Origin of the sequence: Afifella pfennigii DSM 17143, from assembly GCF_000688515.1 — a bacterium.
GTDB classification, from domain to species: domain Bacteria; phylum Pseudomonadota; class Alphaproteobacteria; order Rhizobiales; family Afifellaceae; genus Afifella; species Afifella pfennigii.
In genome coordinates this window covers 1-56,079 of the sequence record NZ_JHZK01000014.1, presented here as the reverse complement: position 1 = coordinate 56,079, position 56,079 = coordinate 1, and the positions used below count along the sequence as shown (strand labels likewise).

At 67.1% G+C, this 56,079-nt stretch carries 51 protein-coding genes (1 of these 51 only partly in view); 32 read left to right on the top strand and 19 right to left on the bottom strand.

Annotation, left to right across the window (positions count from 1 at the left end; translation table 11 throughout):
* Both Q331_RS0111315 and Q331_RS0111310 read left to right on the top strand, forming a co-directional pair.
* Positions 1 to 1,281, top strand: the 3' portion of a protein-coding gene (locus Q331_RS0111315; RefSeq protein WP_034491909.1) for a tripartite tricarboxylate transporter permease. 225 nt of this gene lie to the left of the window's left edge; only the last 1,281 of its 1,506 coding nucleotides appear in the window; its start codon lies off the left edge, out of view; its stop codon occupies positions 1,279 to 1,281.
* Positions 1,278 to 2,042: a sulfite exporter TauE/SafE family protein gene (locus Q331_RS0111310; protein ID WP_026380773.1), complete on the top strand. Its 765-nt coding sequence runs from the start codon at positions 1,278 to 1,280 to the stop codon at positions 2,040 to 2,042. The genes Q331_RS0111315 and Q331_RS0111310 overlap by 4 nt, the downstream gene beginning before the upstream one ends.
* 173 nt (positions 2,043 to 2,215) lie before the next feature.
* On the opposite strand, the gene Q331_RS0111305 is transcribed toward Q331_RS0111310, so the two are convergent.
* Genes Q331_RS0111305 through Q331_RS0111290 form a run of 4 tightly spaced genes read right to left on the bottom strand, consistent with a single transcriptional unit; the run spans position 2,216 to position 6,150 of the window.
* Positions 2,216 to 3,121, bottom strand: a complete 906-nt coding sequence (locus Q331_RS0111305; protein WP_026380772.1) for a metal ABC transporter permease — start codon at positions 3,119 to 3,121, stop codon at positions 2,216 to 2,218.
* Positions 3,121 to 4,260 carry a metal ABC transporter permease gene (locus Q331_RS0111300; protein WP_026380771.1) on the bottom strand — a complete coding sequence of 380 codons (1,140 nt, stop codon included), beginning with the start codon at positions 4,258 to 4,260 and terminating at the stop codon, positions 3,121 to 3,123. The genes Q331_RS0111305 and Q331_RS0111300 overlap by 1 nt, the downstream gene beginning before the upstream one ends.
* A complete protein-coding gene (locus Q331_RS21235; protein ID WP_084175004.1) occupies positions 4,257 to 5,168 on the bottom strand; it encodes a metal ABC transporter ATP-binding protein in 912 nt (303 codons plus the stop codon). The genes Q331_RS0111300 and Q331_RS21235 overlap by 4 nt, the downstream gene beginning before the upstream one ends.
* Positions 5,152 to 6,150 carry a metal ABC transporter solute-binding protein, Zn/Mn family gene (locus tag Q331_RS0111290; RefSeq protein ID WP_245615617.1) on the bottom strand — a complete coding sequence of 333 codons (999 nt, stop codon included), beginning with the start codon at positions 6,148 to 6,150 and terminating at the stop codon, positions 5,152 to 5,154. Before Q331_RS0111290 ends, Q331_RS21235 begins: the two co-directional genes overlap by 17 nt.
* Positions 6,151 to 6,279: 129 nt before the next feature.
* Between Q331_RS0111290 and mntR the strand changes: the two genes are divergently transcribed.
* The 9 genes from mntR to Q331_RS0111245 all read left to right on the top strand — a co-directional run bounded on the left by mntR (position 6,280) and on the right by Q331_RS0111245 (position 16,444).
* Positions 6,280 to 6,768: a manganese-binding transcriptional regulator MntR gene (gene mntR / locus Q331_RS0111285; protein WP_245615616.1), complete on the top strand. Its 489-nt coding sequence runs from the start codon at positions 6,280 to 6,282 to the stop codon at positions 6,766 to 6,768.
* A 101-nt stretch (positions 6,769 to 6,869) separates the two neighbouring features.
* On the top strand, positions 6,870 to 7,607 hold the full coding sequence (locus Q331_RS0111280) for an ABC transporter ATP-binding protein (RefSeq protein ID WP_026380768.1): 738 nt from the start codon (positions 6,870 to 6,872) through the stop codon (positions 7,605 to 7,607).
* Positions 7,608 to 7,634: 27 nt separating this feature from the next.
* Entirely contained in the window at positions 7,635 to 9,977 is a 2,343-nt protein-coding gene (locus Q331_RS0111275; protein WP_169738494.1) for an ABC transporter permease, read from the top strand.
* Positions 9,978 to 9,979: 2 nt separating this feature from the next.
* Entirely contained in the window at positions 9,980 to 11,215 is a 1,236-nt protein-coding gene (locus tag Q331_RS0111270; protein ID WP_026380766.1) for an efflux RND transporter periplasmic adaptor subunit, read from the top strand.
* A 120-nt stretch (positions 11,216 to 11,335) separates the two neighbouring features.
* Entirely contained in the window at positions 11,336 to 12,556 is a 1,221-nt protein-coding gene (locus Q331_RS0111265) for an NAD-dependent epimerase/dehydratase family protein (RefSeq protein WP_026380765.1), read from the top strand.
* Between the two features lie 18 nt (positions 12,557 to 12,574).
* Positions 12,575 to 13,378, top strand: coding sequence for a glycosyltransferase (locus Q331_RS0111260; protein ID WP_026380764.1), 804 nt, complete (start codon positions 12,575 to 12,577; stop codon positions 13,376 to 13,378).
* Complete coding sequence (locus tag Q331_RS21230) at positions 13,375 to 14,418, top strand: NAD-dependent epimerase/dehydratase family protein (RefSeq protein ID WP_051631060.1); 1,044 nt, start codon at positions 13,375 to 13,377, stop codon at positions 14,416 to 14,418. The genes Q331_RS0111260 and Q331_RS21230 overlap by 4 nt, the downstream gene beginning before the upstream one ends.
* A gap of 71 nt (positions 14,419 to 14,489) precedes the next feature.
* On the top strand, positions 14,490 to 15,788 hold the full coding sequence (locus tag Q331_RS0111250; RefSeq protein WP_026380763.1) for a DUF3422 family protein: 1,299 nt from the start codon (positions 14,490 to 14,492) through the stop codon (positions 15,786 to 15,788).
* A gap of 125 nt (positions 15,789 to 15,913) precedes the next feature.
* Positions 15,914 to 16,444 carry a thermonuclease family protein gene (locus Q331_RS0111245; RefSeq protein ID WP_084175003.1) on the top strand — a complete coding sequence of 177 codons (531 nt, stop codon included), beginning with the start codon at positions 15,914 to 15,916 and terminating at the stop codon, positions 16,442 to 16,444.
* A gap of 27 nt (positions 16,445 to 16,471) precedes the next feature.
* On the opposite strand, the gene Q331_RS0111240 is transcribed toward Q331_RS0111245, so the two are convergent.
* Positions 16,472 to 17,950 carry an aldehyde dehydrogenase family protein gene (locus tag Q331_RS0111240; RefSeq protein WP_084175002.1) on the bottom strand — a complete coding sequence of 493 codons (1,479 nt, stop codon included), beginning with the start codon at positions 17,948 to 17,950 and terminating at the stop codon, positions 16,472 to 16,474.
* Positions 17,951 to 18,065: 115 nt separating this feature from the next.
* On the opposite strand from Q331_RS0111240, the gene Q331_RS21225 reads away from it, so the two are divergent.
* From Q331_RS21225 to Q331_RS21215, 5 genes are all read left to right on the top strand, one after another.
* Positions 18,066 to 18,398: a cupin domain-containing protein gene (locus Q331_RS21225; RefSeq protein WP_034491907.1), complete on the top strand. Its 333-nt coding sequence runs from the start codon at positions 18,066 to 18,068 to the stop codon at positions 18,396 to 18,398.
* Between the two features lie 69 nt (positions 18,399 to 18,467).
* Positions 18,468 to 19,172, top strand: a complete 705-nt coding sequence (locus Q331_RS0111230; RefSeq protein WP_084175001.1) for a GntR family transcriptional regulator — start codon at positions 18,468 to 18,470, stop codon at positions 19,170 to 19,172.
* Between the two features lie 93 nt (positions 19,173 to 19,265).
* Positions 19,266 to 20,435 carry a diaminopropionate ammonia-lyase gene (locus Q331_RS0111225; RefSeq protein ID WP_026380759.1) on the top strand — a complete coding sequence of 390 codons (1,170 nt, stop codon included), beginning with the start codon at positions 19,266 to 19,268 and terminating at the stop codon, positions 20,433 to 20,435.
* Positions 20,360 to 21,238, top strand: a complete 879-nt coding sequence (locus Q331_RS21220) for a TRAP transporter large permease subunit (protein ID WP_322786503.1) — start codon at positions 20,360 to 20,362, stop codon at positions 21,236 to 21,238. Before Q331_RS0111225 ends, Q331_RS21220 begins: the two co-directional genes overlap by 76 nt.
* Positions 21,239 to 21,295: 57 nt before the next feature.
* Entirely contained in the window at positions 21,296 to 21,931 is a 636-nt protein-coding gene (locus Q331_RS21215) for an SRPBCC family protein (protein ID WP_051631059.1), read from the top strand.
* 24 nt (positions 21,932 to 21,955) lie between these two features.
* Here the strand turns inward: Q331_RS21215 and Q331_RS0111210 are convergent, their stop codons facing one another.
* Positions 21,956 to 23,632 (bottom strand): ABC1 kinase family protein, encoded by a 1,677-nt coding sequence (locus tag Q331_RS0111210; protein WP_026380758.1) that lies wholly within the window; start codon positions 23,630 to 23,632, stop codon positions 21,956 to 21,958.
* A gap of 119 nt (positions 23,633 to 23,751) precedes the next feature.
* On the opposite strand from Q331_RS0111210, the gene Q331_RS0111205 reads away from it, so the two are divergent.
* From Q331_RS0111205 to Q331_RS0111185, 5 genes are all read left to right on the top strand, one after another.
* Complete coding sequence (locus tag Q331_RS0111205) at positions 23,752 to 26,472, top strand: cation-translocating P-type ATPase (protein ID WP_026380757.1); 2,721 nt, start codon at positions 23,752 to 23,754, stop codon at positions 26,470 to 26,472.
* 31 nt (positions 26,473 to 26,503) lie between these two features.
* Positions 26,504 to 27,571: a hypothetical protein gene (locus tag Q331_RS0111200; protein WP_051631058.1), complete on the top strand. Its 1,068-nt coding sequence runs from the start codon at positions 26,504 to 26,506 to the stop codon at positions 27,569 to 27,571.
* Positions 27,572 to 27,672: 101 nt separating this feature from the next.
* Positions 27,673 to 29,187, top strand: a complete 1,515-nt coding sequence (locus Q331_RS0111195) for a ribose-phosphate diphosphokinase (protein ID WP_084175000.1) — start codon at positions 27,673 to 27,675, stop codon at positions 29,185 to 29,187.
* A 24-nt stretch (positions 29,188 to 29,211) separates the two neighbouring features.
* Positions 29,212 to 31,638, top strand: a complete 2,427-nt coding sequence (ppsA, locus tag Q331_RS0111190; RefSeq protein ID WP_026380754.1) for a phosphoenolpyruvate synthase — start codon at positions 29,212 to 29,214, stop codon at positions 31,636 to 31,638.
* An 11-nt stretch (positions 31,639 to 31,649) separates the two neighbouring features.
* Positions 31,650 to 32,312: a phosphoribosyltransferase gene (locus Q331_RS0111185; RefSeq protein WP_026380753.1), complete on the top strand. Its 663-nt coding sequence runs from the start codon at positions 31,650 to 31,652 to the stop codon at positions 32,310 to 32,312.
* 58 nt (positions 32,313 to 32,370) lie between these two features.
* Here Q331_RS0111185 and Q331_RS23060 read toward each other — a convergent pair whose 3' ends face one another.
* From Q331_RS23060 to Q331_RS0111160, 5 genes are all read right to left on the bottom strand, one after another.
* Complete coding sequence (locus Q331_RS23060) at positions 32,371 to 32,970, bottom strand: thiamine pyrophosphate-dependent enzyme (protein WP_051631057.1); 600 nt, start codon at positions 32,968 to 32,970, stop codon at positions 32,371 to 32,373.
* Positions 32,967 to 33,497, bottom strand: a complete 531-nt coding sequence (locus Q331_RS0111175) for a thiamine pyrophosphate-binding protein (RefSeq protein ID WP_026380752.1) — start codon at positions 33,495 to 33,497, stop codon at positions 32,967 to 32,969. The genes Q331_RS23060 and Q331_RS0111175 overlap by 4 nt, the downstream gene beginning before the upstream one ends.
* 34 nt (positions 33,498 to 33,531) lie before the next feature.
* Positions 33,532 to 35,052, bottom strand: a complete 1,521-nt coding sequence (locus Q331_RS0111170; RefSeq protein ID WP_026380751.1) for a tripartite tricarboxylate transporter permease — start codon at positions 35,050 to 35,052, stop codon at positions 33,532 to 33,534.
* Positions 35,053 to 35,091: 39 nt separating this feature from the next.
* Positions 35,092 to 35,610, bottom strand: a complete 519-nt coding sequence (locus Q331_RS21205; protein WP_034491906.1) for a tripartite tricarboxylate transporter TctB family protein — start codon at positions 35,608 to 35,610, stop codon at positions 35,092 to 35,094.
* Between the two features lie 96 nt (positions 35,611 to 35,706).
* Positions 35,707 to 36,603 (bottom strand): tripartite tricarboxylate transporter substrate binding protein, encoded by an 897-nt coding sequence (locus Q331_RS0111160; RefSeq protein ID WP_026380750.1) that lies wholly within the window; start codon positions 36,601 to 36,603, stop codon positions 35,707 to 35,709.
* A 431-nt stretch (positions 36,604 to 37,034) separates the two neighbouring features.
* Between Q331_RS0111160 and acsA the strand changes: the two genes are divergently transcribed.
* The 5 genes from acsA to Q331_RS0111135 are packed head-to-tail and all read left to right on the top strand — an operon-like array spanning position 37,035 to position 42,328.
* A complete protein-coding gene (gene acsA, locus Q331_RS21200) occupies positions 37,035 to 38,876 on the top strand; it encodes an acetate--CoA ligase (protein ID WP_245615612.1) in 1,842 nt (613 codons plus the stop codon).
* Positions 38,873 to 39,871 (top strand): pyruvate dehydrogenase (acetyl-transferring) E1 component subunit alpha, encoded by a 999-nt coding sequence (gene pdhA, locus Q331_RS0111150; RefSeq protein WP_026380749.1) that lies wholly within the window; start codon positions 38,873 to 38,875, stop codon positions 39,869 to 39,871. The genes acsA and pdhA overlap by 4 nt, the downstream gene beginning before the upstream one ends.
* 5 nt (positions 39,872 to 39,876) lie before the next feature.
* Positions 39,877 to 40,857, top strand: a complete 981-nt coding sequence (locus Q331_RS0111145) for an alpha-ketoacid dehydrogenase subunit beta (RefSeq protein WP_026380748.1) — start codon at positions 39,877 to 39,879, stop codon at positions 40,855 to 40,857.
* Complete coding sequence (locus tag Q331_RS0111140; RefSeq protein WP_026380747.1) at positions 40,854 to 42,074, top strand: dihydrolipoamide acetyltransferase family protein; 1,221 nt, start codon at positions 40,854 to 40,856, stop codon at positions 42,072 to 42,074. Before Q331_RS0111145 ends, Q331_RS0111140 begins: the two co-directional genes overlap by 4 nt.
* Positions 42,071 to 42,328 carry an acyl carrier protein gene (locus Q331_RS0111135; RefSeq protein WP_026380746.1) on the top strand — a complete coding sequence of 86 codons (258 nt, stop codon included), beginning with the start codon at positions 42,071 to 42,073 and terminating at the stop codon, positions 42,326 to 42,328. Before Q331_RS0111140 ends, Q331_RS0111135 begins: the two co-directional genes overlap by 4 nt.
* 39 nt (positions 42,329 to 42,367) lie before the next feature.
* On the opposite strand, the gene Q331_RS0111130 is transcribed toward Q331_RS0111135, so the two are convergent.
* Positions 42,368 to 42,823 (bottom strand): universal stress protein, encoded by a 456-nt coding sequence (locus Q331_RS0111130; RefSeq protein ID WP_026380745.1) that lies wholly within the window; start codon positions 42,821 to 42,823, stop codon positions 42,368 to 42,370.
* Between the two features lie 114 nt (positions 42,824 to 42,937).
* Positions 42,938 to 43,576 carry a bifunctional nicotinamidase/pyrazinamidase gene (gene pncA, locus Q331_RS0111125; protein WP_245615610.1) on the bottom strand — a complete coding sequence of 213 codons (639 nt, stop codon included), beginning with the start codon at positions 43,574 to 43,576 and terminating at the stop codon, positions 42,938 to 42,940.
* Between the two features lie 75 nt (positions 43,577 to 43,651).
* Between pncA and Q331_RS0111120 the strand changes: the two genes are divergently transcribed.
* From Q331_RS0111120 to Q331_RS0111105, 4 genes are all read left to right on the top strand, one after another.
* Positions 43,652 to 45,097: a nicotinate phosphoribosyltransferase gene (locus tag Q331_RS0111120; protein ID WP_084174999.1), complete on the top strand. Its 1,446-nt coding sequence runs from the start codon at positions 43,652 to 43,654 to the stop codon at positions 45,095 to 45,097.
* A 52-nt stretch (positions 45,098 to 45,149) separates the two neighbouring features.
* A complete protein-coding gene (locus tag Q331_RS0111115) occupies positions 45,150 to 45,575 on the top strand; it encodes a DUF2267 domain-containing protein (protein ID WP_026380742.1) in 426 nt (141 codons plus the stop codon).
* Positions 45,576 to 45,619: 44 nt separating this feature from the next.
* Positions 45,620 to 45,790, top strand: coding sequence for a hypothetical protein (locus tag Q331_RS21195; RefSeq protein WP_156953327.1), 171 nt, complete (start codon positions 45,620 to 45,622; stop codon positions 45,788 to 45,790).
* Between the two features lie 106 nt (positions 45,791 to 45,896).
* Complete coding sequence (locus tag Q331_RS0111105; RefSeq protein ID WP_026380741.1) at positions 45,897 to 47,381, top strand: hypothetical protein; 1,485 nt, start codon at positions 45,897 to 45,899, stop codon at positions 47,379 to 47,381.
* 90 nt (positions 47,382 to 47,471) lie between these two features.
* Here the strand turns inward: Q331_RS0111105 and Q331_RS0111100 are convergent, their stop codons facing one another.
* The 3 genes from Q331_RS0111100 to Q331_RS0111090 are packed head-to-tail and all read right to left on the bottom strand — an operon-like array spanning position 47,472 to position 50,598.
* Complete coding sequence (locus Q331_RS0111100; protein WP_026380740.1) at positions 47,472 to 48,290, bottom strand: ABC transporter permease; 819 nt, start codon at positions 48,288 to 48,290, stop codon at positions 47,472 to 47,474.
* Positions 48,287 to 49,543, bottom strand: coding sequence for an ABC transporter permease (locus Q331_RS0111095; RefSeq protein ID WP_026380739.1), 1,257 nt, complete (start codon positions 49,541 to 49,543; stop codon positions 48,287 to 48,289). Before Q331_RS0111095 ends, Q331_RS0111100 begins: the two co-directional genes overlap by 4 nt.
* 8 nt (positions 49,544 to 49,551) lie before the next feature.
* A complete protein-coding gene (locus Q331_RS0111090) occupies positions 49,552 to 50,598 on the bottom strand; it encodes an ABC transporter substrate-binding protein (protein ID WP_026380738.1) in 1,047 nt (348 codons plus the stop codon).
* A gap of 299 nt (positions 50,599 to 50,897) precedes the next feature.
* Between Q331_RS0111090 and Q331_RS21190 the strand changes: the two genes are divergently transcribed.
* Positions 50,898 to 51,944 carry an asparaginase gene (locus Q331_RS21190; RefSeq protein WP_051631056.1) on the top strand — a complete coding sequence of 349 codons (1,047 nt, stop codon included), beginning with the start codon at positions 50,898 to 50,900 and terminating at the stop codon, positions 51,942 to 51,944.
* Here the strand turns inward: Q331_RS21190 and Q331_RS0111080 are convergent.
* The 3 genes from Q331_RS0111080 to Q331_RS0111070 all read right to left on the bottom strand — a co-directional run bounded on the left by Q331_RS0111080 (position 51,899) and on the right by Q331_RS0111070 (position 55,707).
* Entirely contained in the window at positions 51,899 to 53,665 is a 1,767-nt protein-coding gene (locus Q331_RS0111080) for an ABC transporter substrate-binding protein (RefSeq protein WP_026380737.1), read from the bottom strand. The genes Q331_RS21190 and Q331_RS0111080 overlap by 46 nt on opposite strands.
* A 286-nt stretch (positions 53,666 to 53,951) precedes the next feature.
* A complete protein-coding gene (locus tag Q331_RS21185) occupies positions 53,952 to 54,722 on the bottom strand; it encodes a polysaccharide deacetylase family protein (RefSeq protein ID WP_084174997.1) in 771 nt (256 codons plus the stop codon).
* Between the two features lie 109 nt (positions 54,723 to 54,831).
* Positions 54,832 to 55,707 (bottom strand): carbon-nitrogen hydrolase family protein, encoded by an 876-nt coding sequence (locus Q331_RS0111070; protein ID WP_026380736.1) that lies wholly within the window; start codon positions 55,705 to 55,707, stop codon positions 54,832 to 54,834.
* A gap of 169 nt (positions 55,708 to 55,876) precedes the next feature.
* On the opposite strand from Q331_RS0111070, the gene Q331_RS0111065 reads away from it, so the two are divergent.
* A partial coding sequence (locus tag Q331_RS0111065; RefSeq protein ID WP_026380364.1) for a helix-turn-helix domain-containing protein occupies positions 55,877 to 56,079 on the top strand: 203 nt, incomplete at its 3' end.

Sequence of the window (56,079 nt, the reverse complement as noted above, 5' to 3'; positions counted from 1 at the left end):
TCCATCCCGGCGATCCTCATCAAGACGCCCGGCACCCCGGCCTCCAGCGCCACCGTTCTCGACGGTTATCCGCTGGCCGAGCAGGGCAAGGCCGGCAAGGCGCTCGGCATGGCGCTCTACGCCTCCTGCACGGCCGACCTCATCTCCAATCTCGCCCTCATCCTTTTCGCCGGCTGGCTCGCCTCCTTCGCGCTCTCCTTCGGGCCGCCGGAATTCTTCACCCTCATCCTGTTCTCGCTGACCATCATCGCCGGCGTCTCCGGCGCGAGCCTGTTGAAGGGCCTGATCTCGGCCTGCCTGGGGCTGCTTCTGGCGACTATCGGGCTCGATCTCGTCTACGGCACGGAACGCTTCGTCTTCGGCGAGCCGGACCTGATGGGAGGCCTCAACTTCATCGCCGTCTTGATCGGCCTGTTCGCCTTGCCGGAGATCATCTCCTTCGTCTGGAACCCGAGCGATGGCCACGACAAGGTGCGCTCGCTCGGCCAGCACCACGCCACCTTTGAGGAATACAAGCGCTCCTTCAAATCGATCGTGCGCGGCTCGCTGATCGGCGTCTTCCTCGGTTCCATTCCCGGCATCGGCGCCGCGCCCTCGGCCTTCCTTTCCTACAGCGAGGCGCGGCGCAACTCGCCCCGCAAGGACAATTTCGGCAAGGGCGAGATTGAGGGCGTCGCCGCTTCGGAAGCCGGCAATAACGGCGTCGCCGGCGCCACGCTGATCCCGCTCCTGGCGCTCGGCGTACCCGGAGACGTCATCACCGCCATCATCATCGGCGCCTTCATGATCCACGGCCTGCAGCCCGGGCCGATGATGTTCATCGCCAATGTCGACATCATCTACGCGCTGTTCCTCGGCCTTCTGGTGAGCTCCGTGCTTCTCTTTTTCGTCGGCTCGGTCGCCATCCGCCTCTTCCGCTTCATCGCCGATATTCCGCGCTCGGTGTTGTTTCCGGGCGTGCTTGTCCTGTGCGTCTTCGGCGTCTATGCGGTGAACAACTCCATCTTCGATATCGTCGTCATGTTCGTGATGGGCTGGCTCGGCTATTTCATGCTGCGCGTGCGCATGCCCGCGGCGCCCTTCCTCATCGCCTTCATTCTCGGGCCGCTTCTGGAGGACAATTTCCGCCAGGCGATGCTGATGTCGGGCGGTAGCTTCGATATCCTCTTCCGTGGGCCGATCACCTGGTTCTTCTGGTCCGTCAGCGTCCTTTCCCTCGTCGCCCTGGTGCGCAACGAGATGCGCGAGCGGCGCTCGCGCCTGGCGCAAGAGGCGGCATGAGCGCCTGGCTGGGGCTCGGCCCCGCCGAAATGCTCGGGCTTCTTCTCGTCTATTTCATCGGGGGCCTGGTGAAGGGCGGCTCTGGCTTCGGCCTGCCCTTGGTGACGATCTCCATGTCGCCCTTCATCGTGCCGATCGATCTGGCGCTCGCCGTCAACGCCGTCGTCCTGCCCTTCGCCAACGTCTACCAATACGGCCGCTCGGGCCTGGCGAAGGCGACGCTGATGCGATTCTGGCCGATCCTCCTCGGCCTGCTTCTGGGCGTGCCCATCGGCGCGCTCTTCGTCAATGCCATCGAGCCGGCGGCGCTCACCATGGCGCTCGGCCTCTTCATTCTCGCCTTTGTCGGCTTGAGCGTCGTCAATCCGCGTATCGCCGTGCCTGGCGACTTGGAGAGGCCGGCCGGCGCCGCCACCGGCTTCATCGCCGGCATCGTCGGAGCCTTGACCACGGCCAACGGCCCGCTCTTCGTCATCTATCTCGTCGGCCGGGGCGTGGAGCGGCAGATGATGGTGGCCACGCTCGGCCTGTGCTTCCTCGTCTTCGGCGTCCTCGTCTCAGGCTCCTTCTGGGCCATCGGGCTTCTCGACGCGCAGCGCTTTCTCCTCGCTCTTCTTTGCGTCGCACCGGTGCTGGTCGGGGTCTGGGCCGGCGATGCCTGGGGCGCGAGGCTGCCCCAGGCGACCTTCCGCCGCTTCATCCTCGTGCTGTTGTTTCTCCTCGGCGCCAACATGCTCGCCCGCACCGCCTTCGCGATGTAGCGCCTTCAGTTCGATGGGCGGGTTTGCGCGCCGGCCGCCCGCTTTGCCCGGTCTCTTGCCCGATGCTCCGCATCGCGCCGCGAGCCCCTCCTTGCCGCTCGCCGCGGCGGCCGAGAAACAGTCCTTCTTCGACTTCATCTCAGAAGGCTCTGGGCGTTCTCCGTGATCCTGTTTCACACGGCCTGCGCGAGGGCGGCGCGGCGACGGCGCAGCCCCTGCGCGATGAGGCCGTAGCGTGGGCCGAAGAGGAAGGCCAGGACCAGGAAGAGGCCGGTCATCGTCGCCATCATCCCGCCGATGGAAACGTCCAGTAGCACCGCCGCGCCGTAGCCGGCGAAGCTGGAGAGGACGGCGATGAGGCTTGCGAAGAGAAGCATCAGCCACAGCCGGTCGGTGATAAGATAGGCCGCCGAGGGTGGGACGATGACGAAGGCGATGAATAAGATCGCCCCGACCGCGTCGAAGGCGGCGACGGCTGTGGCGCTGGTCAGCGCCAGAAGGGCGTAGAACAGGAGCCCTGGCATGAAGCCGAGCGCGGCGGCGAGCGCCCGGTCGAAGGTGGCGAGCTTCAGCTCCTTGAACAGGAGGGTGACGAAGACGAGGTTCAAAGCCGCCATGGCTCCCATGGAGAGCAGCGATTGCGGCACCTCGTAGCCGCCGAGACTGACGGTATCGAGCCAGACGAAACCGATTTCGCCCAGAAGCACCGTGTGCTGGTCGATATGCACGTCGCGCGCATAGACGTTGAGCAACAGCACGCCGATGGAAAACAGCACCGGGAAGACGAGGCCGATGGCGGCGTCGTTCTTTACCCGCCCGGTGGCGGCGAGAAGCTCGGTGAGGAAGACGGTAAGGAGCCCCGTCAGCGCCGCGCCGACGAGCTGCACCGGCCCGCTTTGCGCCCCCGTCAGCATCCACACGACGACGATGCCGAGGACGATGGAATGGCTGATGGCGTCCGACAGGAGCGAGGAGCCGCGCAGGACGAGGAAGGTGCCGACGAGCGAGGCGGCGATGCCCACCAGCGCGCCGGTTGCGATGATCATCGCCGGGATGCTGTCGAAGAAGGCGGCGAGCATCAGCTTTCGTCCTTTCCGAGCGCGGCGAGGCTCCGGCGCGCCTCGTGCCGGCCGTCCTCCGTCAGCTCCCAATGGATGCCTTCCTGGGGCATATGCGTGGTGCGGCGCACCAGGCCGCGGCCCTGAAGCCGATGCAGAACTTTGCCCGTGCCGAGGCCGTGATAGGCGTCCAGCATCGATTGCTCGGCCGGGTAGGCCGGATTGTCATGCGCGGCGGCGAGCTCGTACATGGTGGCGAGCACCTGCCGGCCACGCAGATGCCGTTCCGCCCGCCAGCGGCGCAGCCCGCTCCAGAGGAGCCCGCGTTCCGGCGCCAGAAAGATCGACACAAGAACGAGCGCGGAAGCGGCGAGCACCACCAGAGGCCCGGTGGCGAGCCCCGTGGCGAGGGCGCTGACAAGGGCGCCGGAAACGCCGGCGATGATGCCCATCAGGGCCGACAGGATCACCATCGCTTCCAGCGAGCGCACCCATTGCCGGGCCGCGGCCGCCGGCGCGATCACCATGGCGGCCATCAGAACGACGCCCACCATTTGCAGCCCCACGACGACGGCGAGCGCAATGAGCAGCGTCAGCGCCGTCTCCACCACCGTCACCGGCATGCCGAGCGAGCCGGCAAAGCCCGGATCGAAGGTGACGAGCTTGAACTCCTTCCAGAAGGCGAGGACGAGGCCAAGGCCGATGAGCGTGATCGTCCCCATGACGTAGATGTCGGAGCGCAGGATCGCCGCCGCCTGGCCGAACAGGAAGGTGTCGAGCCCGCCTTGCGCGGCGTTGCCGGTACCCTGGATGTAGGTCAACAGCACGATGCCGATGGCGAAGAACACCGACAGCGAGATGCCGAGCGCGGCGTCGGTCTTCAGCCGCGTGCGGCGGCTGAGGGCAAGCATGAACAGCGCCGCCAGGATGCCGGTGAGAAGGGCGCCCGCCAGGATGGCGGAGAGCTCGCGCGTGCCGGCGAAGATGAAGCCGAGGCAGATGCCCGGCAGCGCCGCGTGCGAGAGCGTATCGCCGAGAAGGCTCTGTTGGCGCAGGACCGCGAAGCAGCCGAGCACGCCGGAGATGACGCCGAGGATCGCCGCGCCGAGCGCCACGTTCTGGATCGTGTAGTCGGAGAGGAAGGCGAGAAGCCCGCTCATCGTGCTTCGGCCGCTTGAGGCGGCCCCGCATCCTCTTTCTGCGCGTCGAAGCCGGGGCCGGGGGCGGGGCCGGGGCCGGGGGCGGGAGCGGGCCTGGTGAAGTCGCCATGTTCCAGAAGCGCGATCTGGCCGCCATAGGTGGCGCGCAGATTGTCGGCCGTGTAGATGTCGTCCACCGGGCCTTGCGCGATGACGCGCACATTGAGCAGCACCAGCCAGTCGAAATAGCTCCTGACGGTCTGCAAGTCGTGATGCACCACGATCACCGTCTTTCCCGCATCGCGCAGCGCTCCGAGGATCTTGACGATGGCGCGCTCCGTGGTGGCGTCGACGCCGGCCATCGGCTCGTCGAGGAAGTACACGTCCGCCTCCTGCACCAGGGCGCGGGCGAGGAAGACGCGCTGCTGCTGCCCGCCGGAGAGCTGGCTGATCTGGCGGCGTGCGAAGTCCTGCATGCCGACCATCTTGAGCGCCTCGCTGGCCTTTTCCCGCTCGCGCCGGCCCGGTCGCTTGAACCATCCGATCTGGCCGTAGAGCCCCATCGTCACCACGTCGTGCACGGTGGTGGGGAAATCCCAATCGACGGTGGAGCGCTGCGGCACGTAGCCGACGCGCGCGCGCACCTGCCGGTAGGGCAGGCCATGCAAGGTGATGTGGCCGGAGGTCGGCTTGACGAGGCCGAGGATGGCCTTGATCAGCGTCGACTTGCCGGCGCCGTTCGGGCCGACGATGGCGCACATGACGCCCGGCGGCACGTTGAGGTCGATGTCGAAGAGCACCGGCTTGTCGTGATAGCTGACGGTGAGATCTTCCACATGGGCGGCAAGCCGAGGCTCGTGCAGCCTCGCGGCGGCCGGCCTCGCGGCGGCCGCATAGCCCTGCCGCCTGCGCCTACTGCTCGGCGACATCAACATTCCACTGCTCCGCCCAGGACTTAAGGGTTTGCGGCAACGGTGCCAGCTCGCCGCCGAGCGCCGTGACGATGGTGCGCGTGTTCTCAAACAGCATGCCGATATAGGTGCTGCCCGCCGTGCCAGGCTCTCCCATCGCGTCGGAATAGAGCTCACCGCCGATCGTCACCGCATGTCCCTTCTCCCGGGCCGCATCGATGATCGCCTGCACGGTGCGCGGGTTGATCGTGCTTTCCACGAAGATGGCCGGAACGTCCCGGTCGACGACGAGCTGCGCCACGTTGCGGATATCGGCGACGCTCGCTTCCGCCTCCGTGCTGATGCCCTGGATGCCGATCACCTCGATGCCGTAGGCGCGGCCGTAGTAGCCGAAGGCGTCATGCGCGGTGACGAGGATACGCTGCTCTTGCGGGATGCTGGCGACGCTCGCCTTGATCCAATCGTGCAGCCCGCCGAGCTGGGCGGCATAGGCCTCCGTGTTCTGTTGCATCTGCGCGCCGCAATCCGGCGCCACCTCCGCAAAGGCCTCTGCGATCGTCGGCGCCAGCATCGCCCATAGCCGCACATCCATCCAAAGATGCGGATCGATGCCGTAGACGCCCTGTGCGGCGATTAGCTCGGCGGGCGGGATGGAGGCGGGCGAGACGGCGAGCGTCGGCTTGCGGCTCTCGAACTTGGCCAGCACCTCGCCGAGCTGCCCCTCCAGCGAGTAGCCGGAATAGAGGATGATGTCGGCGCGATCGAAGGTCCGTACGTCGCCGGCGCTCGCCTGGTAGAGATGCGGGTCGATGCCCGGCCCCATCAGCGCGGTGACATCGAGGCACGTGCCGGCGACGTTCTGCCCGACATCCGCAATCATCCCGACCGTGGCGACGGCCTTCGGCCTCTCCTGCGCGACCGCGACGCCACATGCCAGGGTGGCCGCGAGGCCAAGCCCGGCGAGGCCACGGATCGCGCCAAAACGGTTTGCTCTCCACACCAATCTGGACCTTCCAATGAAAATTTTAGCCTCAGACAAATTATAAGCTGGCCGTTCGGCGTCAAGGGTATTTTTCTGAGGAAGGGTCGGCTGCGCCCTCGCGTAGCTTTGGCTAAGGATTGTGCGCGGATGGAAATTCGTTACATGGATGCCATGACCCGCCGCGAGGAGAGACATGCCATGGCCGGGACAAGTCTTCTCAATCCCGCTCGCCAGCGCGCCGCTTTCGAGCGGGTACGCAAGGCGCATCAATCGGAGGTGGCGGAGGACTATGTCGAGCTCATCGACGACCTCATCACTGCCAATGGCGAGGCGCGTGCCACCGATCTCGCTGAGCGCTTCGGCGTGACCCACGCCACGGTGAACCGGACCATCCAGCGCCTCATCCGCGACGGGCTGGTGACCTCGGAACCCTATCGCTCCGTCTTCCTGACCGAGCAGGGTCGTGCCATGGCCGCGCATTCGCGCAAGCGTCACGCTCTGGTGCGCGATTTCCTCCTGGCGATCGGTATCCATCGCGACACGGCCGAGCAGGACGCAGAGGGCATCGAGCACCACGTCAGCGAGGAGACGTTGACGGCTTTCAAGGCCTTTCTGGAGAAGGCCGGGCGAAAATAGGCCGCCGTCGGCGCGGCGGAGCAAGGCGTCGCGGGCGTTTGCGCTTGGCGTGACCTGCCGGGCGGGCCATATGACGGACGAGAAAGGCCCCTGGGTAGGCAATGGCAGAGGCGAGCGCAGAGGCTCGAACCGGCACCGGTCCTGCATTCCGCGTCGAGGGCCTGACCAAGGTCTACGGCATGGGCGAGGTCGCCGTGCATGCCCTGCGCGGCGTCGATCTGGAGATTCCGACCGGCGAACTCGTCTTCATTCTCGGCACCTCCGGCTCCGGCAAGTCGACGCTGGTCAACATTCTCGGTGGCCTGGACCGCGCTACCGAGGGGCGCGTCTTTTTTCGCGATCTTGAGCTGACGGCGGCCTCCGACCGGGCGCTCACCTTCTACCGCCGCGATTCCGTTGGCTTCATCTTCCAGATGTACAATCTCATGCCGAGCCTGACGGCGCGCGAGAACGTCGCCCTGGTGACGGAGATTGACCGCGACGCGATGCGCCCGGAGGAGGCGCTCGCCATCGTCGGCCTCGAAGATCGGTTGAACCACTTTCCTGCCCAGCTCTCCGGCGGCGAGCAGCAGCGTGTCGCCATCGCCCGCGCCATCGCCAAGCAACCGGAAGTGCTGTTGTGCGACGAGCCGACCGGCGCGCTCGATTCCAAGACCGGCATCCGCGTCCTGGAAGCCATCAACAAGGTCAATGTCGAGCTTTCCACTACGGTTGTCGTCATCTCGCACAATGCCGACATGGCGGCGATCGGCGACCGCACGTTGTTCATGAGCGACGGGCGCATCGTCAACGAGACCCGCAATGCGCGCCGCCAGGCGCCATCGAGCCTGGCCTGGTAAGCGGCGGCCATGCTCGGCGCGCGCGATATGAAGTTCCTTCGCGATCTCTGGCGCCTGAAGACGCAATACGCGGCGATCGCTATGGTGCTGGCCTGCGGCGTCGCCATGACGGTGATGGCCTTTTCCGCCCTCAACGCTCTCTCCGAGGCGCGCGAGGCCTATTACGCCGAGACGCGATTTGCCGATGTCTTCGTCAATTTGCGCCGGGCGCCGATGCGTGCCGCCCGCCCGCTCGCCGCCATCGACGGCGTGGCCACGGTGGATGTCCGCATCGAAGAGGCGGGTCTTGTCGACATACCCGGCCGCGCCCGCCCGGCGACCGGCAGGCTGGTTTCCCTGACCGATGGCGACAGCCTCAACCGGGTGCTTCTGACGGAGGGACGCCGGCCCGATCCGGACCGCCCGACCGAGGCCATCGCGCTGGAAAGCTTCCTTGAGGCCAACGACATGCGCCTCGGCACGACGCTGAACGTCCTGGTGCGCGGCCGGCTTCTGCCGCTGAGGATCGTCGGCGCCGGCCGCTCGCCGGAATACGTGCTCGCCGCCGAGCCGGGCAGCCTCGTACCCGATCCTTCCGCCTATGCCGTCTTTTGGGTCGATGAGAAGGCGCTCGCCGCCGCCAGCGACCTTGAGGACAGCTTCAACAGCGCCGCCCTGACGCTGACGGCGGCCGCCGATCCGCCCGCCGTCCAGGCCGCCGTGAAGCGAGAGCTGGCGCCCTATGGCGTCACCGACGCTATTCTGCGCGCAGACCAGCCCTCGCACGCCTATCTGGAAGCGGAATTCGAGCAGCTCTTCACCATCGGTCTCGTCCTGCCGCCGATCTTCCTGCTCGTCGCCGGCTTTCTGGTGCAGAGCGTCCTCGCCCGCCAGTTTGAGACCGAGCGCACGCAGATCGGCCTGATGAAAGCCTTCGGTTTCACCAATGCGGAGGTAGGCGCGCATTATGCCCGCCATGCGGCGGCGACAGGCACACTCGGCCTTGTCAGCGGCGTTTTCTTCGGCCTCTGGCTGGCGAGTGCCATCATGGGCCTTTACGCTGAGTTCTACCGCCTGCCGGACGTCGCCTTTGCCCTTTCCTGGCCGGCGATCGGCGGCGCCACCCTGGCCGTCGCCATCGCCGTCGCCATCGGCGTCTGGCGGCCTCTGGCGCGGGTTGTCGCCATCCCTCCGGCCGTGGCCATGTCGCCGCCGGCGCCGGCCGTCTATCGCCGCGGCCTTCTTGACCGGCTCGGCCTTGCCACGGTCCTCGACGCGCTCTCCCAGATCGTCCTGCGCACCCTGGAGCGCTGGCCGGCCCGCGCCGCCATGACGGCTTTCGGCCTTGCCCTCGCGCTCGCCTCGCTGGTGGCCACCGTCTTCTTCTTCGATTCCATTGACCGCATGGTCGCCCGGGCCTTCTTCGAGGCCAATCGCTGGCAGATGAGCGTGACGCTGGCCGAGCCGCAACCGCTGCGCGCCCTGGCGCCCATCACCGCCCTGCCGGGCGTCATCGCCGCCGAAGGCACCCGCACCGTCGCCGCGGAGATATCCGCCGGCGCCAAATCCAAGCGCATCGGCCTCATCGGCCTGCCGCAGGAGGCCGTCCTCACCGTGCCGCTGGACCCTTCCGGCGAGCCGATGGGCTTGCCGGCCAATGGCGTCATCATTTCCACGGGGCTGGCGAAACGGCTGGGCGTTGAACCGGGCGAGCGCGTGCGCCTTTCCGTCCTGGAGCGCTCCAGGCCGCAGGTGACGCTGCGGGTCGGCGCCCTCAGCGAGGAACTCACCGGCCTGACCGCCTTCATCGGTCTTGAGGAACTCAGCCGGTTGATGGGCGAGCCGCCGCTGGTCTCCACGCTCAATCTTCTCGTCGCCGAAGATCGGCGCGATGGCCTTTATGCGCTGTTGAAGCGCACGCCGCTCGTGGTCGGCGTGGAGGATCGGGACCAAGCCGTCACCGCCTTCACCGAGGAACTCGCCGAAGGCATCTTCGTCACCATGTTCTTCTATGTCGGCTTTGCTGCGGCCATTGCCTTCGGCGTCGCCTACAACACCGCCCGCATAGCCCTGTCGGAGCGGAGCAGGGATCTCGCCAGCCTGCGCGTCCTCGGCTTCACCACCGGCGAGACCGCCTATGTGCTGCTTGCCGAGCTGGGGCTTTTGACGCTGGCGGCACTCCCGGTGGGCGCGATTCTGGGCTATTGGGGCGCGGCCTATTTCTCGTCCGCTTTCTCCACCGAGTTCTATTCTGTGCCGCTCGTCGTTTCCTCCCAGACCTATGGTATCTCCGTCGCCGTCGTGGTGGTCACGGTGGCGCTGTCGGCGCTTGTCGTCGCCTGGCGCATTCGCCGGCTCGATCTCGTCGGCGTCTTGAAGACGCGGGAGTGATGATGCGCAAGAGCTGGATCAAATGGCTGCTGGCGCTGCTTGTCCTTGTCGGCCTTGCCGCGTGGCTCGCCTGGGCCATTGCCCCCCGGCCGGTGGCCGTGGAACTGACGACGATCGCGCGCGGCACGGTCAAGGTGGAGGTCGTCGACGAGGGCAAGGCGCGCTACCGCGACGTCTACGCCATGACCGCCCCTGCGCGCGGGCATCTGCAGCGCATCGAGCTGGAGGTCGGTGATAAGGTGGAGGCGGGCGAGACGGTCGTTGCCCGCATCGTGCCGGTAACGCCGGAGCTTCTGGACATCCGCAGCCGTCAGGAGCAGGAGGCGAAGGTGCGCGCCGCCGAGGCGGCGGTGGCGGCGGCCGAAGCGGAAGAGGAGCGCGCCCGCGCCCTGGCGGAGAACGCCAAGCGGGATTTCGATCGCCAGGAGCGGCTCGCCCTGCGCGGCGCCGCGTCGGAGAGTGCGTTCGATATCGCCCAGCGCGAAATGCGCGCAACCGAGGCGGCGCTGGCGGCCGCGATTGCCGCCGTCTCTGTGCGCGAGGCGGAGCTGACGGCGAGCCGCACGTTGCTTGACGAGGTTTACGAGCCGGCCGCCAATGGCAGCGCCACCGACGATCCGCCCCCGGCCGTGCTAGCCCTGCGTGCGCCCGTCTCCGGCGTGGTCCTGAGAATCCCGGAAAAGAGCAGCCGCCCGGTGGCCCCCGGCGATGCCATCCTCGACATCGGCGATCCGAACCGCCTGGAGGTAGTCGCCGATTTCCTGTCGCAGGATGCCGTGCGCATCGCCCCCGGATATGCCGCGTCCATCATCGACTGGGGCATGCCGGATCCGCTCCCGGGTAGCGTGCGCCTGGTGGAGCCTGTCGCCGAGACCGAAGTCTCGGCCCTCGGCATCGAGGAGCAGCGCGCCAACGTTCTCATCGATCCGGCGGGCGAGCTGGCGGCCTGGAAGCGCCTCGGCCACGGCTATGAAGTGCGCGCGCGCATCACCGTCGACGAGCGTCAGGATGTGCTCGTCGTGCCGGTCGGCGCTCTCTTCCGGCGCGATACCGGCTGGGCCGTCTACCGTGTCGAGGACGGCACGGCGCATCTCGCCGACGTCACGCTCGGCGCCCTCGGGGCGGACGTCGCGGAGATACGGGGCGGTCTTGCCGAAGGCGACCTGGTCGTTCTCTTCCCCTCCAACGAGGTCGATGAGGGCGTCGAGGTGGTTGAGGCAAGGGACGCGGACGAATGAGCGAGCGAGGCGCTTTGCCGCAGCCGCGCCGTTTCAACTCCCTTGCCGCCGGCATGGGACTGTCATCTTCCATCCATAGTGTGACATGATCGTCACGAAGCGCAGTAAGCGGAGATTGCTATGAAGATCGCGGTACTCGGAGGCGACGGCTTCGTCGGCTGGCCGACCGTCCTGCATTTGTCGCAAGCGGGTCACGAGGTTCACATCGTCGACAATCTCAGCCGCCGCTGGATCGATACCGAGCTTGGCGTTCAATCGCTGACGCCGATGGATTCCATTCAGGAGCGCTGCCGCGTCTGGCGCGAGCTGACGGGCATCCATCTGCGCTTCCATCTCATCGACGTTGCCAGGGAATACGAGCGCTTCAAGAACTGGCTTGCCGAAGAGCGACCGGCGGCGATCATCCACTTCGCCGAGCAGCGCGCGGCGCCCTATTCGATGAAGTCCGACCGCCACAAGAGCTACACCGTCGACAACAATGTCAGCGCCACCCACAACGTGCTCAACGCCATGGTGGCCGCCGACCTCGACGCCCATCTCGTCCACCTCGGCACGATGGGCGTCTATGGCTACGGCACCGTGCGTGCCACCATTCCGGAGGGCTATCTGCCAGTCGGCATCAAGACCGACGAAGGCGCCGTGGAGGAGCGCGAGATCCTCTATCCGGCCAATCCGGGCTCCGTCTATCACATGACCAAGTGTCTGGATCAGCTGCTTTTCCAGTTCTATGCCAAGAATGACAGCCTGCGCATCACCGACCTGCATCAGGGCATCGTCTGGGGCACCAATACCGCCGAGACGAAGATGCACGAGCAGCTCATCAACCGCTTCGACTATGACGGCGATTACGGCACCGTGCTGAACCGCTTCCTCATCCAAGCCGCCGTCGGCTATCCGCTCACCGTGCACGGCACGGGCGGCCAGACACGAGCCTTTATCCATATCCAGGATTCGGTGCGCTGCATTGAACTGGCGCTGAAGAGCCCGCCGGAGGCCGGCGAGCGCGTGAAGATCTTCAACCAGGCGACGGAGACGCACCGGGTGCGCGATCTCGCCGAGCTGGTGGCGAAGATGACCGGCGCGAAGGTCGCCTGTCAGCCCAATCCGCGCAAAGAAGCCGACGAGAACGAGCTTTCCGTTTGCAACAAGCAGTTTCTCGCCCTCGGCCTCGACCCCATCCGCCTGGAGGAGGGGCTCTTGACGGAGGTCATCGATGTGGCGCGCAAATACGCCTACCGCATCGACAAGACCCGCATTCCCTGCGTCTCCGGCTGGACCAAGGAGCGCAACGCGGCCATCAACGTCCAACCGGGTTCGCCCAGGCTGACGGCGGTGTCCTGAGCAGGCAGGATTGCTGGCATGGCCGAGGCGGCCTATGCGACCCTGGTCGCCAACGCTGATTATCTCATCGGCGCGCGGGCGCTGGCCCGCTCGCTGCGGCTGACGGGCTCGGCGGCGCCGCTCCTGGTGCTGGCGCCGGCCGGGCTTGCCGGCCTTGACGAGCTGGAAGGCGAGGGCGCCGAGATCGTCCCCGTTAAGCCCCCGGAAGTCTCCGAAGCCTTCCGTGAGCGGCACACGCGTGAGAAGCAGCATGCGGCAGCGCCCTTCACCCGCGGCGACAAGCCGGCCTTCCACGACCCTTTGATGAACTTCGCCAAGCTGCGCGTCTGGGAGCTGGAGGGCTATGAGCGTATCGTCTTCGTCGACGCCGATGCCATCTTCCTCAAGAACTGCGACCGCCTCTTCGGCTATCCGGAATTTTCCGCCGCGCCCAACGTCTACGACGCGCTCGACGGCTTTCACCGGCTCAATTCCGGCGTCTTCGTCGCCCGTCCCGACAAGCGCTCCTATGCCGCCATGCTGGCTGAGCTCGATCGGCCGCAGGCGTTCTGGCCGCGCACCGACCAGACCTTCCTGCAGAGCTTCTTTCCCGACTGGCACGGCCTGCCCTACACCTACAACGTCCTCCAGTATGTCTATTTCCGCCTGCCGGGTCTGTGGCACTGGCCGGCGATGAAGATCCTGCATTACCAGTACGAAAAGCCCTGGCAGGAGGATCACCCAAGGCGCGCCGAGCTGGCGCCGCTCATCGATCTGTGGTGGTCGGTGCTGGAGGGCGGGGCGCTGCCCGAAAGCCTCGACACGCCGCACAAGGCGGCATGAGCGAAGAGCCGCAGTCCCCCCTCGTCCTCGTCACCGGCGGCACCGGCATCGTCGGCCAGCTCGTCGCCCGCCATCTGGCGGAAAGCGGCTATCGCGTCCGCATCGCCTCGCGCAGGAGGCCGCCCAATGGCCGCTTCGCCTTCGCGCATTCCTGGGTGCCCTTCACGCTCGATCCAAAGGCCGATTTCGGCCCGGCCCTTGATGGCGTCACCCATGTCGTCCATGCCGCCTTCCAGCATGTGCCCGGTCGCTACCGGGGCGGGGAGGGCGACAACCTTGCCGGCTTCCGCCGCGCCAATGTCGACGCTTCGCTGGCCTTCCTGGCGGCGGCGAAGCGGGCCGGCGTGGAGCGCGCGCTGTTCCTTTCAAGCCGCGCCGTCTACGGAAGCCAGAAGGGGCCGCTGCACGAGGATACCCCTCCAGAGCCCGATACTGAGTACGGCAGGGCGAAGCTTGACGTGGAGACGGCCCTGGCGGAGATGTCCGTCCCGCCGCCGCTCGCCGCCGCGCCGCTGGTGCCGCAAGCGGCCGATGCCACGCCGCTTGCCGCGCCCGCCTTGTCTCAGCCCGGCGACGAGGCGCCGGCCGGCTTTGTCGGTGCCTGCCTGCGCGTCACTGGGGTTTACGGTCTGGTGGAGCCTCTGGAGCGAACGAAATGGTTCAGGATCGCCCTGCAAATCCTTGAAGAGAATCTTGAAGTTAAGCCGCGTGCCGCGACGGAAGTGCATGGCGAGGATGTCGGCGCGGCGGCTCGCCTCCTCTTTGAATCATCTTTCGCAAGCCTTGCCGCAAACACCTTCAACTGCTCAGATATTCTCCTCACCAACGCCGAGATCGTCGCCGCGCTCAGAAAGGCGCTCGGCCGGCCGGGGCCCGTTCCGCTAGAAGGCGATAGCAGCGCCGTGGCGGCGATGCGCTGCCCGCGCCTTGAAGCGCTTGGCTGGCGGCCTGGCGGAAGGTCCCTGTTTAATCGGACGATCGAGGCGCTGGCCGAAAGGATAAGGCAAGGCACAGCGCGTCGCACTGCCACTTCCCATTGAATGTCCTACATCGCTCCTCTATCGCATCAACGCCTCGACTTGGCGCGTGGCTCTAAGGAGAACAACGAAAGATGAGCATACCGCCCTTCCGCGAGCATTCGCAGCGCGAGCTTCTTGTCCGCGAGCTGCATGCGCGCCCTTCCGAGCCGTTGCGCGCGCCGCTGCGCATATCGAATTTCGCCAACCTTTCTGGCGAGAAGGCGATGGAGGTCGACCGCGAGCATCTGGCGAAGCTCTGCGCCCGCCTCGGCGGCACGGCGCCGGCGGAGGGGGCCAAGCACCACACCACCGAGCTTGGCGGCCTCACGGTCAAGTGGGAGCGCCATACCGAGTTCTGCTCCTATACCTTCTTCCGCCGCGCCCGTTTCACCAACCCCTTCGCGGAGACGGTGATTGAGGAACTGCCGGCGGACTGGCTGGCGGAGGTGCCGGGAGAGGTGCTCTCGGCGGTGCATCTGGCGCTCGTCCCGGCCGATATGGAGCTGCCCGACGCGGAGGAGATCTCGCTCCAATATTTCAACGGCAACCCGCTTATCGGCAATATCATCGCCGGCGGTAAGGCGCGCGTCTGGGCCGATTTTCGCCTGCATGCGGACCACTTCACCCGCATCCTCATCAAGGATCAGGGGCTCGACGCGCCGCATGCCGGACGCACGGTGCAGCGTCTTATCGAGCTCAACACCTATCGCGCCTTCGCCCTTCTTGCCCTGCCGATCGCCCAGGAGATCAATCCCTGCCTCAGAGGCGTCGACGAGGCGCTCGCCGACATCTCCACGCGCATGGCGGACCGCGAGGACAAGACCAGCGATGCGGAGCTTCTCGGCCGCCTGTCGCAGCTTTCCGCCGACATTGAGAGCATCGCGGCGCGCACCTCCTACCGTTTCGGTGCCTCGCGCGCTTACTACGGCCTGGTCAAGCAGCGGCTTATCGATCTGCGCCTGGAGCGCACCGGCGAGCTTCTGACCATCGACGGCTTCCTGGAGCGGCGCATGGGGCCGGCCATGGCGACCTGCGAATCTACCCATGAGCGCCAGGAGCAGCTTGCCCAGCGGGCGGCGCGCATCGGTTCGTTGTTGCGCGCCCGCGTGGAGGTGGAGCTGGAGGAGCAGAACCAGGACGTGCTTAACTCCATGAACGAGCGCGCCCGCATGCAGCTGAAGCTGCAGCAGACGGTCGAGGGCCTTTCGGTGGTGGCGATCAGCTATTACGCCGTCGGTCTCGTCGGCTATGTCTTCAAGGCCGCCGAGACGGCCGGCGCGCCCATCAATGTCGGCCTGGCCACCGGCCTTGCCGTGCCCTTCGTCGTGGCGCTGGTCTGGTTCGCCGTGCGCAAGCTGCGCAAGGAAGTGGTGAAGAAGCGCCGCAAATAGCGGCGGCCGCCAAGGCCTCGCCGAGCGCTGCGTTTACCCCGCCTTATCCAAATCGGCCGAAGGCGCTGGTCGCGCTTCGGCTTGCTCGGAAGATTCGCCTACCCAGGGTGACGGGAGAGGCGGTCATGGGCGCGGTCATTTCGTTTCGCCGCGGCACGAGCAGAGGCAGATCCGCGCCGCGGCGGCCGCACACGCACCGCAATCGGCGGGTTTCGGCCTTTCTACCGCTGGTGCTGCTCATCGCCGGTTCCGCTATCGCCGCGCTCCTCGTTACGCTGGAAGCGCGACCTCCGGGGCTTCTCGTCAGCGAGGATTTCGCCGTCTGCCGCGGCAAGCGTCAGCCGAGCTGCGTTCTCGACGGCGACACCATTCGCTATCGCGGCGAGCGCATTCGCCTTCTTGGCATCGACACGCCCGAAATCTTCAGTCCCGAATGCGCCAGCGAACGCGAACGGGGACTGAGGGCGACGTCCCGGCTCGTCGAGCTCGTCAACGAAGGGCCGTTCGAGGTGGTCGCGGGATTTGGCCGCGACCGCGATGTCTATGGACGACAGTTACGCCTGCTCGTGCGCGAGGGGCGCTCCCTCGGAGACGTGCTCGTCGACGAGGGCCTGGCGCGGCGCTGGAACGGCAGGCGCGGCGGCTGGTGCGGCTGACAAGCCTCACGCAGCCGCCCTGCCGCCTTATGCGGCCGGCATCGGATGGTGGATGGCGACGTTCTTCACCTGCTGATAAGCGGCGAGCGCCTCCAGCCCCTTCTCGCGACCGAAGCCGGAAAGCTTGTAGCCGCCGAAGGGGAACTCCACGTCGAGGCCGACGGCGAAGGAGTTGATCCACACCTGGCCGGCGCGCAGCCGCTGCGACAGCGCCAGCGCGGCGTTGATGTTGGTGGTGTGGACGCCGGCGACGAGCCCGAAGGGCGAATCGTTGGCGAGCCGCAACGCCTCCTCGGCGCTGTCGAAGGCGATTACCGTCAGCGCCGGGCCAAAAATCTCCTCGCGGGCTATGCGGGCGTCGTTGCTCGCCCCGACGACGAGCGCCGGGCGCACAAAGGCGCCTTGCGCATAGCGCGGATCGGACGGCGTCTCCGCGCCGAGGAGAAGCTCGCCTTCCTGCGCAGCCAGCTCGTAATAGCGCTCCACCTCCTCGCGGTGCCCCTTGCTGATCAAGGGACCCATGTCCGGATCGTCGATGCCGGCGCCGATGCTGAGCTCGCGGATTTGGGCGTGCAGCCTGTCGACCACCTCGTTATGGGCTGAGCGCTCCACCAGGAGCCGCGTGCCGGCGTTGCAGACCTGGCCGCAATGGGTGAGGAAGCCGCCGGCGATGATCGGCAGAACCTTCTCCATCTCGGCATCGGCGAAGAGGATCTGCGGAGACTTGCCGCCAAGCTCCATGGAACAGGGGATGGCGTGCGAGGCGGCCGCGTTGAGGACGCGCTCGCCGGTCGGCACGGAGCCGGTAAAGGTGATCTGGTCGACGCCCTTATGGCGCGCCAGAAGATCGCCGGCGACGGAGCCGCGCCCGTTGACGAGGTTGACCAGCCCGCTCGGCAGACCGGCTTCCTGGCAGGCCTTGACGAATTCGTAGGCGGTGACCGGCGTCTCCGTGGAGGGCTTAATGATGACCGCGCATCCGGCCGCCAGCGCCGGGGCCACGCCGCGGGCAATCAGCTGGAAGGGATAGTTCCAGGGGATCACGTGCAGGCTGACGCCGATCGGCTCCTTGACGGTGAAGTCCGTCCAATCGGGCCCGAGCGGGATCGAGCTGCCTTGCATCTTGTCGACGAAACCGCCGTAGAACTCGAAGAAGCGCGCCGCGCAATCGACCTCCCAATAGGCATCGCGCATCGGCTTGCCGCTGTCGGCGCTCTCCTTGCGGGCGATCTCCTCGCGCCGGCTTAGGATCACCTCGCCGATGCGCTGCAGGATACGGCCGCGCTCGAAAGGCCGCATGCGGTTCCACGGGCCTTCCTCGAAGGCCTTCCTGGCCGCGCCAACGGCGAGCTCGACCTCGCGCTCGCCGCCGCGGGCGAATTCGGCGATCGCCTCTCCAGTGGCGGGGTCGAAGGTCTGGCCGACGCCGTCGCTTCCGTCCGTGATGATCTCATCGCCACAGACGATTGTGGTCTGCGCCGATCCGCTCTCTCTGACGGCCGCCATTGGCGAGGCCGCCGCAAGCGGCACGCCGACCCTCGTTCAGGTGCCGGTGCGCAGCGTCATCAGCCCGTACATGGCCTACATCTCCTGATCCCTCGACGCCAAAAGGAAACACGACATGCAGATCTGGAAGAACGGCGATGCGCAAGGCGTCACGCCGCCGAACCATTTCGGCGGCCTCAACGTCCTCGACATCGTTCCCTTCAAGCGCGGCTTCAGCGTGCAGCTCTCCAAGGCGCCGAAGGGTGGCGGCGGCGAGCTGCACCATCACGATCACTGGTCGCAGGTCTTCTATATCCTGGAGGGCGAGCTGACCTTCGACACGGGCAAGGAGCGCTTCACGCTCACCAAGGGGCAGTCGGTCCTGTTTGAGCCGGGCGACCCGCATTACACGATCAACGAAAGCGATAAGCAGAGCATGGCGCTGGTTATCACCATGGACCATCAATAGTGCGCCGGATCTGTGCCCTGCTAACTTCAGGTCTCGACCCTTGCGGAGTGCCGGGATAGACAGGTCGACATGGCTGAAGCCCAGACAGAATCAAAGCCAGAGGTCGAAAAGGGTGGCCGAAAACCGTCTTCGGCCCACCTCGTCCGCATTCTTGAAGACGATATCCTCAATAACGTCCTGAAGCCTGGCGACCGGCTCGACGAGCAGACGCTGGCGCGCCGCTTCAGCGTTTCGCGCACGCCGGTGCGCGAGGCGCTGCGGCAGCTCGCCTCCAGCGGCCTCCTGGAAATCCGGCGCAACCACGGTGCCACGGTGAAGCGGCTGACGGTCGCCGAGCTGATAGAGATGTTCCAGGTCATGGCGGAATTCGAGGGCCTTTCGGCCCGCCTGTGCGCGCGGCGCGCCATGCCGGACGAGATCGCCGAGATGCGCCGTTTCAACGAGGCGTGCGACGAGCGCGCCAATGCCGGGGATCATCACGGCTTTTATGCCGCCAACAACCGGCTGCATGAGGTGATTTACGCCGCTTCGGGGAACAATTTCCTCGCCGAGGAATGCCGCAAGCTGCGCAACCGCATCAACGTCTATCGCCGACACATCACGTTTCAGCCCCGCCGCATGCAGAATTCGGTCGTCGAGCATGCCCGCATCGTCGACGCCATCGAGGCAGGCGACGAGGAAGCGGCGCACCGGCTGATGCGCCAACATGTCGACCTGCTCGCCGGCTCCGCCGCCGACGTCCTGCAGGCGCTGGAGGCCCGCAACCGGCCCTGAACGGCGTTAGAAGCGACAGATTCCCCCTTTCTTTCCCCCCCAACGCGTCCCGGCGCTCACGCGGCGGCATACGCAATGACGATGGATGATGCCATGCAACTTGTCAGCAACCGTTCGGCCAAGCTCGGAACGCCCCTCAGCGAGAAGGAGCGGAACATCGTCGGCGCCCCCGGCGCGGCCGAGGTGCGCCGCTTCCTGCCGGCCTTTCCGATCTACGCCCCGACGCCGCTGGTGGCGCTGCCGGGCCTGGCCGACAAGCTCGGTGTCGGCGCCATCCATCTGAAGGACGAGGGCCAGCGTTACGGGCTCTCCAGCTTCAAGGCGCTGGGCGGCGCCTATGCCGTCGCCAGGCTGGTGCACGAGCATGTGCAGAAGCGGCTCGGTCGCAAGGTTGCCCCCGCCGAGCTTCTGACCGACGAGGCGAAGGCGATCGCCGCCGAGCTCACCGTTTCCTGCGCCACGGACGGCAATCACGGCCGCTCGGTCGCCGCCGGCGCGCAGATGTTCGGCTGCCGCTGCGTGATCTTCCTGCATGCCCATGTCTCTGAGGGCCGCGAGAAGGCGATCGCCGCTTTCGGCGCGGAGATCCGCCGCACGCCGGGCAATTACGACCAATCGATCGTGGAGGCGAACGAGACGGCTGCCGCAGAGGGTTGGGTCACGGTCTCCGACTTTTCCTGGGAGGGCTACCGCGACATTCCCGGCACTGTCATGCAGGGCTATTCGATCATGATGGCGGAGATCGACGAGGCGGCGCCGCAAGGCTTCACCCATGTCTTCGTCCAGGGTGGTGTCGGCGGGCTGGCTGCCGTCGTCGCCGGGCATTTCTTCGACCGTTTCGGCAGCAATCGGCCCTGCCTCGTCGTCGTGGAGCCGACCCGGGCAACCTGCCTGCAGGCGAGCGCGGCGCGGGATGAGCGCACCGCGATTGAGGCCGGCGAAAGCACTGTCATGGCCATGCTGGAATGCTACGAGCCTTCGCTGGCTGCCTGGGAAATCCTGGAAAAATGCGCCGATTTCTACCTCGACATCCCCGACGAGGCGGCGGTCGCGGCGCTGAAGACGCTGGCGGGGGGTGAGGGCGGCGACCCTTCGCTGACGATTGGCGAATCGGGCACGGCGGGCCTTGCCGGCCTGCAGGCCGCCCTTGCGGACGAGGCGATGCGCGCTGCGCTCGGCCTCGATAAATCCTCGCGCGTGCTTCTCTTCGGAACCGAGGGCGCGACCGATCCGGAGCTCTACCAGAAGCTCCTCAATTCTTAAGGCTGCCCGCAGCGCGGTGGCGCCGACCGCCCGGCCGATCCGGGAGGGCTTTAGCCGCCCTCCCGGATCGGCCGGGCCAACCGCCAGATGGCGTTGCCGTTGAGCGGGGTCTCAGAGACCGGCACGCCGAGCGCGTCGGCGACGGCATTGGCAATCGCCGCCGGCGGTCCAATCGCCCGGTCTCCATCGTGGTGATGGTGATCTGGCTCATCTTCTTCGGCTGGGCGACGCCGACGGAAGCGGCCGCCATCGGCACTTTCCTGACCTTCGTCCTCGCCGCGCTTTACGGCAAGCTCAACTGGAAGCTTCTGCGCGCCGGCGTTGGCCAGGCGACCCAGCTTTCGGTGATGATCCTCATCATCCTGACGGGCTCGGCGGGGTTCAGCCAGCTTCTGTCCTTTTCCGGCGTGACCACGGCGATCACCGGCTTTGCCACCGACCTGCCGGTGCATCCGATCATTCTGCTCATCTTCATGCAGCTCATCGTGGTCTTCCTCGGCATGTTCATCGAGCAGACCTCGATCGTGCTCGTCACCCTGCCGATCTTCCTGCCCATCGTCCATCACATGGGCTGGGATCCGATCTGGTTCGGCATCATCATGATGGTGAACCTGGAGATGGCGACGATCACGCCGCCCTTCGGCCTGTCGCTCTTCGTCATGAAAGGCGTCGCCCCGCCGGGCACCACCATGGTCGACATCTACGGGGCGGCGCTGCCCTTCATCCTCATCAACATCCTGCTCATGGCCCTGATGATTGCCATGCCGTCGCTCGTCTTGTGGCTGCCGAGCTACATGCCCTGACCGCCGGCGCGGCCCCCGGCGGGCCGCGGCCGCACCGCAACGAATAGGCGAGAGCTCATGCCAAAGATCGACCAGGAATTCACCGTCGCCCATGATAGAAGCCTCGTCTGGGAGCGCTTCCAGGATTTGCCTGAGATCGTCGGCTGCATCCCCGGCGCCTCGCTGACGGAGCAGGCGAGCTCGACCCAGGCCAAGGGCCAGATGACCGTCAAGCTCGGCCCGGTGCGCGCCAATTTCGCCGGCGAGGCCGATATCGCGCCCGACCCGGAGAACTTCACCGGCACCATCGAGGGCAAGGGCATGGACAAGAGCCATGCCTCGCGCGCCAAGGCCACGGTCGTCTATGTGCTGGAGGAGGCCGATGGCGGCGCCGCGACGCGGGTGAGGGTCTCCGTCGACTACCCGCTTTCCGGCTCGCTCGCCCAGTTTGCCCGCGGCGGCATCGTCGATGCCATCGCCGATCAGATCACCGAGGAGTTCACCGGCAATCTGGAGGCGCAGCTTGCCGAGAGCGCTGCCGGAAACAGCGCCGGAGCCGGCAGCGGCGAGGCTGCGTCGCCGGAGGCGCCGGCGGCCTCTGCCAGGCCCGCCGAGACGAAGACGGGGGCCGCGCCGGCGGGCGAGCTTAATCTTTTCGCGCTGGTGTGGCGCATGCTGAAGAAGCGCTTCAAGGCGCTCTTCGGTGGCAAATAGGGTTGGCGCCGGCGGGCGGGCGCTTCAGCGCCTTCGCCACATGGAGATGATCATCCACACGCTACCGGCGACGGCGGCGACGAAGCCGAGCATGGCGAAGAAGGAAAGGCCGATCGGCGTCTGCCCGCCGGCCGCGGTCATGACGATCGAGGAGCCGATGACCACGGCGGCGATCAGGATGCCGAGGGTCAGGCGGCTGAGGGCGCGATCGAAATGTTGGATGAGCCGCTCCGTGCGCTCGATATCGACCTTCAGCTCGATGCCCTTCTTGCGCGTGGAGCGCATGAAGGCGGCGACATCGCCCGGCAGGCTCGCCATGAGTTCGGCGAGGCCGGCGATCTCCTCGCGGCTGCGGCTAAGGACGGCGGTGGGCGCGTAATAGGCGAGCGCGGCACGCTCCAGATAGGGCTTGGTCGCCTCCATCACGTCGAAATCGGGGTCGAGCTGCCGCGCCATGCCTTCTAGCGACAGGAAGGCTTTGATAAGCATCGACAGATCGGGCGGCAGAACGAGGTCGTGGCCGCGCATCACCGCGATCCATTCGGTGACGACCTGCGGCAGGTTGAAGGCCTTAAGCGGCGTGGCGTGCACCCGGTCGATGAAGGCTTCCACGTCGCGCGTCAGCGCCGCCTCGTCGATCTCCTCGTCCTCGTCGGCCCATAGGAGAAGGTTGTGCACCGCCGGCCTAGCCCGCCGCTGGACGACCGCCGTCAGCACTTCCACGAGCTGGTGCTGGCGCTGCGCGGTCAGCCGCCCGACCATGCCGAAATCGACGAAGACGATGCGGTTGCCAGGAAGGTAGAAGACGTTGCCCGGATGCGGGTCGGCATGGAAGAAGCCGTCCTGAAAGATCATCTTCAAGACAGCGTCCGCGCCCCGCTCGGCGATCACCTTGCGGTCGAGTCCGGCCCGGTCGACCCTCTCCAGGTCGCGGCCGGGGATGCCGTCGATAAATTCCTGGACGTTGAGCTGCTCGCAGGTCCAGTCCCAATAGACCTTGGGCACGCCGATATCGGCATCGTCCTTGAAGTTCGCCGCCACCCGTTCCGCGTGCCGGCATTCGGCGGCAAGGTCGAGCTCCAGGCGCATGGAGCGGGAAAATTCCGCGGCGATCTCGCGCGGCCGGTAGCGCCGCAGCTCCTTCACCTCCTCCTCGGCGATCTCGGCAAGCCGCATCAGAAGGCGCAGATCCGCCTCCACGATGGCGCGGATGCCGGGCCGGCGGACCTTCAGGACGACCTCCTCGCCGCTCTTCAACCTGGCCCGGTGCACCTGCGCGATGGAGGCGGCGGCGAGCGCCTCTTCCTCCACCTTGGCGAAAATCTCCTCCAGCGAGCCGCCGACATCCTCCTCCACCTGCGCCCTGATCTCGGCGAAGGGCACCGGCGGCGCCCGGTCCTGCAGCTTCTCGAACTCGGCGATGTATTCGGCGGGAAAGAGGTCGACGCGGGTGGAGAGGATCTGGCCGAGCTTGACGAAGCTCGGCCCCATCTCCTCCATCGCCCGCCGCACCCGCTGCGGCGGCTCCAGCGTGGCAAGCTCGGCCGCCTCCTCCCAGTTGAGGAGCTCCCCGGCGCTTTTCAGCGCGTTGCTCATGCCGAGCCGCCGCACCGTGTCGCCGAAACCGAAGCGCATCAGGATTGCGGCGATATGGTTGAGGCGGCCGAGATCGCGGGCGCTCATCAAGGTATCAAGCAGCACGTCTTAGGCTCCGAACCCCTTTCGCCGGACTTCTCCACGAAGAGCGGCGCCGCGCAAGCTATGATCGGGCGGCGCCCGGGAGTAGTCAGGCGCCGATAAATGAGGAAGAGGCCGCGACGATGGACGGCGCCCATGCAAGGCCGAAGGAAGCCGTGCTTCAGGAACTCGCGGTCGAGGCCGAACGCGGCCTGAGCGAGGCGGAAGTGATGCGCCGGCGCGCCCGCTTCGGGCCCAACCGGCTGAGCCTTGCCGACAAGCGCAGCCTCTGGGCGATCCTGCGTGCCCAGCTCACCAGCCTTATCGTCTACCTCCTGGCGGCGGCCGCGCTGCTTTCCTTCGTCCTCGGCGACTGGGCGGAAGGCGCAGCTATCGCCGTCGTTCTTGTCATCAACACCGCCATCGGCTTCTTCACCGAGATGCGGGCGGTGCGCTCCATGGAGGCGCTGAGGCGCCTGGCGAAGATCCATGCGAGCGTGCGCCGGGACGGCGTGGAGCGCTGGCTGTCGGCCGACGACATCGTGCCGGGCGATATCGTCGTGCTGAAGGCGGGCGACGTGGTGCCGGCCGATCTACGCCTTGTGGAAAGCGCCGCCCTGACTTGCGACGAATCCATGCTGACGGGTGAATCGGTGCCGGTGGACAAGGCGACGGAGCCGGTCGCTGAGAACGCGCCGCTCGCCGAGCGCGCCAGCATGGTTTTCAAAGGCACGGCGGTCACCCGCGGCCTCGGCCTTGGCGTCGTCGTCGGCACCGGTATGGCAAGCGAGCTCGGCCGCATCGCCGCGCTCGCCGAAGTGGCCGAGGACGAGGCCTCGCCGCTGGAAAAGCGCCTCGACCGGCTCGGTGGCCAGGTGATCTGGCTGACGCTGGCGCTGACGGCCTTCATCGGCCTTGCCGGCATATTCGGCGGCCAGGATTGGGCGGTGATGCTGAAGACCGCCGTGGCGCTCGCCGTCGCCGCCGTGCCGGAGGGCCTGCCCATCGTCGCCACCGTGGCGCTCGCCCGCGGCATGTGGCGCATGGCCCGCCGCAACGCGCTGATTGAGACACTCTCCGCCGTGGAGACGCTGGGCGCCACCACCGTCATCCTCACCGACAAGACCGGCACCCTAACGCAGAACCGCATGGCGGTGGTGCGCCTGGCGCTGGCCGATGGCGATGTCCGCCTCGCTTCCATGAAGCCGGGTGCAAAGCCAATCTTCACGCTGGATGGTGAGCCCGTGGCTGGCGAGGCGCTGCCGCAGGGGCTCCGCGCCGCTCTGCGCGCCGCCACCCTGTGCAACGAGGCGCGCCTGCCACGGGAGGGAGAAGCGCAGGAGGCCGCGCTCGGTGATCCGATGGAAGTTGCCCTGTTGCGGGCCGGCGCGGCGGCCGGGCTCGACCGCCCGGGGCTCCTGCAAGAGCTGCCGGAGGCGCGCGAGGAGGCTTTCAGCCAGGAGACGCGCATGATGGCGACCTTCCACGGCGAGGCGGGGACGTATCTTCTCGCCGTGAAGGGCGCGCCGGAAGCCGTCATCGCCGCCAGCGATCGCCTCCTGACGCCGGCCGGCGAGACCCCGCTCGACGAAGCGGGAAGACGCGCCTGGCTCGCCCGCAACGAGGAACTGACCGGTGAGGGCCTGCGTGTCCTCGGCGTGGCGCAAAGGCGTGCCGCCTCGTCGCAGGAAGAGCCTTATACGGGCCTCACCCTCATCGGCCTCGTCGGGCTTCTCGACCCGCCCCGGCCGGACGTCGCCGAGGCGCTCGCCGATTGCCGCCGGGCAGGCGTGCGGGTGGTGATGCTGACCGGCGACCATGCCGGCACGGCCAAGGCGGTCGCCCGCGAGATCGGCCTTCCGGGCCATGAGAGCCAGCCCGTGGAGGCCGGCGCGCTCGCCGCGCTTGAGAATCTCGGCGAGGATGAACGCCGGCGCATCCTCCATACGGCGATCTTCGCTCGCGTCAGTCCTGAAATGAAGCTGAACATCGTGGCGCTGCATCAGGCGAGCGGCGAGGTCGTCGCCATGACCGGCGACGGCGTCAACGACGCCCCAGCGCTCAGGCAGGCCGATATCGGCATCGCCATGGGCCAGCGCGGCACCGAGGTGGCGCGCGAGGCCGCCGACATGGTGCTGCGCGACGACGCCTTCCCCTCCATTGTCGCCGCCATGCGCCAGGGCCGCATCATCTTCGGCAATATCCGCAAATTCGTCGTCTATCTGATGTCGTGCAATCTCAGCGAGATTGCCATCATCGGCGTCGCCACGCTCGCCGGCCTGCCTCTGCCGCTCCTGCCGCTGCAGATTCTGTTTCTCAATCTCGTCACCGACGTCTTCCCGGCCTTCGCGCTCGGCGTCGGCGAGGGCGACCCGAATGCCATGCGCCGCCCGCCGCGCGACCCGAGCGAGCCGATCCTGGGGCGTCGGCGCTGGATATCGATCGCCCTCTTCGCCGCCATCATCACCGTGACGACGCTCGGCGCCTTCCTCCTGGCGCTCACCGTCTTCGCCAGATCGGAGGAGGAAGCGCTCACGATCTCGTTCCTGACGCTCGCCTTTGCCCAACTCCTGCATGTCTTCAACATGCGCGAGGCCGATGCCGGCTTCTTCTCCAACGAGGTGACATCAAATCCCTTCGTCTGGGGCGCCCTGGCGCTGTGCGCCGCGCTCATCGGCGCCGCCGTCTACCTCCCCGGCCTTGCCGGCCTTCTCGGCATGACGGAGCCGGATGCGGCCGGATGGATGCTGGTCTTCGGCGCCAGCCTCACCCCGCTCATCCTTGGCCAGATCGTCGTGACGCTGAGCCCGGCTTGGGCGGCCACGCCGCGGCGGCCGGCAGCAAGCCCGGCAGAGCGGCATTGACCGGCTTCCATCCGGCGCTGAAGCTGCGCCCATGGGCGCGGAACGAGAGCAGCGAACGAGAGCAGGGGATGCGGCGGGCGGAGATATCCGCGAGCCCGTCGGGGTCACCGAGAAGGTCGCCTTCCTCAGCCAGCCTGCCGCCTATCATCGGCGGCCGGAGAAGGTGGAGGTGGTGGAGACACACTGGTCCTGGGTCTTTCTGGCTGGCGATTGGGTCTACAAGCTGAAGAAACCGGTCGCCTCGCAGCGCTTCGATTTCACCACGCTCGCTGGCCGCGAAGAGAATTGCCGCAAGGAGGTGGCGCTCAACCGGCGCCTCGCCGGCGAGATCTACGATGGTGTCGCCCGCCTCACCCGCGAGGTGGACGGCCATCTGGCCATCGACGGCGAAGGCGAGATCGTCGACGTTCTGGTGGTCATGCGGCGTCTGCCGGAGGCTTCGATGCTCGACCGGCTGATCGCCCGCCGCGAACTGTCGCCACGGATGGTGACGCGGCTGGCGGCGCGGCTCGCCGGTTTCTATGCCGACCAGCCGCCGGTCCCGCTTGCCCCAGCGGCCTATCGCGAGCGCTTCGGCCGCGAGCTGGCCAGCGACCGCGCCGTTTTTTCCGCTTTCCATGACGGCATCGCCACGCCGCATCTTCTCTTGGCGGAGAGGATGCACGAGGCGCTGCTTGCCAAGGGCGCGCTTCTTGAGGAGCGGGCGCGCGCCGGGCGGATCGTGGAAGGTCATGGCGATTTGCGCCCGGAGCATGTGTGCATGGCCGAGCCCATCGTCATCTTCGACTGTCTGGAGTTCAGCGACGAGCTGCGCCAGGTCGATTCCCTCGACGAGATCGTCTTTCTCGGCCTGGAATGCGCCATGCTCGGCGCCGATTGGGTCGCCCCGCAGCTTCTTGACGAAGTGCAGGCCCGGCTCGGCGTGCCGGCTTCCGGGGAGCTTGTATGCCTTTATACGGCCGCGCGGGCGCTCCTGCGCGCCCGTCTGTGCCTATCCCATCTCCTCGATCCGGTGCCGGCGGCACCCGATCGCTGGCCGCCGCTCGCGGCTCGCTACGCGGCCAAGGCGGATGAAGCCTTGGCGCGCCTTGGCGTCTGAGGGGCCCATGCCGCCTCCACGCAGCTGCGCTCTTGACGGCGCCCGCCGGACGGCTTCTGCTGGAGCATGAGGTTCCGGCATCGGGCCAGTTGAGGCCAGAGATGACCACATTGGCGATCTCTCCGATCGCGTTGCGGCGGCTCTTCGATTATCTCGATTACGCGCCGCAGCCCAAGAGCGGTGATCTTTCGGAGCTTCTCGGCCATTGGCGCGAGAGGCGCGGCGGCAAAGTCCTGCCCTCCTTGGCGGAGATCGACCCGGCCGAGGCTGGCGTTCCGCAGCAATTCTGGTTCATCTTCCGCCCTTCCGATCCACCCGGTGACTTCGTGCTCTCCGCGGGCGCTGAGGCCCTGGCGCCGCTGCTCGGCCCGTGCGCCGCGGGCGACGCCTTGCGGGCCGCGCCCCGCAGCCGCGCCGCAGCGCGGCTGCGCCGCCTCTTCGCGGCCGCCAGCGCCGCTGGCGAGCCGATCCTTGCCGCCTTCGCCAGCCGGGAAGGCGAGCCTGCCCTGGTGGAGGTCCTTGCCGCGCCGCTCGCCGGCGAGGACCCGCGACGACCGGCGATCCTCGGCGGCCTGGCGCTACGCCCGCTCCTGCATGGACCGCGGGGCGGAGCGCGGTATCCCTTGAAGCCGGGAGCGGCCGGCCCGCTTCTCTTCGCTCTCGGCGACAGTCGCGGCCTCGGCGAGGCGATTGCGGACCATGTCGGGCTGGAGCTTGCCGCTCATGAGGAGCGCGATTTTGAGGACGGCGAGCACAAGACGCGTCCGCTCGTGGGTGTGCGCGGCCGCGACGTCTACGTCCTGGCGGGGCTCGCCGGCGGGGCGGGGCAGAGCGCCAACGACCGGCTGTGCCGGCTTCTGTTCTTCATTGCCACGCTGAAGGATGCCGGGGCGGTGCGGGTGACGGCGCTCGCGCCCTATCTTTCCTATGCCCGCAAGGACCGGCAGACCAAGACGCGCGATCCTGTGACCATCCGCTACGTGGCCGAGCTCTTCGAGACCGTCGGCGCCGACGCCCTTCTCACCCTGGAGGCGCACAATCTCGCCGCCTTCCAGAACGCCTTCCGCTGCCTCACCGTCCATCTCGACGCCGACCTTCTCTTCGCCGAGCATTTCGCCGCCATCCTTGGCGAGGCGCCGGCGGCCGTCGCCTCTCCCGATCTCGGCGGCGCGAAGCGGGCCGAGCGCTTCCGCCAGCGCCTGGAGGCGCGGCTCGGCCGTCCCGTCGCCAAGGCCTTCATGGACAAGCAGCGCAGCATGGGAAAGGTGACGGGCGACATCTTTGCCGGCGATGTTGCCGGACGCATCGTCATTGTCGTCGACGACATGATCGCCTCCGGCACGACCATGGCCCGCATGGCCGCCGCCTGCCGCGCCCATGGGGCGGAAGAGGTGCATCTGGCCGCCACGCACGGCCTGTTCTCCGAGGGAGCGCCGGCCCTCATGGAGGCGCGCCAGGCGTCGAGCATTGTCGTTACCGATTCCGTCAGCCCCTTGCGCATCGATCCGGGCCGGCTCGGTGGGCGCCTCAAGGTTCTGTCCGTGGCGCCGCTTCTCGCCGAGGCGCTGGCGCGCTGCCATGCCGGCGGCTCCATCGCGGAATTGCTTGGGCGCTAGGCCCGAAGAAAGAGGAGTGGGCCCATGGCGCCGCAGCCGCAGACGATCCCCTTTGAGGCCTTGAGCCGCCAGGATGTTGCGCTGGTAGGGGGCAAGAACGCCTCGCTGGGAGAAATGGTGCGAAGCCTTGCCGAGCGCGGTATCAAGGTCCCGCCGGGCTTTGCCACCACATCCGCCGCCTTCTGGCGCTTCGTCGAGGCGAACGGGCTGCGCGACCTGCTTGAGACGACGTTTCGCGATCTTGAGGCGGGCCGCCTCTCTCTTGCGCAGGCGGGTCGCGATCTGCGTCAGGCCTTTGTGGAGGGGGAGTGGCCGGCCGAGACGGCGCAGGAGATCCGCGCCGCCTATCGTGTCCTCTCAGAGCGCGCTGGCACGCCGGATCTGTCTGTCGCCGTGCGCTCCAGCGCCACCGCGGAGGATCTGCCGGAAGCGAGCTTCGCCGGCCAGCAGGAGAGTTTTCTCAATATCGCTGGCGAGGCGGCGCTGCTCGATGCCTGCCGCCGCTGCTTCGCCTCGCTCTATACCGACCGGGCGATCAGCTACCGCAAGGCGCATGGCTTCGACCAGCTGAAGGTGGCGCTGTCGGTCGGGGTGCAGCAGATGGTGCGCGCCGATACCGGCGGGGCCGGGGTGATGTTCTCCATCGACACGGAGACCGGTTTTCCCGACGTGGTGATCATCGATGCCGCCTGGGGGCTCGGCGAGAACGTGGTTCAGGGCAGCGTCGATCCCGACGCCTACCAGGTCTTCAAGCCGCTCTTGGCCGAGGCGAGCCTCGTTCCCATCATCGAGAAGAAGAAGGGCGCGAAGGCGAAAAAGCTGATCTATGCGACCGGCGAGGACGGGCCGACGCGCAATGTGCCGACCTCGCGCGCCGAGCGGGCCGCTTTCGTGCTTTCCGACGAGGAGATTCTAACGCTCGCCCGCCACGCGGTGGCGATCGAGGCGCATTGCGGCATGGCGATGGACATGGAATGGGCGCGCGACGGCGACAGCGGCGAGCTTTTTATCCTGCAGGCCCGCCCGGAGACGGTGCAGGCGCGCCGCGCCGCCAACGGCGCCCTGAGGACCTACCGGCTCGGCAAGAAGGGAAGCGAGCTGACGAAGGGGCTTGCCATCGGCGAGGCGATCGCAGCCGGCCGCGTCTGTCTCATCGAGAGCGCCCGCGACATCGATCGCTTCGTCGACGGCGCCGTCCTCGTCACCGGCACCACCGATCCGGACTGGGTGCCGGTGATGAAGCGGGCCGCGGCTATCGTCACAGATCACGGCGGGCGCACCTCGCATGCGGCCATCGTCAGCCGCGAGCTCGGCTTGCCGGCCGTGGTCGGCACCGGCAACGCCACCGACATCTTGCATGACAGCCAGGACGTGACCGTCTCCTGCGCCGAGGGCGAGGAGGGCCATGTCTATGCGGGCATTGCCGATTTCGCCGTCGAGGAGGTCAACCTTGAAGGACTGCCGCAGACCCGCACGGAGGTGATGCTGAACCTTGCCAACCCGGCCGCGGCGCTACGCTGGTGGCGTCTGCCGGCCGACGGCGTGGGCCTGGCGCGCATGGAATTCGTCATCTCCAACGCCATCAAGGTTCACCCCCTGGCACTGACCCGCTTCGACACGCTGAAGGACGAGGAGGCCAAGGCCGAGATCGAGGCCCTGACCAGGGGCTATGCCGATAAGGGCGCGTATTTCGTCACCGAGCTGGCGCGCGGGCTTGCGCGCATCGCCGCGAGCGTCTTCCCGCATCCGGTGATCGTGCGCATGAGCGATTTCAAGACCAACGAATATGCCAGCCTCCTCGGCGGCGCCGAGTTCGAGCCGCAGGAGGAGAACCCGATGCTCGGCTTCCGCGGTGCCTCGCGCTATTATTCGCCGCGCTACCGCGATGGCTTCGCCCTGGAATGTCGGGCGATCCGGCATCTGCGCGAGGTGATGGGCTTCACCAACGTCGTTGTCATGATCCCCTTCTGCCGCTCGCCGGCGGAGGCGGATTGGGTGTTTGAGGCAATGGCGGAGAACGGCCTGAGGCGCGGTGCGAACGGGCTTGAGGTCTATGTCATGTGCGAGATTCCCTCCAACGTCATCCTCGCCCGCGAATTCGCCCGGCGCTTCGACGGCTTCTCCATCGGCTCCAACGATTTGACGCAGCTCACCCTCGGCATCGACCGCGACTCGGAGGAGCTCGCCGGGCTTTTCGACGAGGAGGACGCGGCGGTCGAATGGATGATTGCCACGGTGATCGCCGCCGCCAACCGGGCCGGCGCCAAGATCGGCCTGTGCGGCCAGGCGCCGAGCGATAGGCCGGAATTTGCCGCCTTCCTCGTTGATTGCGGCATCGATTCCATTTCCGTCACGCCCGACAGCTTCGTCGCCGTCAAGCGCAGCGTCGCCGAGGCGGAGGCGCGTTCCGGCAACAGCGAAACGGCGACGGCGGGCTTGCAGGCAGGATAGAGGAGAAAGGCATGAGCTTTCACGACCGCGAGGAGGCGGGAGAGCGCCTCGCCGAGGCGCTTGCCGACTATGCCGAGCGGCGGCCGGTGGTGCTCGCCCTGCCGCGCGGCGGCGTCGTCGTGGCGGCCGGCATTGCGCAGGCGCTCCGCGCCCCTCTCGACCTGGTCCTGGTGCGCAAGATCGGCGTGCCTTTCCAGCCGGAGCTTGCCATGGGCGCTCTGGTCGATGGGCCGGAGCCGCTCGTGGTGCGCAACGAGGACATCATCCGCCTGGCGGGCGTCACCGAAGAGGTCTTCGACGCCGTGCGCGATCGCGAGCTGGAGGAGATCCGCCGCCGCCGCGCCGCCTATCTCGGCGAGCGCCCGCATCCGGGATTGAAGGGCAGGGTGGCGATCGTCGTGGACGACGGCATCGCCACCGGGGCGACGACGCGAGCCGCTCTGCGGGCGGTGCGCCGTCAGGAGCCGCGGGAGCTCGTGCTTGCCGTGCCGGTCGCCCCATCCTCCAGCCTCACGGAGCTGCGGGACGAGGCGGATACCATCGTCTGCCTGGAACGGCATGAGCCCTTCTACGCCATCGGCGCTTATTACCTCGATTTCGATCAGGTCTCCGACGAGGAGGTGAAGGAGACGCTGGCGCGCTTCCCGCTGGAGGCGGCCGAAGAGGCCGAGTGAAGCAAGCAATGGCGGCCCTGGCTAGGCTCGCCGCCCCGTGAGGGCAGCCGCCTTGCGATCAATAGCCCTCGGCGTTGAAGACGGTCACTCCGAAGCGCCGCTCCATGGCACGGGCGAAACGGTACTTCATCTCCGGGCCCTCATAGGGTTGGGGAGGGGCAAGGATCGGCCCGCTCTCCTCCTCCACCCGCAGAGCGACGAAGGTATGCCCGTCCTGCCGGATCTCCGGCAGCGCCGCCGCCAGCGCGCTGATCGTCTCCACCTCGAAGACGCGGCGAATGCCGGCCCCCTCGGCGATGCGGCCGTAGTCGCTTTTCTCCCGGTCGACCATCGGCACGGCACCCACCGTCTGGTAGCAGCGGTTGTCGACGAGGAAATGCTTCAGGTTGCCGGGCGCTTGCGCGGAGGCTGTCAGCAGCGTGCCGAGATTCATGCACAGCGAGCCGTCTCCGTCGAAGATCCACACTTCCCGGTCCGGCATGGTCAGAGCGATGCCGAGCGCGAAGGAGGAGGCAAAGCCCATCGCGCCGTGCATGTAGAAGGTGTTCTCGCATTGCGTGACCTCCCACCATTCATTGGCGGCCATGCCGAGCGCGCAGACGACGACAACCTCGTGGCTGTGCGGATAGAGCTCCGCGAAGCAGTCCCGAAGCTTCATGTCGTGGCCCCCTTCAGGAGCTTGCGCGTCAGGAAGCCGACGACCGGACGCTTCTGGATGCGGCACCACGTATAGGCGTCCGGCAGCTCGGCGACATCGGCCGCCGTGGCGATGCGGAAATGCGGGAAGTCGAGGCTTGCCAGGACCTCCTTCAACCGGCGCCCCTGGACTTCCTGGTAGATCCGGTGATCGTCGCGGCTGCCGCGTTCGCTCGCCAGGATGAGGAGCGGGATCTGGTGCCGCAAGTTGAGTGTCGCGAGCTCGCCGAGACAGGTGAACAGGCCCGTCGCGCCCATGATGGCGAGGGGGCGCGCGCCGGTGAAGAAGGCGCCGCTGGCCACAGCCACGGCCTCCGCTTCGCGCGCGACCGGCACGTGCCGGATGCCGGGCTCGCGGTCGAGGCGTCGAAGGAGCGGCGTCACCCAGTCGTCCGGGAGGCTGGCGGCAAGGCTTACACCGCAGCGCCGCAGGGCGGCGAGAATGTCATCGGCGGGCTCGGCGCTTTGGTTTTCGGCGTGTGGGTCCATACGGGGGGTCCTCCGAGAAAGGGCGAAAGCTTTGTCATGCCGCCGTCTTGCCGATCTGGTTGGCGCGCATGCTGCGCCGTCGGACGTATTTCATTGTCGGGGCGAACAGGACCGACCACAGCGTCAGGAAGACGAGCAACGCCGAGATCGGCCGCAGGAACAGGATGGAGGCGTCCCATTCGGAGATCTGCATGGCGATATGCAGGTTGCGTTCCGCCATGGGAGCGAGGATGAGGGCGAGAATCAGCGGCAGGCGCGGAAAGTCCGCCTTGATCATCAACAGGCCGACGAAGCCGAAACCGACGGTCAAGAGCACGTCGTAGATGTTGAAGCGCAGGGAATAGGCGCCGATCATGCACAAGGTGATCAGGACCGGCGCCAGCGCCCCGATCGGCACCCGGGTGAGCCGCGCCAGGCCTCTTGCGATCGACAGTCCGATCGCGGCCGTAATCACGTTGGAGCAGGCCAGCGCGATGACGATGAGATAGGCGATGTCGAGATGGTCGCGCAGAAATCCCGGCCCGACGTTGAGACCGTGTATCGTCAGCCCACCGAGCAGGACGGCGGTTGAGACGCTGCCGGGAATGCCGAGGCCGAAGAGCGGGATGAGGCTGCCGCCATCCTTGGCGTCGTTGTTGGATTCCGGCGCGACGACGCCCTCCAGATTGCCGGTGCCGAATGTTTCCGGGTGCTTGGATGTGTTTTTCGCGTGGGCATAGGCGACGAAGACGGAGACGCTGCCGCCGACGCCCGGTATGGCCCCGATGAGGACGCCGATGACGGAGGATCGCAAGCACAGGAACCACCGACGCAGGCAGAAGGCCATGCCGCGCAGAACGCCGCCCTTCATCTCCGTCGCGGCGGCACCCTCGGCTATGGTGCGCCGGTGGATGGTCACGTTCATGAGCTCGGCGACGGCGAAGAGGCCGAGGACTACGGCCACCAGCGGCAGCCCGTCCCAGAGATAGGTGCTGCCGAAGGTGAAGCGATACCCGCCTGTGATCGGGTTGAGGCCGATGAAGCTGAGAAGCACGCCGAAGGAGGCGGCGAGGAGACCGGCGGTCATGGAGCGACCGCTGACGACGGCGATCAGCGTCAAACCGAAGATGGCGAGCCAGAAGAGTTCCGGTGGCCCGAAGGCGAGCACCAGATTGCGCAGGACGGGCATGAGCAGGATGACGACGCCGACGCCGAAGAGGGCGCCGAAGACGCAGGCGACCGCCGCCGCGCCGATCGCCTCGCCCGCCCGCCCGGCCTTGGCGGCCGGATAGCCGTCGATGCTCGTGGCAAGGTTCGTCGGCCCGCCCGGCGCGTTGAACAGGATCGCCGAGATCGCCCCGCCGAACTCCACGCCGCCCATGGCCGAGATGAGCAGGATGATTGCCGGATAGACCTCGAAGCCGAAGCTGATCGGGATGAGAAGCGCAAGGGCGACAGCGCCGCCAAGGCCCGGCAACACGCCGACGATGAAGCCGAAAAGTGTCCCGAGGAAGAGGAAGGCAAGGTTCGGCCAGGAGAAGACGACGGCAATCGCCGTCAGCAGGCTTTCCAGCATCCTTCGTCCTTCCCGTTCGCGGTTGCCGCCGCCATCAACTCAGACCAGCGCGTGAAGCAGGACGCCGGCAGGTGCCGGCAAACCGAGCAGTTCGACGAAGAAAAGATAGGAAAGGGCGGCGACGCTGAGGCCGAGCAGGAGGGCGTTGCGCCAGGCAAGCCCGCCGAATGCCCTGGAAAAGCCCACGACGAAGACCGGAACCGCGAGATAAAGGCCGATCAGATAGATAAGGATGGCATAAACGACGAGGGAGGAGACGACGTAGAGCGCGCGTCGCGGAACCTCCTTGGCGTCGAAATCGCCCTCCAACGATTCCGGCGCCGCCCCGGGGGTGGTGTCGTGCCGGCCGAGCCGGCCAGGATGGGCCGGATCGCGCCAGTGCCTGGCCAGAAGGCCGATCCGCGTCAGCAACAGGCCGGCAGTGATGTAGAGGAAGATCGTCGGCACCAGGCGGGTATCGGGAGAATAGGAGCCGACATCGGCAAAAAGGACCACGAGCGAGATGCCGATGAGGGCGAGAATGGCGATCTCCGCGAGCGTGGAAGAGCCTATACGCATCGTTCCATCATCTCCGCTTGTGGCAGGGGCGGGGCGGGAAATGGCACCTGAGCTGCCATTTCCCGGCTTGCCGCTTGAGGCTGGCGGTGGCTCGCCCTAGCGGCCGACCAACTCCTTGAGCTCGTCGGCGATGGCGAGGTAGCCGGCCTCGATCTCGGCGACCTTCTCGCCGAATTCCTCGCCGGGGATCACGTTCTTCGGGATCTTGGCGTTGACGCGCCACGCTTCGTATTCCGGGTCGCTCGTCGCCTCTAGGAAAGCCTCCCGCAGGATGGCGAGGACCGGCTCCGGCGTGCCTGGCGTCGTCATCAGGGCGCGCCACTGGCCGAGCACGGGCGGCGCGGTGTCGAATTCCTCCTCCGTGATGCCGACATCCAGCGCCGTCGGCAGGTCCTCGAAGTACTCGATCGGTTCCTTCGACCAGACGAACAGCATCTTCAGGTTCTCGTCTTCTTCGGCGAAGCGGGCCGCGGTGCTGGCGCCGAAGGCGGTGGCCTGCACCTCGCCGCGGGCCATGGCGAGCATCACCTCCGAAGTGCCGGCATAGTGCACGAAGCGCACAGGGATGCCGAGATGGCGCTCATAGACGAAGATGCCTTCGATATGCGCCGTGCTGCCATGCCCCGTCGTGCCGAAGACGATGGGTTTTTCCGCGGCGGCTGCGCGGATGTCGTCGATCGTCTCCCATCCGAGGTCGGAGCGGACCATCAGCCCGGTATCGGCGTAGTAGAGGCTGCCGATGAAGTCGAACTCCGACAGCTTGTAGGTGAGCGATTGTGTGGTGATCTGATTGATGAGGTCGGAAGAGGTGATGGTCTTGACGAGGTTGTAGCCGTTCGGATCGGCGTCCCAGACCGACATCAGCGCGATCCCGCCGCCGGCGCCCGGCCGGTTGACGACGACGACGGAGCTGTCCCCGGGCAGGTGCTTTTCCAGATAGGGGGCGAGCCCGCGCGCATGCAGGTCGAGCCCGCCGCCGGGACTGCGCCCCACGATGATCTCGACGGTTCGGCTTGGGAAATCGCTCGCCTGCGCCGCGGCTGGAGAGGGGATAGCGAAAATCCCAGACGTCGTGCCTGCAATCGCAAGAGCGGCAAGCGTATGCCTTATGCTTCGCTGAGCATTCATCGGCTGTTCCTCCCATGCTTCGTCTCAACTCTGTTTTTGATGCTGTCGCGGAGAGTGTCCGCGATTGTTGAGATCGCATTTAGTGATATCATCTTGTGATCACAAAAAGTGTATTGTCAAGTGAGTTGAGGGTCTTTGGGCAAGAGCGTTGGCGTCATCAGGGGATTCGTGCGCTACAACTGTTCGGCCTTGTCGGTCGCGCGCTGTCGCATCTGCCCAAGCCCTGGGCGCCATCGGCCTTTATTGTCTCAACGCCAAGCAGGCCGTGGATAGATGGGTGAGGTGATCCTGGCGTGGTGAGACGCTTTTTTGCGCCGGCGACCATCTTGACGCCGGTCAAGGCGGAGGTCTTCGCCACCAGCCAAGCTGCGAACCTGGAGGAGGCGCAGATGACCGAGCAAAGCCCACGAGCGCCGGTCAGGAAGGGTGCGGCGAGGTCCAATCTCGGCGACTATGAGCAGGCGCGAGCCCGTTTCACCTGGGCCGAGGCGGAAAAGGCGCTGGCCGGCCTGCCGGGCGGTAAGGGCCTCAATATCGGCTACGAGGCGTCCGACCGGCATGTCGCCGACGGCAGGGGTGGCCACACCGCCATTCGCTGGATCGCCAAGGGCAAGCAGACGCGCGACATAACCTATGCCGAGCTGGCGAGGGCCAGCGCCCGCTTCGCCGCCGCGCTGGCCGGCCTCGGCGTTCAGCCGGGAGAGCGTGTCTTCACGCTTCTCGGCCGCGTGCCGGCGCTTTATGTCAGCGCCCTCGGCACCTGGAAGCGCGGCGCGGTCCTGAGCCCGCTCTTCTCCGCCTTCGGGCCGGAGCCGATCAAGGCGCGCATGCTGATCGCCGAGCCCAGGGTGCTGGTCACCACGGCGCGCTTCTTCAAGCGCAAGGTGGCGCCGGTCCTTTCCGAGCTTCCCTTCCTGAAGACCGTCATCCTTGTCGGCGGGGGCGAGGGCGGCGTCGATTTCGACACCCTTCTGGCGGAGGCGCCGGACGGCTTTGAGGTGGCCCAGACGAAGGCGGAGGACCTGTCGACGCTGCATTTCACCAGCGGCACGACCGGGCGGCCGAAGGGGGCGATGCATGTCCACGGCGCCGCCGCCGCGCATCGGGCAACGGCCGAATTCGCCCTCGATCTGCGCCCCGACGACATCTACTGGTGCACCGCCGATCCCGGCTGGGTCACCGGCACCTCCTACGGCATCATCGCGCCTCTTCTCATCGGCTGCACGCTCATCTCCGACGAGGAGGAGTTCGACGCCGAGCGCTGGTACGAGAACCTGGAGCGCGAGAAGGTGACCGTTTGGTACACCGCCCCGACGGCCATCCGCATGCTGATGAAGGCCGGCCCCGACCTGCCGGGGAAGTTTGATCTGAGCCGCCTGCGCCTCATTGCCAGCGTCGGCGAGCCGCTCAATCCGCAGGCCGTCATTTGGGGCGAGAACGTTCTCGGCCGGCCGATCCACGACAATTGGTGGCAAACGGAGACCGGCGGCATCATGGTCTCCAACTACCTGTCGATGCCGATCCGCCCGGGCTCCATGGGCAAGCCCGTGCCCGGCATCGAGGCGGGCGTCGTGCATCGCGGCGAGGGGGACGAGGTCACCCTCGTCGAGGCACCTGATGAGGAGGGCGAACTGGCGCTGCGCCCCGGCTGGCCCTCGATGTTTCGCGGCTATCTCAACGAGGAGGAGCGCTACGCGAAGTGCTTTGCCGGCGGCTGGTATCTTTCCGGCGATCTCGTCAAGCGCGACGCCGACGGCTATTTCTGGTTCGTCGGCCGCGCCGACGATGTCATCAAGTCGGCCGGCCATCTCATCGGGCCCTTCGAGGTGGAGAGCGTGCTTTTGGAGCATCCTTCCGTCGCCGAAGCCGGCGTCATCGGCATTCCCGACCCGGTGGCGCTGGAGATCGTCAAGGCGTTTGTGGAGCTGCACCATGGGGTGGAGCCGAACGAGGCGCTGAAGAAGGAGCTGCTCGCCCATGCGCGCAGGCGGTTGGGGCCGGCCGTGGCGCCGCGCGACATTGAGTTTCGCGACCATCTGCCGAAGACCCGCTCCGGCAAGATCATGCGCCGGCTCTTGAAGGCGCGCGAGCTGGGTCTGCCGGAAGGCGACACCTCCACCCTGGAGCGCCGGCAATGAGCACGGCGCAGGAGCGCGTCCACCTGAGCCACGAGCATGCGCTTCGTCTGCTGAGAGAGATGCTGCGTATCCGCCGCTTCGAGGAGAAGGCGGCCGAGCTCTATTCGGCGGGCAAGATCCGCGGCTTCCTGCACCTTTATATCGGCGAGGAGGCGAACGCCGTCGGTGTCATGCAGGCGCTGACAGAAGAGGATGCCGTCGTCGCCACCTACCGCGAGCACGGCCATGCCCTCGCCCGCGGCCTGCCGATGGGCGAGGTGATGGCGGAGATGTTCGGAAAGGTGAACGGCTCCAGCCGTGGCCGCGGTGGCTCCATGCACATCTTCTCCGCCCCCCGCCGCTTCTACGGCGGCAACGCCATCGTCGGCGGCGGCCTGCCGCTCGCCGTCGGCCTGGCTCTGGCTGATCGGATGCTCGGGCGAAGCTGCGTCACCGCCTGTTTCTTCGGCGAGGGGGCGGCGGCAGAAGGCGAGTTCCACGAGGCGATGAACCTTGCCGCGCTGTGGCGCCTGCCGGTGCTCTTCGTCTGCGAGAACAATTTCTACGCCATGGGCACGGCGTTGGCGGAATCGGAATCCAATCTCGACATCGCCGCCCATGCCGGCGTCTACGGCGTTCCGGCGGAAGTGGTCGACGGTATGGACGTCGTCGCCGTGGAGGCCGCCGCCCGGCGTGCCGCCCATGCCGTGCGCCAGGGCGAGGGGCCGCGCTTCTTGGAGGCGCGCACCTATCGCTTCCGCGCCCATTCCATGTTCGACCCCGACCTCTACCGCGACAAGGCGGAGGTGGAGGCGTGGAAGGAGCGCGGCCCGATCCTGAAATTCCATGACTGGGCGCTCGGCTCTGGCCTCATCCATGAGAGCGGGGTCGAAGCCTTGGAGAAGGAGATTGCAAGGGAGGTAGAGGCGGCCGTCGCCTTCGCCGAGGGTGGTGCCTGGGAGCCGGTGGAAGATCTCACCCGATACGTCTCGACCGGGGACGAGGCCGCGGCGTGAGCGAGATGCGGCGCATCACCTATCGCGAGGCGGTCCGCGAGGCGCTGCGCGAGGCGTTGTCGCGCGACGAGCGCGTCTTCCTCATGGGCGAGGATGTCGGCGCCTATGGCGGCGCCTATGCCTGCTCGCTCGGTCTTTTAGAGGAGTTCGGACCGGAGCGCATCCGCAACACGCCGCTTGCCGAATCCGGCTTCGTCGGCGCCGGCATCGGCGCGGCGATGAACGGCATGCGCCCCATCGTGGAGATCATGACGATCAATTTCAGCCTCCTGGCCCTCGATCAAATCGTCAACAACGCCGCCACCATCCGGCATATGTCGGGCGGCCAGTTCTCCGTGCCGCTGGTTATCCGCATGGCCACGGGCGCCGGCCGCCAGCTGGCCGCGCAGCATTCGCACAGCTTCGAGTGCTGGTTTGCGCATATCCCCGGCATCCGCGTCGTGGCGCCCGCCCTCGTCGCCGATGCGCGCGGCATGCTGCCGGCCGCACTCGCCGATCCCGACCCGGTCGTCATCATGGAGCATGCCACCCTCTACAACGTGGAGGGCGAGGTGCCGGCCGATGGCGAGCTTGCCGTCGATCTTGACCGCGCCGCCATCCGCCGAGAGGGCACCGACGCCACCATCGTCACCTACAGCGCCAATGTCATGAAGGCGCTCGCTGCCGCCGAGGCGCTGGCGGGGGAGGCTATCGACTGCGAGGTGATCGACCTCAGAAGCCTGCGCCCGATCGACGATGCGACCATCCTTGCCTCGGTGAGGAAGACGCATCGCGCCGTCGTCGTCGATGAGGGCTGGCGCTCCGTCGGCATTGCTGCGGAGATATCCGCCCGCATTCAGGAGCAGGCCTTCTTCGATCTCGACGCGCCGGTGGAGCGGGTCTGTTCGGTGGAGGTGCCGATCCCCTATCCGAGCCATCTGGAGCAGGCGGCGATCCCGCAGCCGGAGACGATCGCCGCCGCCGTCCGCAGGACGCTCAGGCGATGATCGACTTCGCCATGCCCTCGCTCGGCGCCGATATGGACGCCGGCACGCTGGTGGAGTGGTTCATCAAGCCGGGCGATGCGGTGAGGCGCGGCGACATCATCGCGCTGGTGGAGACGCAGAAAGGCGCAATCGAGATCGAGGTTTTTCAGGACGGCCGTCTCGGCGACATCAAGGTGGGGCCCGGCGAAAGGGTGCCGGTGGGCACGGTGCTCGCCACCATCCTGGAGCCGGGCGAGACGGTGCCGTCCCCCGCAGCCGAGACGCCTCCAAGCGCTGTCGAAGAAGCGGCTCCGCCCGCGCCGCTCTCGCCGCGGCCGCCCATGCCGCAGCTGGAAGCGGAGCGGGCTGTGCCCGCGGCGGCACCAGGCGAGGCGGCAGCGACGCGGCCGAGGATCACGCCGGCAGCGCGCCGGCAGGCGGCCGAGAAGGGCATCGATCTCGCCACAGTCTCCCCTGGCGCGGAGGGTGTCATAGGCCTTGCCGAGATCGCCGCTGTCGCTGCGATAAAGCCCGCGCCTGCCGGAGAGACAAGAGCGCGGCGCCCCGGCATCGATCTTGGCGAGATGCGCAAGGCGATCGCCGCCGCCATGAGCCGCTCGCACCGCGACATCCCGCATTATTGGGTGTCGCAGACGATCGATCTGACGGCCCTTTTTGCCTGGCTGGAGGCGGAGAATGCGAAACGGTCTACGGCCGAGCGCCTGCTCTACGCCGCGCCGCTGATCAAGGCGGTGGCCCTGGCGCTGAAGGAACGCCCGGAGCTCAACGGCCATTACGGCGAGGCGGGCTTCGTCCCCGCCGAGCGCGTGCATCTTGGTATCGCCACGGCGCTGCGCGGCGGCGGGCTGGTGGCGCCGGCCCTGCACGATGCCGACAGCATCGGCCTTGAGGAGTTGATGACGAGGCTTGCCGACCTTATCCCGCGCGCCCGCGCCGGGCGCCTGCGCAGCTCCGAGCTGAGCGATGCCAGCGCCACCTTCTCCAATCTCGGCGAGGGCACCTCGGAGGCCATCATGCCGCTCATCTATCCGCCGCAGGTGGCGATCGTCGGCTGCGGGGCGGCGACGCTGCGTCCCTTCGTCGTCGGCGGGAAGGTGGAGGCGAGGCGCCTTCTCACCGTCACCGTTGCCGGCGACCACCGCGTCAGCGACGGGCGTCGGGCGAGCCAGTTCCTCGCCCGCCTGGACGCGCTCTTGCAAAAGCCGGAGGCCTTATGACCGACACCGAGCTTATGGACCTGGTGAGAAAGACGCTCTTCGACGTCGCCCCCGATCTGGAGGGCGAGGAGCTGGAGGCGCGGGAGACCTTCCACGATCAGTTCGAGATCGATTCGATGGATTTCCTCAACTTCGTCATCGGTCTTGCCAAGGCGACCGGCGTGGAAATCCCCGAAAGCGACTATCCCAGGCTGCAGACCCCGGCCGGCGCTGTGGCCTATCTGCGCGCCAACTGGGCGGCGGCATCGACCTGATCCCGGCGGGGCGCCCAGCCGTCTGCGAAACGTTCCGCCTCAGCGCACGATGATGCAGGTGCAGGGGGCGAGATGCGTCACCTTGTGCGACACGCTGCCGAGAAGAAGCCCCTGCAGATCGCCCAGGCCGCGACTGCCCATGACGATGGTATCGGCGCCTTTCTCCTTGGCGGTCTCCACGATGCGGCGGGCCGGATCGCCCTCCACCACCAGCGTCTCGACATCCTCGGCGCCCTTGTCGCGCGCTGCCTTGGCGGCCTCGGCGATGATGTAGTCGGCGGTGCTGCGCAACACATCCGCTTCCGTCATGCGCACATGCTCGATGCGCTGGAACTCAACCAGATCCGGCGGCACGCGCTCGCTGCCATGCACGCGCTGCACATGCACCAGCAAGAGCCGCGCATCGCGCGCCTTGGCGAGGTCGGCGGCATAGCCGAGCGCCTTCAGCGCCTCCTTGGAGCCGTCGGTGGGATGCAGGATCGTCGCGTTTGCCATGGTTGGCGCCTCCTCGCTAGTGCGCCTGATTCCGCGCCGCCGAAGCCTCCGGTGTCGAAGCCTTGAATGTCAAGCAATCTCGCCACTTTAGCGCTTGAGGCGGAGCGCGCCGCCTCAGGCGGCGAGATCCCCCGTCGCAGCAAGCGCCACACCGGCCGCCCGCATCGCCGCCCGCGCCTTCTGGAGGGAGCCCTCAAGGTCGATGGCCCGGCAGGCATCCTCAAGCACGACGACCTGAAAACCCTCGCGCCGACCATCGAGCGCCGACCAGCCGACGCAGAAATCGGTGGCGAGGCCGGCGAGGAACAGGCGCGTGAACCCACGCTCCCGCAGGTAGCCGGCGAGCCCCGTCGGCGTCGTCCTGTCGTTCTCGTAGAAGGCGGAATAGGAATCGATGCCGCGACGAAAGCCCTTGCGAAGGATGAGTTCGGCCGGGACAGTATCGAGATCGGGATGGAAGGCGGCGCCCTTCGTGCCCTGGACACAGTGATCGGGCCAAAGCACCTGTTCGCCATAGGGCGCCTGAACGGTGCCGAAGGGCTCGCCTTCGGCATGCGAGGTGGCGAAGGAATGATGCGCGGAAGGATGCCAGTCCTGCGTCAGCACGATATGGTCGAAGCGGGGCATAAGGGCGTTGATGACCGGCACGACGGCATCGCCGTCCGGCACCGCGAGCGCCCCGCCGGGGCAGAAGTCGTTTTGCACGTCGACAACGAGGAAGGCGTCCTGCCGGCCGATCTGAAATGTGCTCACTTCCAATCCCTCCGTGCTGGTCGTTGCCCTGTCGGGTAGCCTCTGGAACAAGACTTGAGACGAAAGCCCGTGTCCATGACCGAAGCTGAAGGCCCGCGCGGGGAGGCGATCTCCGCCACGCGATCAAAGGAGGAGAAGCAGGCCTCCCGCGCCGGGGAAGGCTGCGGCCGCGATATCCTGCCGGCGACGGGAGCCCTGGCGCTCTTCACCGACCTTTACGAGCTGCGCATGATGCAGGCCTATTTTGCGGAGGGCATGGCAGACACGGCTGTCTTCACGCTCTTCGTGCGCAGCCTGCCGGCGGAACGCAATTACCTGCTTGCCTGCGGCCTTGCTTCCGTCCTCGACTATTTGGAATGCCTGCGCTTCACCGCGGAAGACCTTGATTTCCTGCGCGAGATCGACGGCTTCTCGGAGGAGTTTTTGAGCTATCTGAAGGGCTTCCGTTTCACCGGCGACGTCGATGCGGTGCCGGAGGGCACGCCGGTCTTCGCCAACGAGCCGATCCTGGAGGTCGTCGCGCCCATCGCCGAGGCGCAGCTGATTGAGACGCTGGTGATGAACCAGCTGCACCATCAGACGGTCGTCGCCTCCAAGGCCTCGCGCATCGTGGAGGCGGCCCGGGGACGCCCGGTCGTCGATTTCGGCGCCCGGCGCATGCACGGCATCGACGCGGCGCTGAAGGCGGTGCGGGCCTGCGCCGTGGCGGGCGTTGCCGCCACCTCCAATGTCCTCGGCGCCCGGCATTACGGCCTTGCCGCCTCCGGCACCATGGCGCACAGCTACATCCAGGCCCATGCCGACGAGCTCGGCGCCTTTCGCGGCTTCATGCGGCTTTATCCTGAGACCGTGCTCCTGGTCGATACCTACGACACGCTGCGCGGCGTGGCCCGCGTCATCGAGCTCGCCGGCGAGATGGGGCCTGACTTCAAGGTGAGCGCCGTGCGCCTCGATTCCGGCGACCTTGCCGAGCTTGCCAGGCGCGCGCGCACGATGCTGGACGAGGCGGGGCTGCACAAGGTGCAGATCTTCGCCTCCGGCGGCCTCGACGAATACGCCGTCGCCGAGCTTCTGGCCGCCGGCGCGCCCATCGACGGTTTCGGCGTCGGCACGCGGCTCGGCGTCTCCAGCGACCGGCCGGATCTCGATATCGTCTACAAGCTCGCCGAATATGCCGGCAAGGGGCGCATCAAGCTCTCTACCGGCAAGCCGATCCTGCCTGGCCGCAAGCAGATTTTCCGCCGCGAGGAGGACGGAAGGGCGGTGGAGGACGTCATCGCGCTGGCGCGCGAAAGCCATCCCGGTCGGCCGCTGCTTCAGCCGGTGATGCGCAAGGGCCGGCGCGTCGGCGCCGGCCACGACGATCTCCAGAACGCGCGGGCCAGGGCGGCAAAGGAGCTGGCGCGCCTGCCGGCCTCGCTGCGCGGCGTCGACAAGGCCGAGGACCCCTATCGTGTGACCGCAAGCGAAGAATTGCGCCGGGCGCAGGCGGATATTCGGCAGGGGCTGCTTGCCGAATAGGCCCGCCTGGGCGTTATCTTGGACACCTCGATGACCGGCCCGGGAGGATGCGATGAGCGAGACCGGTGTCTCCGCCCTGGAGCACAGTATCCAGGAGACGGATATCTGGCTGAAGGCCATTCAGAAGGAGCTGCATCTGGAGAACCGTCCGCACGCCTACAATGCGTTGCGGGCGGTGCTGCACGCCTTGCGCGATCGGCTGGTGCCGGAGAGCGCGGTCCATTTCGGCGCCCAGCTGCCCATCGTGGTGCGCGGCATCTATTACGAGGGCTGGCACATGTCCGGCAAGCCGACGGGCGAGCGCAGCGTGCAGGAATTCGCCGACAAGGTGGCCAAAGAGCTGCCGCCGAAATTTGCCATGGACCCCCTGACGGTGACCAGGGGGGTGTTCGCGGCCCTGTCCAAAGAGATGGACGAAGGCGCCATGGCCAAGGTTGTCCAGCAAATGCCGGAGCCGCTGCGCCAGCTCTGGCCGTAACGCGCGGCGCATGGATGAGGGCGGCAGGACCGGCGTGCGAGGCCGTGCCCGCCGCCTTTTGGGATGCGGGTCAGGTGCTTGCCCCGCCGGAAATGACCTACCGGCAGATGTGCCTTGGCGTCATGCCTTTCGTCGGCTGCATGCTGGTGGTCCTGGCGATCGTCTTTTTCTTCCCGATGACGGCGAGTTGGTTGCCGAGCTTCGTCGGCTTCTGAGTTTGGCATGGGCGGCGTTGTCGCTCATGCGGCGATTGCTCGCCTTGCGGTCCCAGGGTTCGGCTTTGAAAGTCGCGTCTGCCCAAAGACTTAACCGCAAAGCCCCATGCCCCATCCGATCTCTCAGCAATGCCGGCGGCTCCGCCGTCTCGCTGTCGCCCTTTGCCTTGCGGCGGCCTTCGCCGTGCCCGCCGCGCCTGCCGCCGCCGATCCGCTCGCCGGCCGCTTCGTTCTCGGCGGCACGCTCTACCACGCGCCCGGCGAGAGCCGGGAGACCCTCCTACTTCCCAAGGGCTTTTCAGACAGCGCCGTGCCCGTGCCGGAAGAGGTCGCCGCGCTCGGCTTTGAGACCGGCGCCAGGGCGGTCTATACCTTCACCCGCTTCTTCTCCTTCGCTTACTGGCCCTATGTCGCCTTTCAGGGCGGCGTGCCGGTCGCGGCCGTTCGCGAAGCGGACGAAGGCATGCGCGAGCTGCCGGCGATGCTGGCTCTCGACAGCCTGCCGCGGCGCGGCACGCTTTCTTATGAGCGTGAGGGCGAGCGCCTTGCCTTGAGCGGCAGCGCCTACGATTCCGAAAAGGCGCGTTTCGAGGATGGCACCACCGGCTTCACCACGCTCAAGATTGACGCGCTCGTCTCGCCGCTCTCCGGCGAGGGCTGTTTCGACGTGAAGGTGCGCCATGCCTTGCGGGCCTATCGCGACGGCGCCTCCGAACCCTTCCAGAGCCGCACCGAGCGCCAGCCTCAAGCCGACCTTGAGGCCTGCCTGGAGGTGGTGGAAAGCCGCGAGCGGCCGGGGCAGGGCCAGGCGCATCTGTTGCGCGTGCATCTGACCGGCGTCGCCGGTCTTTCCAGCGGCGGCGGCGAGGTTGACCAGACCCTTTATGCACTCGGCTTCAGCGGCGAAGGGCCGGCGACGGTCACGGGCGGCGCCTATGTGGCGGCCAGCGGCGATCTCGGTTTCTTCCAGCGCCAGGCGCTGGAGCGGGCGAACCGCTTCGCCGCCGCGCTGGAGGAGAGCGTTCTGGCCCAGAACTACGAGCTCGCCGCCCGGCAAATCCCGCAGCTCAAGGCGCATCTGGCCGATCTTGAGGCCGACGGTGTCGTCTGGCGCTGGCGGCGCCTGCCGACGGAGGCGGGCGTTGAGCGCTACGAGACGCTCGTCCGCGCCACCGAGACCTACCGCCTCGCCTTTATCGAGGCGCAGGAGCGCCTTGCCAAGGTGCAGGAACAGCTGGAGAGGCTGCGCACGGGCTTTTCCGCGAACGTCGTCAAGACCATGCTGCGCAGCACCATCGACTGGCTCGACGTCGTGCCGAGCGATCCCCTCTCCGCGCTCGCCGACTATTCCGACATCGCCGGCGCCCTTTCGCTGACGCAGACGCTGAGGGCCTGGAAGGAGAACGCCGAAGAGGATGCCGGGCTGCTCGTCAGTCAGGTGAGGGCGATCCGCCATTTCGAGGCGCTGGAGCGCGAGCTTGCCGCGCGCGTCGATGAGATCGTCGCGGCCCGCCGGGCTCTGTTTGAGCGCATCGAGGCGATCGGCGAGCGCCGCGTCCTCGACCTGCAGGCGGCGCTCCTGGCAGGTTGAGGGCGACGGGGCCATTGCCGGGGGGATCGTCGCGTTAAACGCCGAAACCGGGCTGCGGTCCTGCCAGCGCTTCGCGGGAAGGGGCCATCCTCACTTGCGCGCCTGCAGGCGGGCGGAGCGCCGGCGCAGGAGCTCGGCCGTCACCAGAAGGGCGATGGCGAGCACGATCATGATGGTGGCGGCCGCCGCGATCGTCGGCGAGATATTCTCGCGGATGCCGGAGAACATCTCGCGCGGCAGCGTGCGCTGGTTCGGCCCGCCGATGAGCAGCACGGTGATCACTTCCTCCATGGAGATGGAGAAGGCGAAGAGACCACCGAAGATGACGCCCGGCGCGATCAGCGGAAAGATGACGCTGCGCGCCACGCGCAGCGGCGAGGCGCCGAGACTGAGCCCGGCGCGGATGAGCGTGCGGTCGAAGCCGGTCAGCGTCGCGCTGACGGTGATGACGACGAAGGGCGTGCCGAGGACGGCATGGGCGAGGATGAGCCCGGTGAAGCTCGCCGTCAGGTCCCAGGGGGCGAAGTAGAAATAAAGCCCCACCGAATAGATGACGATCGGCACGATCATCGGCGCCAGGAGGAAGGCGCCGATGAGCCGCTTGCCGGGAAAGTCGGCGAGCCATAGCCCGGTGGCGGCGAGGGTGCCGAGGACGGTGGCGATCGTCGCCGCCGCCACGCCGATGACGAGGCTGTTGCGGATGGAGGACATCCAGGTGCCGGAAAAGAAAAAATCCTCATACCAGCGCAGCGACACGCCGCGCAGCGGATAGGTGAGGAACTGGCCGTCGTTGAAGGAGAGGGGAACGATGGCGAAGATCGGCGCCACCAGGAAGAAGAAGCCGCCAATGGAGACGACGTAAAGCACGATGCGCCACGCTCTTTCCGTGGCCGTGATGGCGCCCCTCACATCACGCTCCTAATCCCGCCGACGAGGCGGGTATAGATGCTGTAGAGAATGAGGGTCGCCGCCAGGAGCCCCGCGCCAAGCGCGGCGGCCAGCCCCCAGTTCACCGTGTCGGTGGTGTAGAAGGCGATATAGTAGGAGACCATCTGGTCGGCGGCGCCGCCGACGAGCGCCGGGGTGATGTAATAGCCGAGCGCGATGATGAAGACGAGGATGGAGCCGGCTCCGATGCCGGGCATCACCTGTGGGATATAGACCCGCCGGAAGGCGGTGAAGGGCGGCGCGCCGAGCGAGCGCGCGGCGCGCATATAGTCCGGCGGCACCGTGCGCATCACCGCGTAGAGCGGCAGGATCATGAAGGGCAGCAGCACATGCGTCATGGCGATGACGACGCCAGTGCGGTTGTAGACGAGGCGTATGGGCCCGTCGGTGAGGTAGAGAAGCTGCAGGAGCTGGTTGACGAGGCCGTTCTCCTGCAACACCACCACCCATGCGGCGGTGCGCACCAGGAGCGGCGTCCAGAAAGGCAGAAGCACCAGGATCATCAGGAGGTTGGCGCGGTCCTCCGGCAGGCTGGCCAAGAGGTAGGCGATGGGAAAGCCGATGGCCAGGCATAAGAGCGTCACCGAGAGCGCGATGGCGAAGGTGCGCGTGTAGATGGTAAGGTAGATTGCCCGCTCAGCCGGGATCGCCACGATGTCGCCGGCCAGGTTCCGTTGCCGGTCGAGCGTCTGCAGGAGGAAGAAATCGGTGACGGGCCCGGCGGCGCGCCGCATCGCCGCCCAGGTCTCCGCCTCGCCCCATTCGGCGTCGATGGCCAGCATCGCCTCGCGCCAGGAAGCGGGCGTCGCCTCCAGCCGGGCGAGTTGGCGCGCCGTCGACATGACGAGGCTGCGCCCGCCGGAAAGGTCGTAGTTGAGCCGCCGCGCCACCGCGGCGACGGTGCGTTCCTCAAAGGAGCTGGCGAGCTCGGAGCCGAGCGCGGCAAAGACGGTTTCGTCCGGCACGCCATCGCCGCCCGCCCAGTCGTAGGCGCGCATGGCCGCGGCGGTCTGCGGCCAGGTCTCCATGAGTTCGGTGTCGACGAAGCTGCGTTGCAGCATGCCGGCGATCGGCGCGGCGAAGAACACCGCGACGAAGACCAGGAGCGGCACGACGAGCAGAAAGGCGCGCAGCTTCCTGCGGCGCTCGGCGCGCGCAAGGCTTCGCTTCAGGGACCGCGCCTGGCGCGGTCCCGACATCAAAGTCGCTGGCATGGAGAGAGCTAGTTGGTTGCGGCCCAGCGTCCCCAGCGCTCGGTCAGCTTGTCGATATTCTCAATCCAGAAAGTATCGGAGATCTGCAGCGCGTTCTTCATGTTCTCGTCCGCGGTCGGTAGTTCGGCGACCCGCTCGGCGGGGATCATCGAGTTGGCCTTTTTGCTACTGACGCCATAGGCGATGGCGACCGGAAGCTTGGCCTGGTTTTCCGCCTTTCCGACGAAATCGAGAAAGTCGTACGCGGCATCGAGATTCTCCGAGCCCGCGAGGATCACCCAGGAATCCAGCGTGAACAGGCTCTCGTTCCAGACGATGCCGAAATTGCGTCCGTCGTTCTTGTTCGCCGCGTCGATGCGCCCGTTATAGACGGAGGTCATCGCCACCTCGCCGGAAGCCAGAAGCTGCGGCGGCTGCGCCCCGGCCTCCCAGAAGATGAGGTCGGATTTGATGGCGTCGAGCTTGGCGAAGGCGCGCTCGATGCCTTCCTCCGTCTCCAGCATGGCATAGACTTCCTGCGGTGCCACGCCGTCGGCCATCAAGGCGATCTCCAGATTGGTCTTCGGCCCGTTCCTGAGGGCGCGTTTGCCCGGATAGGCTTCCAGATCGAAGAAGTCCGCCCAGCCGTTCGGCGCCTCGGCGATCTCGTCCTTGTCGTAGCCGAGGACGAAATTGTAGACGATGGCGCCGACCCCGCAGGGATGCACCGCCGCCTCGATGTAGCTGTCTTTGCCGCCGATCCTGTCCCAGTCGAGCTCCTCGTAGAGGCCCTCGTCGCAGCCGAGCTGCAGCTCCTCCGATTCCACCTGGACGACGTCCCAGGTGGCGTTGCCGCCTTCCACCTGCGCGCGCAACACGCCGATGCCGCCGTCCCAGCTCTCCTCCACGAGGTCGATATCGCTCGCCGCCTCGAAAGGCTCAAAATACACCTCTCGCTGGGCGTCCTGATAGGCGCCGCCCCATGAGGTCACTGTCACCTGCTGGGCGGCGGCAAGGCTCGTGCCGGCAAGTAGCAGCGCACCGAGAGCCGCAAGCAGCGTGGTCCGTTGGGTCATAATTCCTCCCTTTTCCATATCCCCTTGTAAGGGAGCGCGTTTTTCCTCCGCGCCGGGCCGATCGTCGCCGAGAGCGAGCTTGCGTGCAATGGCTTTGATGGCGAAGCAGCGCCGCAGCCTCGCCCGGCGATGCGCCAAGCCGCCGCGCTGAGCCGGATGATGGCTTTCCGATCGGGCGGCGTATAAGCCGCTTCGCCGGGGCATGAGCGCCTGAGTTCACGGTCGTCGCCAGTCTCCCAGAGCATAAGTCCGATTGGTGCCGGGACGACGGCGCCGAAAGGCGCTACAGCTGAGCCCCCATGTCTGAGAAGCTCCCCCGCCTTTCGCTGATCGTCCTTGGCGGCACGATCACCATGACCCGCTCCGAAACTGGCGGCATCGTGCCGACGCTGACGGCCGAAAGCCTGCTTGCTGCCGTGCCCCAATTGGCGGATGTGGCTGACGTTGTGCCGGCCTCGCCGTTCCAAAAGCCGGGTGCTTCGCTCACCCTCACCGACCTTGCGCAGGTGGCGCGCCTCATCGCGGAGGGGCGAAAAGACGGCATCGACGGCTTTGTCGTCGTGCAGGGCACGGACACGATCGAGGAAACCGCCTTCGTGCTCGACCATATCGTCGGCGGCGATGAGCCGGTCGTCGTCACTGGGGCAATGCGCGGTCCGCAGGCGGCAGGCGCGGACGGGCCGGCCAATCTTCTCGCTTCCGCCATCGTCGCCGGTTCGGACCAGGCACGCGGGCGCGGTGCCCTCGTCGTACTCAATGACGAGATCCATGCAGCGCGTTTCGTCACCAAGCGACATACCGCGCTTACCTCCGCCTTTCGCTCCAGCTTCTGTGGCCCGGTGGGGATCGTCTGCGAAGGCGATGCGGTCTTTTTCGCCGCGCTGCAGCGCGCGCCGTTTCTGCAGCTTCCGGGGGACGTGATGGCACCGCCGGTGGCCATACTTGCCGCAGGTCTGGGCGATGACGGGCGTCTTATTCCTATCTTGCCGGGTGCGGGCTTCAAGGGGGCCGTTGTGGAGGCGATGGGCGCCGGCCACGTACCGCAGGATTGGTCGCCCCGCATGGGTGAGCTTGCAGCGAGAATGCCGGTGATCCTGGCGACGCGCGTGGCGGACGGTCCCGTCTTTCGCCGTACCTACGGCTTCGAAGGCTCCGAACGGGACCTCATCGCCAAAGGACTCATCCCCGCCGGATGTCTTTCGGCCGCCAAGGCCAGGCTTCTGTTGCAAATCCTTCTGGCAAGTGGCGTCGGAAAGGACGAGATCGCGGCCAGCTTCGCCTCCGCCTCAGCCCTCGCCGATCAAAGGCGCATCCAACTCGGTGGGATGAAGACGCTGTCGGCGTAGGGCTGCGGCGAGAGAATCCGCTGCTCGCCGTTCTGGATTTGGAAGACGAGCTGCGCCTGGCTGATGGAAGGGTCGGCGGTATCGTCGGGAAAGGCGAGCCCGACCTGGCCCGGCGTGCCGAAGAAATAGGAGCCGTTAGCGCCGCGATGCACGCTGGTGCGTAGATCGGCGATCACCTTGTCGAACTGCCGCGCGCCGCCGGCGCGCGACCAGGCCCCCGCCAGGATGTGAATGCGGTCATAGGCGATGCTGGCATGCGAGCGGCCGGCGGCATGGCCATGGAGCGCCTGGTAGCGGCGGGCGAAATCGCGGCCCAGCCGGTCCGAATAGAGCCCGGTCGTCGTTGCCCACACGACGCCCTCCGCCGCCGCGCCGAGCTCTTGGCGGAAAGCCGGCACGGAGGGGCTGTAGAGCATGTAGACGAGCGCCGGCAGCGGCTGGCGCCGAAAGGCGCGTTGGAAGGCGATGCCGTCCTCGGCGAAATAGGAAGCCAGCACCACCAGGCTCGGATCGAGCCGATGCAGCCGGGCGATGACTGCGCGCCAGTCGATGTCGGAGATGGCGAGGTCCGAGATGATCTCCATCTGCCATCCCCGTCGCGCGAGGCCGGCATCGATCCTCTCCAGCCCGACATTGAGGCCCGGCCAGTGCGGCTGGATGATCGCCAGGCGCTTGTTGCGCGGCTTCCAGCTTCCCGGTTGCGTGAGCTCGCCGAGGAAGCGCACGAGACCGGCGCCATAGGTCACGTCGCTGGCGCAGACCTGGAAGATGTTGCCGAGGCGGCCCGGCTCCTGGCGCACTGGTTCGACGGCGCTCTGCATCGTGGCCGCGTGCAGATAGGGTGCGCCGAACTCCGCGACGAGATCGTGGATCGCCGGTTCGGCGCAGGAATAGCCGCCGGTGATGGCGTCGACATCCTTCTCGATGAGCTCGCTATAGCTGTCGATCACCGATGCTCTGTCGCCGACGTCGCAGTCGCTGACGACAAGGCGCAATTCGCGGCCGAGGATGCCGCCGCGGGCATTGATCTCCGTAACCGCCATCCTGGCGCCGTTGAGCATCTGCGCGGCGTCCAGCGCGCCGCGCCCGCTGAGCGCCAGCGGCATGCCGACGAGGACGGGCCGGCGGGAAAGGATGCGCGGCTTGGGCTCGGTTCCGGGCGTGTCGAGGCGCTGGGCGATGGCCTCGATCTCTCCCGTCGGCAGAGGCGCGCCGATGCCGCCTCCGGGCGTCGGCAGCCGCAGATAGCCCCGGTCGATCGCCATCGCCGCGGCGCCGGCGCGTGTGGCGATCTCCGTCTTGGCGAAGATGTTCTCCACATGCTTGGTGATCGTTCTGGGGCTCACCGCCAGACGGGTGGCGATGGCCTCGTTGCCGAGCCCGGCCGCAAGCAGCGTCAGAACGTCGAGCTCGCGCAAGGTCAGCGCGAAGGGCGGCGCGATATCCTCGATCTCCACGCCCGTCCGGGGCGTTGGTGAAGGATCCGCTTCGCGGGAAAGGCGCACCGACATCCAGCCCTTGTCGCGGCCGATCCAGATGAAGCTGGCCTGCCGGCGCTCCGAGAAGAGCAGCGCCCTGGCGTAGGTCGCGATCTCGCCGTCGGCTTCGACGCGCGCAAGGCCTGAACGGCTGTCGAACTGTGCCAGCTCGCCGCCGGCGCTCACATAGGCCCGTGCCGGCCATTCGGCCTTCGCCCTGTCGAACGAGGATGCAACCGACACTTCTTGCCGATCTCCAACCACCGCAAGGCGCCCCGTCGTAGCGCTCGCCCCATTCGGACGGGCCTCGGTCGACGGGCCCGCGATCCATCCTTCTTGATCTAATGCGCAAAAGGCTCCTCTGCCATGGCCGAGTGGCCGGGCCCTGGGGCGAGGTCGGGCAGCGCCGCGGATATGGCCTGAAAGGCGACGGTGCGCCAAAAGCGGGGCGGCGCCCGGCGCCGCCCCGCCCCAAGGCGAGGATTGCGGCGGGCGACGAGGGCCGTCCGCCGGAACTTTGTGGCGCGGCCTATTTGCCGGGCCAGTTATAGTCGGAAGGCATCGCCTCCACGCCGCGCGCATCCGGCAGCGCCATGGCGTAGATGCCGTTTGGCACGTGCCGGTAGCCGTAATCGAAGATGTCCTTCCACCGGCGCAGCACCGCGTCTGTGTCCGACATGCCTTCTTGCGCGCCGGTATAGGCGAGCGCCGGGAAGTCATCGAGATACCAGCTGACGGGAATCTCCAGCACCTTGCTGGCCGGCCCGGCGACGTTGCCCTTCTCCCAGCGCACCTGCCAGCGCTGCGGCCGGTAGGGGACGAGATCGCGCGCCATCAGGCTGCTGTCGTAGAGAAAGCCGCTCTCCTCCACGAGATCGAGCGTGTTGTCGCTGTAATCCCAATAGGGCGAGCGATAGCCGACCGGGCGCGCGCCGAGCTGGTCCTTGTAGGTCTTGAAGGCGAGATCGAGGAGGCGCTTTTCCGTCTCGCGCCCGATCAGCGTCGGGTTCTCGTGGTAATAGCCGTGATGGCCGAGCTCGTGGCCTTCCTCCATGAACCGCCTGCAGATTTCGGGGAAGGTGTCGACGGTGTGGGCGGGGGTGAAGAAGGTCGAGGTGATCCCGTGCGCCTTGAAAAGGTCGAGGATCCTCGGCATGCCGACTGCGGCGCCGAACTCGCCGCGCGACATGTAGGAGGGGCTGGGACGGTTGAAGCCGCCGAGCCACAGCGACTGAGCGTCGAAATCGACGCCGAGATTGACGGCGATCTTCTTGCCGGCGGGAAGTTTGAGCGTTCCCATGAAGCTCTCCTTTTGAGGTTGAGGGGGCACGGCTGGGCGCGGCCGCGACGCGCGTCGGGCCCTGCGAATGCTTGCTTGTCCTGCGTGGTGCCTGTGGCGGCGCGGCCGGTCAGCTGATGTGGGAGGGCCACTTGCGATAGAGGTCGGCCCGCCGGCGCCGGTCCTTGTAGGTCGTCGCCGCGCCGCTCTCGCGGTTGTCGTAGAGCTTGTCGAGATCGACGGTGCCGATGGCAACGCCCTCCTCGTTGGTCGCCGCTTCCGCGACGATGCCGGCGGGGTTGTCCCAGATGAGGTCGCAGGGGCTGAGCACGGAGCTGCGTGCCCAGCCGTTCGGCAGCGGACCGCCCGGCTGGCCGCCGAGGCAGCAATGCGCGACATAGACCTGGTTCTCGATGGCGCGGGCCTGGGCGCAGTGGCGAACCCGCCAGAAGCCCTGTTCGGTGAAGGTCGCCGAGGGTGAGAGGATGATCTCCGCGCCCTGCTCGGTGAGCGAGGCCGCCGCCTCCGGGATCTCCGCCTCGTAACAGATGTTGAAGCCGACCTTGGCGAAAGGCAGTTGGAAAGCCTGCATCGCATCGCCCTCGGCCGTCGACCAATCCGCCTCGGCCGGGAAGATATGCGTCTTGGCATGCTGATGAACGGTGCCGTCGGGGCAGAAGATGAAGCCGATATTCTCAAAGCGGTTGCCGACGGACATCAGATGCGAGCCGCCGACGATGTGCTGGCCCCTTTGCCGCGCCTCCTCCTTGAACAAGCTCAGATAGTCGTTGGTGAAGCGGTCGATCTCGATGAGCTCGGAGATGGGCCGTTCCCGCCAGTCGCTGAGGAGGGTGAAGAGCTCGATGGTGAACAGTTCCGGAAAGAGGACGAGGTCGGCGCCGGCGGCCTCCTCGAGGAGGGCGCGCACGCGCTGACGGAACTCCTCCACGTCGTTGATCGGGCGCACCAGATACTGGCAGGTCGCAACCGTGACGTCGCGTGACATGGCATCCTCTCCTGTTGTCGGCTCGCGGGCGAGCTTGCCTTTATTGGGCGAGCCGGCGCGTTGGCCTTAAGAGGCTAGAGCATCTTCGATGAACTTAGAGTCGGTTTGAGGCTTCACGCGGTCTGGCTTGTCTGATTCGATGCTGCTGGTGATTTGCCAGGAGGTGAAGATGTCGAGGAGCCTGAGCGGCGACCTTCGCGGCCGTGTGATCGCGGCGATTGAGGATGGAGTTTCGACGCGCGAGGCGGCGCGGCGCTTTTGCATCGGGATCTCGACGGCCGGGGCCTGGTATCGCCGCTATCGCGAGACCGGCGAGACGGAGGCTCGCAAGCAGGGCCAGCCGTCACGCTCCAAGCTCGATGCGCACGAGGC

Excerpts from the sequence above, each read along its gene's own strand:
- Q331_RS0111130 (WP_026380745.1), bottom strand. The coding sequence starts at position 42,823 with ATGGCAAACGCGACGATCCTGCATCCCACCGACGGCTCCAAGGAGGCG.
- Q331_RS0111090 (WP_026380738.1), bottom strand. The coding sequence starts at position 50,598 with ATGACCCAACGGACCACGCTGCTTGCGGCTCTCGGTGCGCTGCTACTT.
- Q331_RS0111170 (WP_026380751.1), bottom strand. The coding sequence starts at position 35,052 with ATGCTGGAAAGCCTGCTGACGGCGATTGCCGTCGTCTTCTCCTGGCCG.
- Q331_RS0111250 (WP_026380763.1), top strand. The coding sequence starts at position 14,490 with ATGAGCATACCGCCCTTCCGCGAGCATTCGCAGCGCGAGCTTCTTGTC.
- Q331_RS0111200 (WP_051631058.1), top strand. The coding sequence starts at position 26,504 with ATGGGCGCGGAACGAGAGCAGCGAACGAGAGCAGGGGATGCGGCGGGC.
- Q331_RS23060 (WP_051631057.1), bottom strand. The coding sequence starts at position 32,970 with ATGAAGCTTCGGGACTGCTTCGCGGAGCTCTATCCGCACAGCCACGAG.
- Q331_RS0111275 (WP_169738494.1), top strand. The coding sequence starts at position 7,635 with ATGAAGTTCCTTCGCGATCTCTGGCGCCTGAAGACGCAATACGCGGCG.
- Q331_RS0111265 (WP_026380765.1), top strand. The coding sequence starts at position 11,336 with ATGAAGATCGCGGTACTCGGAGGCGACGGCTTCGTCGGCTGGCCGACC.
- pdhA (WP_026380749.1), top strand. The coding sequence starts at position 38,873 with ATGAGCACGGCGCAGGAGCGCGTCCACCTGAGCCACGAGCATGCGCTT.
- Q331_RS0111120 (WP_084174999.1), top strand. The coding sequence starts at position 43,652 with ATGACCGAAGCTGAAGGCCCGCGCGGGGAGGCGATCTCCGCCACGCGA.
- Q331_RS0111260 (WP_026380764.1), top strand. The coding sequence starts at position 12,575 with ATGGCCGAGGCGGCCTATGCGACCCTGGTCGCCAACGCTGATTATCTC.
- Q331_RS0111240 (WP_084175002.1), bottom strand. The coding sequence starts at position 17,950 with ATGGCGGCCGTCAGAGAGAGCGGATCGGCGCAGACCACAATCGTCTGT.
- Q331_RS0111280 (WP_026380768.1), top strand. The coding sequence starts at position 6,870 with ATGGCAGAGGCGAGCGCAGAGGCTCGAACCGGCACCGGTCCTGCATTC.
- Q331_RS21215 (WP_051631059.1), top strand. The coding sequence starts at position 21,296 with ATGCCAAAGATCGACCAGGAATTCACCGTCGCCCATGATAGAAGCCTC.
- Q331_RS0111195 (WP_084175000.1), top strand. The coding sequence starts at position 27,673 with ATGACCACATTGGCGATCTCTCCGATCGCGTTGCGGCGGCTCTTCGAT.
- Q331_RS0111070 (WP_026380736.1), bottom strand. The coding sequence starts at position 55,707 with ATGTCACGCGACGTCACGGTTGCGACCTGCCAGTATCTGGTGCGCCCG.
- mntR (WP_245615616.1), top strand. The coding sequence starts at position 6,280 with ATGGAAATTCGTTACATGGATGCCATGACCCGCCGCGAGGAGAGACAT.
- Q331_RS21235 (WP_084175004.1), bottom strand. The coding sequence starts at position 5,168 with ATGTCGCCGAGCAGTAGGCGCAGGCGGCAGGGCTATGCGGCCGCCGCG.
- Q331_RS0111115 (WP_026380742.1), top strand. The coding sequence starts at position 45,150 with ATGAGCGAGACCGGTGTCTCCGCCCTGGAGCACAGTATCCAGGAGACG.
- Q331_RS0111270 (WP_026380766.1), top strand. The coding sequence starts at position 9,980 with ATGCGCAAGAGCTGGATCAAATGGCTGCTGGCGCTGCTTGTCCTTGTC.
- Q331_RS0111305 (WP_026380772.1), bottom strand. The coding sequence starts at position 3,121 with ATGCTCGCCGCCTTCTTCGACAGCATCCCGGCGATGATCATCGCAACC.
- Q331_RS21225 (WP_034491907.1), top strand. The coding sequence starts at position 18,066 with ATGCAGATCTGGAAGAACGGCGATGCGCAAGGCGTCACGCCGCCGAAC.
- Q331_RS21205 (WP_034491906.1), bottom strand. The coding sequence starts at position 35,610 with ATGCGTATAGGCTCTTCCACGCTCGCGGAGATCGCCATTCTCGCCCTC.
- Q331_RS0111300 (WP_026380771.1), bottom strand. The coding sequence starts at position 4,260 with ATGAGCGGGCTTCTCGCCTTCCTCTCCGACTACACGATCCAGAACGTG.
- Q331_RS0111135 (WP_026380746.1), top strand. The coding sequence starts at position 42,071 with ATGACCGACACCGAGCTTATGGACCTGGTGAGAAAGACGCTCTTCGAC.
- Q331_RS0111140 (WP_026380747.1), top strand. The coding sequence starts at position 40,854 with ATGATCGACTTCGCCATGCCCTCGCTCGGCGCCGATATGGACGCCGGC.
- Q331_RS0111095 (WP_026380739.1), bottom strand. The coding sequence starts at position 49,543 with ATGCCAGCGACTTTGATGTCGGGACCGCGCCAGGCGCGGTCCCTGAAG.
- Q331_RS0111245 (WP_084175003.1), top strand. The coding sequence starts at position 15,914 with ATGGGCGCGGTCATTTCGTTTCGCCGCGGCACGAGCAGAGGCAGATCC.
- Q331_RS0111105 (WP_026380741.1), top strand. The coding sequence starts at position 45,897 with ATGCCCCATCCGATCTCTCAGCAATGCCGGCGGCTCCGCCGTCTCGCT.
- Q331_RS21185 (WP_084174997.1), bottom strand. The coding sequence starts at position 54,722 with ATGGGAACGCTCAAACTTCCCGCCGGCAAGAAGATCGCCGTCAATCTC.
- Q331_RS0111185 (WP_026380753.1), top strand. The coding sequence starts at position 31,650 with ATGAGCTTTCACGACCGCGAGGAGGCGGGAGAGCGCCTCGCCGAGGCG.
- Q331_RS0111310 (WP_026380773.1), top strand. The coding sequence starts at position 1,278 with ATGAGCGCCTGGCTGGGGCTCGGCCCCGCCGAAATGCTCGGGCTTCTT.
- ppsA (WP_026380754.1), top strand. The coding sequence starts at position 29,212 with ATGGCGCCGCAGCCGCAGACGATCCCCTTTGAGGCCTTGAGCCGCCAG.
- Q331_RS0111175 (WP_026380752.1), bottom strand. The coding sequence starts at position 33,497 with ATGGACCCACACGCCGAAAACCAAAGCGCCGAGCCCGCCGATGACATT.
- Q331_RS0111205 (WP_026380757.1), top strand. The coding sequence starts at position 23,752 with ATGGACGGCGCCCATGCAAGGCCGAAGGAAGCCGTGCTTCAGGAACTC.
- Q331_RS0111230 (WP_084175001.1), top strand. The coding sequence starts at position 18,468 with ATGGCTGAAGCCCAGACAGAATCAAAGCCAGAGGTCGAAAAGGGTGGC.
- Q331_RS21190 (WP_051631056.1), top strand. The coding sequence starts at position 50,898 with ATGTCTGAGAAGCTCCCCCGCCTTTCGCTGATCGTCCTTGGCGGCACG.
- Q331_RS21230 (WP_051631060.1), top strand. The coding sequence starts at position 13,375 with ATGAGCGAAGAGCCGCAGTCCCCCCTCGTCCTCGTCACCGGCGGCACC.
- Q331_RS0111145 (WP_026380748.1), top strand. The coding sequence starts at position 39,877 with ATGCGGCGCATCACCTATCGCGAGGCGGTCCGCGAGGCGCTGCGCGAG.
- Q331_RS0111225 (WP_026380759.1), top strand. The coding sequence starts at position 19,266 with ATGCAACTTGTCAGCAACCGTTCGGCCAAGCTCGGAACGCCCCTCAGC.